At 43.9% G+C, this 55,576-nt stretch carries 42 protein-coding genes, 1 riboswitch and 1 other annotated feature (1 of these 44 running past the window's edge); of the genes, 10 read left to right on the top strand and 32 right to left on the bottom strand.

Translation table 11 applies throughout. The features are described from left to right. Positions 1-476: 476 nt before the first annotated feature. The 4 genes from AB5706_RS11075 to cytX all read left to right on the top strand — a co-directional run bounded on the left by AB5706_RS11075 (position 477) and on the right by cytX (position 5,723). Positions 477-1,454, top strand: a complete 978-nt coding sequence (locus AB5706_RS11075; protein WP_118584253.1) for an AraC family transcriptional regulator — start codon at positions 477-479, stop codon at positions 1,452-1,454. A 153-nt stretch (positions 1,455-1,607) separates the two neighbouring features. Further along, positions 1,608-3,284, top strand: coding sequence for an alpha-glucosidase (locus tag AB5706_RS11070; protein WP_173774263.1), 1,677 nt, complete (start codon positions 1,608-1,610; stop codon positions 3,282-3,284). A 111-nt stretch (positions 3,285-3,395) separates the two neighbouring features. Beyond that, positions 3,396-3,501, top strand: a riboswitch (TPP riboswitch). A gap of 202 nt (positions 3,502-3,703) precedes the next feature. Next, positions 3,704-4,546, top strand: a complete 843-nt coding sequence (thiD, locus tag AB5706_RS11065; RefSeq protein ID WP_173716700.1) for a bifunctional hydroxymethylpyrimidine kinase/phosphomethylpyrimidine kinase — start codon at positions 3,704-3,706, stop codon at positions 4,544-4,546. A gap of 1 nt (position 4,547) precedes the next feature. After that, positions 4,548-5,723 (top strand): putative hydroxymethylpyrimidine transporter CytX, encoded by a 1,176-nt coding sequence (gene cytX / locus AB5706_RS11060; protein ID WP_173716701.1) that lies wholly within the window; start codon positions 4,548-4,550, stop codon positions 5,721-5,723. Positions 5,724-5,957: 234 nt separating this feature from the next. Here cytX and AB5706_RS11055 read toward each other — a convergent pair whose 3' ends face one another. The 15 genes from AB5706_RS11055 to AB5706_RS10985 form a co-directional block, all read right to left on the bottom strand. Next, positions 5,958-7,280, bottom strand: a complete 1,323-nt coding sequence (locus tag AB5706_RS11055) for an alpha-L-fucosidase (protein ID WP_173770380.1) — start codon at positions 7,278-7,280, stop codon at positions 5,958-5,960. Positions 7,281-7,304: 24 nt separating this feature from the next. Further along, positions 7,305-8,567 carry a M28 family metallopeptidase gene (locus AB5706_RS11050; RefSeq protein ID WP_173716703.1) on the bottom strand — a complete coding sequence of 421 codons (1,263 nt, stop codon included), beginning with the start codon at positions 8,565-8,567 and terminating at the stop codon, positions 7,305-7,307. A gap of 184 nt (positions 8,568-8,751) precedes the next feature. Next, positions 8,752-11,379, bottom strand: coding sequence for a transglutaminase domain-containing protein (locus tag AB5706_RS11045; RefSeq protein ID WP_368366092.1), 2,628 nt, complete (start codon positions 11,377-11,379; stop codon positions 8,752-8,754). 333 nt (positions 11,380-11,712) lie between these two features. Then, positions 11,713-12,459 (bottom strand): copper homeostasis protein CutC, encoded by a 747-nt coding sequence (locus tag AB5706_RS11040; RefSeq protein WP_368366091.1) that lies wholly within the window; start codon positions 12,457-12,459, stop codon positions 11,713-11,715. Positions 12,460-12,597: 138 nt separating this feature from the next. Next, positions 12,598-13,359, bottom strand: coding sequence for a DeoR/GlpR family DNA-binding transcription regulator (locus AB5706_RS11035; RefSeq protein WP_204454582.1), 762 nt, complete (start codon positions 13,357-13,359; stop codon positions 12,598-12,600). 159 nt (positions 13,360-13,518) lie between these two features. After that, complete coding sequence (locus AB5706_RS11030) at positions 13,519-14,496, bottom strand: ABC transporter ATP-binding protein (protein ID WP_368366090.1); 978 nt, start codon at positions 14,494-14,496, stop codon at positions 13,519-13,521. Further along, positions 14,486-15,484, bottom strand: a complete 999-nt coding sequence (locus AB5706_RS11025) for an ABC transporter ATP-binding protein (RefSeq protein WP_342981195.1) — start codon at positions 15,482-15,484, stop codon at positions 14,486-14,488. Before AB5706_RS11025 ends, AB5706_RS11030 begins: the two co-directional genes overlap by 11 nt. 8 nt (positions 15,485-15,492) lie before the next feature. Continuing rightward, positions 15,493-16,416, bottom strand: coding sequence for an ABC transporter permease (locus tag AB5706_RS11020; RefSeq protein ID WP_226815283.1), 924 nt, complete (start codon positions 16,414-16,416; stop codon positions 15,493-15,495). Between the two features lie 2 nt (positions 16,417-16,418). After that, positions 16,419-17,384: an ABC transporter permease gene (locus AB5706_RS11015; RefSeq protein ID WP_295310123.1), complete on the bottom strand. Its 966-nt coding sequence runs from the start codon at positions 17,382-17,384 to the stop codon at positions 16,419-16,421. A 175-nt stretch (positions 17,385-17,559) separates the two neighbouring features. Next, entirely contained in the window at positions 17,560-19,152 is a 1,593-nt protein-coding gene (locus tag AB5706_RS11010; RefSeq protein WP_243271426.1) for a peptide ABC transporter substrate-binding protein, read from the bottom strand. 1,041 nt (positions 19,153-20,193) lie between these two features. Then, positions 20,194-21,291 (bottom strand): DUF6783 domain-containing protein, encoded by a 1,098-nt coding sequence (locus tag AB5706_RS11005; protein WP_368366089.1) that lies wholly within the window; start codon positions 21,289-21,291, stop codon positions 20,194-20,196. Continuing rightward, entirely contained in the window at positions 21,281-21,511 is a 231-nt protein-coding gene (locus tag AB5706_RS11000) for a helix-turn-helix domain-containing protein (RefSeq protein ID WP_118583284.1), read from the bottom strand. The genes AB5706_RS11005 and AB5706_RS11000 overlap by 11 nt, the downstream gene beginning before the upstream one ends. A gap of 149 nt (positions 21,512-21,660) precedes the next feature. Next, complete coding sequence (locus AB5706_RS10995; protein ID WP_368366088.1) at positions 21,661-22,638, bottom strand: hypothetical protein; 978 nt, start codon at positions 22,636-22,638, stop codon at positions 21,661-21,663. 258 nt (positions 22,639-22,896) lie between these two features. Continuing rightward, positions 22,897-23,316, bottom strand: a complete 420-nt coding sequence (locus AB5706_RS10990) for an SseB family protein (RefSeq protein WP_368366087.1) — start codon at positions 23,314-23,316, stop codon at positions 22,897-22,899. Positions 23,317-23,474: 158 nt separating this feature from the next. Then, on the bottom strand, positions 23,475-24,020 hold the full coding sequence (locus AB5706_RS10985; protein WP_368366086.1) for a hypothetical protein: 546 nt from the start codon (positions 24,018-24,020) through the stop codon (positions 23,475-23,477). 583 nt (positions 24,021-24,603) lie between these two features. Between AB5706_RS10985 and AB5706_RS10980 the strand changes: the two genes are divergently transcribed. After that, positions 24,604-24,939 carry a hypothetical protein gene (locus AB5706_RS10980; protein WP_368366085.1) on the top strand — a complete coding sequence of 112 codons (336 nt, stop codon included), beginning with the start codon at positions 24,604-24,606 and terminating at the stop codon, positions 24,937-24,939. A 136-nt stretch (positions 24,940-25,075) separates the two neighbouring features. Then, positions 25,076-25,840, top strand: a complete 765-nt coding sequence (locus tag AB5706_RS10975) for a class I SAM-dependent methyltransferase (protein WP_368366084.1) — start codon at positions 25,076-25,078, stop codon at positions 25,838-25,840. A gap of 138 nt (positions 25,841-25,978) precedes the next feature. Here the strand turns inward: AB5706_RS10975 and AB5706_RS10970 are convergent, their stop codons facing one another. The 8 genes from AB5706_RS10970 to rpsL all read right to left on the bottom strand — a co-directional run bounded on the left by AB5706_RS10970 (position 25,979) and on the right by rpsL (position 34,267). Then, positions 25,979-27,571 (bottom strand): AAA family ATPase, encoded by a 1,593-nt coding sequence (locus AB5706_RS10970; protein ID WP_173736099.1) that lies wholly within the window; start codon positions 27,569-27,571, stop codon positions 25,979-25,981. A gap of 386 nt (positions 27,572-27,957) precedes the next feature. Further along, a complete protein-coding gene (locus tag AB5706_RS10965) occupies positions 27,958-28,323 on the bottom strand; it encodes an SdpI family protein (RefSeq protein ID WP_368366083.1) in 366 nt (121 codons plus the stop codon). Between the two features lie 42 nt (positions 28,324-28,365). Further along, positions 28,366-28,698, bottom strand: a complete 333-nt coding sequence (locus AB5706_RS10960; RefSeq protein WP_368366082.1) for a DUF3784 domain-containing protein — start codon at positions 28,696-28,698, stop codon at positions 28,366-28,368. Positions 28,699-28,731: 33 nt separating this feature from the next. After that, positions 28,732-29,448 carry a hypothetical protein gene (locus AB5706_RS10955; protein ID WP_173736097.1) on the bottom strand — a complete coding sequence of 239 codons (717 nt, stop codon included), beginning with the start codon at positions 29,446-29,448 and terminating at the stop codon, positions 28,732-28,734. A gap of 280 nt (positions 29,449-29,728) precedes the next feature. After that, the gene (tuf, locus tag AB5706_RS10950) at positions 29,729-30,922 is read right to left on the bottom strand and encodes an elongation factor Tu (RefSeq protein ID WP_173716713.1); all 1,194 of its coding nucleotides are present in this window, start codon (positions 30,920-30,922) and stop codon (positions 29,729-29,731) included. Between the two features lie 155 nt (positions 30,923-31,077). Then, positions 31,078-33,201 carry an elongation factor G gene (gene fusA / locus AB5706_RS10945; protein ID WP_226815287.1) on the bottom strand — a complete coding sequence of 708 codons (2,124 nt, stop codon included), beginning with the start codon at positions 33,199-33,201 and terminating at the stop codon, positions 31,078-31,080. A gap of 17 nt (positions 33,202-33,218) precedes the next feature. Then, positions 33,219-33,689 carry a 30S ribosomal protein S7 gene (gene rpsG, locus AB5706_RS10940; protein ID WP_207664929.1) on the bottom strand — a complete coding sequence of 157 codons (471 nt, stop codon included), beginning with the start codon at positions 33,687-33,689 and terminating at the stop codon, positions 33,219-33,221. Between the two features lie 158 nt (positions 33,690-33,847). Next, positions 33,848-34,267: a 30S ribosomal protein S12 gene (gene rpsL, locus AB5706_RS10935; RefSeq protein ID WP_117854826.1), complete on the bottom strand. Its 420-nt coding sequence runs from the start codon at positions 34,265-34,267 to the stop codon at positions 33,848-33,850. Positions 34,268-34,538: 271 nt separating this feature from the next. Between rpsL and AB5706_RS10930 the strand changes: the two genes are divergently transcribed. The 3 genes from AB5706_RS10930 to AB5706_RS10920 all read left to right on the top strand — a co-directional run bounded on the left by AB5706_RS10930 (position 34,539) and on the right by AB5706_RS10920 (position 36,976). Beyond that, the gene (locus AB5706_RS10930; protein WP_308768448.1) at positions 34,539-34,685 is read left to right on the top strand and encodes a DUF6783 domain-containing protein; all 147 of its coding nucleotides are present in this window, start codon (positions 34,539-34,541) and stop codon (positions 34,683-34,685) included. Positions 34,686-34,820: 135 nt separating this feature from the next. Further along, positions 34,821-35,606, top strand: a complete 786-nt coding sequence (locus AB5706_RS10925; RefSeq protein ID WP_243881956.1) for an N-acetylmuramoyl-L-alanine amidase — start codon at positions 34,821-34,823, stop codon at positions 35,604-35,606. 65 nt (positions 35,607-35,671) lie between these two features. Next, positions 35,672-36,976, top strand: coding sequence for a serine hydrolase (locus AB5706_RS10920; RefSeq protein ID WP_368366081.1), 1,305 nt, complete (start codon positions 35,672-35,674; stop codon positions 36,974-36,976). Between the two features lie 68 nt (positions 36,977-37,044). Here AB5706_RS10920 and AB5706_RS10915 read toward each other — a convergent pair whose 3' ends face one another. The 8 genes from AB5706_RS10915 to rplJ form a co-directional block, all read right to left on the bottom strand. Continuing rightward, positions 37,045-38,277: a hypothetical protein gene (locus AB5706_RS10915; protein ID WP_330602697.1), complete on the bottom strand. Its 1,233-nt coding sequence runs from the start codon at positions 38,275-38,277 to the stop codon at positions 37,045-37,047. A gap of 60 nt (positions 38,278-38,337) precedes the next feature. Next, positions 38,338-39,141, bottom strand: coding sequence for a PP2C family protein-serine/threonine phosphatase (locus tag AB5706_RS10910; protein WP_173770108.1), 804 nt, complete (start codon positions 39,139-39,141; stop codon positions 38,338-38,340). Between the two features lie 68 nt (positions 39,142-39,209). Next, positions 39,210-40,949, bottom strand: coding sequence for a serine/threonine-protein kinase (locus AB5706_RS10905; protein WP_173770109.1), 1,740 nt, complete (start codon positions 40,947-40,949; stop codon positions 39,210-39,212). 415 nt (positions 40,950-41,364) lie between these two features. After that, on the bottom strand, positions 41,365-45,096 hold the full coding sequence (gene rpoC, locus AB5706_RS10900; protein WP_148463547.1) for a DNA-directed RNA polymerase subunit beta': 3,732 nt from the start codon (positions 45,094-45,096) through the stop codon (positions 41,365-41,367). Positions 45,097-45,113: 17 nt separating this feature from the next. Continuing rightward, positions 45,114-48,968 (bottom strand): DNA-directed RNA polymerase subunit beta, encoded by a 3,855-nt coding sequence (gene rpoB / locus AB5706_RS10895; protein ID WP_118583310.1) that lies wholly within the window; start codon positions 48,966-48,968, stop codon positions 45,114-45,116. 184 nt (positions 48,969-49,152) lie between these two features. After that, positions 49,153-51,408, bottom strand: coding sequence for a right-handed parallel beta-helix repeat-containing protein (locus AB5706_RS10890; protein ID WP_173772033.1), 2,256 nt, complete (start codon positions 51,406-51,408; stop codon positions 49,153-49,155). 135 nt (positions 51,409-51,543) lie between these two features. Further along, positions 51,544-51,915 (bottom strand): 50S ribosomal protein L7/L12, encoded by a 372-nt coding sequence (rplL, locus tag AB5706_RS10885; RefSeq protein WP_118583314.1) that lies wholly within the window; start codon positions 51,913-51,915, stop codon positions 51,544-51,546. A 67-nt stretch (positions 51,916-51,982) separates the two neighbouring features. After that, positions 51,983-52,495 carry a 50S ribosomal protein L10 gene (gene rplJ / locus AB5706_RS10880; RefSeq protein ID WP_118583316.1) on the bottom strand — a complete coding sequence of 171 codons (513 nt, stop codon included), beginning with the start codon at positions 52,493-52,495 and terminating at the stop codon, positions 51,983-51,985. A gap of 30 nt (positions 52,496-52,525) precedes the next feature. Next, positions 52,526-52,662: a sequence feature (ribosomal protein L10 leader region), on the bottom strand. Between the two features lie 164 nt (positions 52,663-52,826). On the opposite strand from rplJ, the gene AB5706_RS10875 reads away from it, so the two are divergent. Next, positions 52,827-54,215: an ISNCY family transposase gene (locus AB5706_RS10875; RefSeq protein ID WP_177975411.1), complete on the top strand. Its 1,389-nt coding sequence runs from the start codon at positions 52,827-52,829 to the stop codon at positions 54,213-54,215. Positions 54,216-54,517: 302 nt separating this feature from the next. Here AB5706_RS10875 and AB5706_RS10870 read toward each other — a convergent pair whose 3' ends face one another. Then, positions 54,518-55,576, bottom strand: the 3' portion of a protein-coding gene (locus tag AB5706_RS10870) for an amylosucrase (RefSeq protein WP_347160929.1). Its footprint extends 750 nt past the window's final position; the window shows 1,059 of its 1,809 coding nt (coding positions 751-1,809); the start codon falls outside the window, past its right edge; the stop codon is at positions 54,518-54,520.

The following is a 55,576-nucleotide window of genomic DNA, read 5'->3' as shown; positions in this document are numbered from 1 at the left end:
TAAGAATTTTCGAGAATCGTATGTGTTTCACTGTTTAGTTATCAAGGTTGTTTGTCTGTCATCTCTTTGCGACAGCTCGTTTACTTTATCATATCTTTCAGATCTTGTCAAGCACTTTTTTCAAAAGTTTTTCAGACCTTCAAGAAGCTGTATAAAGTCGTTTGTTTCTGTCGTTCTGTTCAAGCGACTTGATTACTTTATCATAAGTTCAGTCGATTGTCAACAGTTAATTTGAATTTTCTGAAAACTATTTTATTTTTCAGTATTTCAGAAGCAATTCCTTGCGACAGCTTGTTTACTATACCACTGCCGTAAGGAATCGTCAAGCACTTTTTACAAAAAAATTTATATTTTTTTATAACATTATTTTCAAGATCCTTTTTCTTCAATCATTGACTTTCGCCCTCAGACATGATAGCGTCAATACATATAACAAATTCATTATTTTATACCCTTTCCCCAGTTTGGAGGTTTCTATGTATCAACAGCAATCACCAGCATTAAAAGAAACAAATCCTCATGGCTCCCAGGCTTTTCCCTGTGCTTTTTACCGTTTAAAACTAAGCGGACACGGAATCCTGGTCAAGCACCATTGGCACGAGGAGGTCGAGATTATTTACTTTCCCGGTGGAACCTTCACCTTAGATATTAATATGGAAACATTTGATGTATCTTCAGAATGTTTTTATTTTATTAATCCCGGCGAACTGCACAGCATACGTGCACGCTCAAAAGAAGTCTCCATGGAATACGCTGTCGTTTTCCAACCGGAACTGCTCTGCTCTCCTTTTTACGATACGGTTCAGACTCAGCTTGTCCAGCCATTGCAAAACGGACGTCTGATTTTTCCAAGATGTATTTCTGCAAACCATCCTGTTTTTCCTATTATAAAGGAGCAGTTCCAGAACATCACTAACGCATTTTACCGCTGCAGCTTTTCTGAACAATTGGAAGAGCTTCATGATTCCTTACATATAAATTTATTCCGCGCTTCTGGAAATGCCATTGTCGGCCTGGCAGATCAGCTTCTGATCAAGGCTTCCCTGTTAAATATTTTTGCAGATTTTTCCAATCGCCAGCTTTTTTCCCAGACTGAAAAATCTGATGACCACAGGGTCGAGACCATAAAAACCACAATCACTTACATCCGCGACCATTACCAGGAAAAAATTTATATCCGCGATCTGGCATCCCTGATCGGACTCAATGAGCAATACTTTTGCCGTTTTTTTAAAAAAGCAATCGGCATGTCTCCCATAGAATACCTGAATGAATATCGCATCCGCCAGGCAGTACGTTTATTAAAAGACAGCAGTCTTCCAGTGACCGAGATATGTCTGGACTGTGGTTATAACAATATGGGGAATTTTCTCAGAGAATTTCGCAAATATACAGGAACCACACCTCTGCAATATCGGAAACACAGCCAGGGGATTGAGAATCCTTCCTTATAAAACACGCTTGCCCCCCTATGTACGAAATGATTTTCCAAACAATCTCTGGTCAAAATTTCGTATTTTTTAATCAAATTAAGGGAAGTATTTTCTTTTTCATGTATGTATAATGTACTTAGTTCAAAGATAATCATTATATATAAGGAGACATAAATGAATAGCACGAAAAAAAAATGGTGGCAGGATAAAGTAGCCTATCAGATTTATCCGAAAAGCTTTTATGACACAAACGGTGATGGAATCGGCGATCTGCCGGGAATTATTGAGAAACTGGATTATTTAAAGGAGCTGGGGGTTGACATTGTCTGGCTTTCCCCCTGCTATCGCTCCCCTCTTGCCGACCAGGGATACGATATTTCCGATTATTACGACATTGACCCGCGATTCGGAACTATGGAGGATATGGACCGCCTTATCGCAGAAGCAAAGAAGCGGGACATGTATATTGTCATGGATCTGGTTGTAAACCACTGCTCTGATGAGCACGAATGGTTTAAAAAAGCCTGTAAAGATCCGGATGGAAAATACGGCCGTTTCTTCTATTTAAGAGACAAAGAAGATGGTAAGCTTCCTACTAACTGGCGCTCCTATTTCGGAGGTTCGGTATGGGAGGATCTGCCTGGCACCAACAAACAGTACCTTCATGTTTTTCATAAAAAGCAGCCTGACCTGAACTGGGAAAATCCAGAGCTCCGTGAGGAAGTATATAAAAATATTAACTGGTGGCTGGACAAGGGTCTTGGCGGTTTCCGCATTGATGCTATCATTAATATCAAAAAAGCTCTTCCTATGCATGATTATGAGCCTGATCGTGAGGACGGACTCTGCAGCATTAATAAAATGCTGGAGGAAGCTTCCGGAATCGGAGAATTTCTTGGAGAAATGCGTGACCGCACCTTCAAGCCTCACGATGCTTTTTCCGTAGGTGAGGTTTTCAACGCAAAAGACGAAGAGCTCCCGGATTTTATTGGAAACAATGGTTATTTTTCTTCTATGTTCGACTTTAACGAAACCATTTTCGGAGGTTCTGAGAAAGGCTGGTACGATTGCAAAGAAATCACACCTGACGACTACAAGCGCTGCTGTTTTGAGACACAGGCCAAAATGGGGGATTTCGGATTCGTTTCCAATATTATCGAGAATCATGACGAGCCTCGCGGTGTCAGTCACTATATTCCAGAAGGTGATTGCTGTGATACAAGCAAAAAAATGCTGGCGGCATTGAATTTCATGCTTCGTGGACTTCCCTTTATTTATCAGGGACAGGAGCTTGGCATGGAAAATATCCCGTTCAAATCTATTGACGAGGTAGATGATATTTCAACTCTGGATGAATATAAAGTTGCACTTGACGCCGGACTTACCCCGGAAGCAGCTTTGAAAGCTGTTGCCCGCCGCAGCCGCGACAATGCCCGTACCCCCATGCAGTGGACTGGTGAGGAAAATGCCGGATTTACAGCTGGTACACCGTGGCTTCGAGTAAATTCCAATTATACCGCAATTAATGTGGAAAAAGAGACGATTGATCCAAATTCCGTACTTAATTTCTATAAGAAACTGATCGCTCTTCGCAAGGATCCGGAATATAAAGAAACCGTTGTGTATGGTGCTCTGGAGCCATTTATGGAAGACCGGCATAATTTAATGGCATACTACCGTAAAGGAGATAAAACTTTACTTGTGGTTGGCAATTATCAGTGGGATGAGCAGGAAATTACACTTCCATCAGAATGCAAAAAGGTGCTGATCAATAACTACCCGGATATGGTTCTGGATGGAAATTCAGTTAAGCTGCATGGATATCAGGTGCTGGTTGTGGAGTTAGCGTAAACGATTTTCGGTCACTGTTCACTGATAACGTTCCGCGAGGTGTTTTTGTGCGCTTGGTATTTATTGTATTCCAACACCTTATTGACAATTTTTCCCATTATTACTATAATAACAAAAGAACAGGGGAGCTTGTACACAGGCTGAGAGGAAATTGTGAATTTCGACCCTTTTACCTGATGCGGATAATGCCGCCGTAGGAAGTCATCATGGGTTTGATTTTTTTCGGAGACACCTCATTGGGGTGTCTCTTTTTTCATATGGCAGCAATGCAGCGTTCGGCTGGGGGCACCACTTTCGGACGCTATATAAAATTAATGCATACATAACAACAGTGCCGGTTTGTAAAAAGATTTTTTCACGTTATAACTCATAACTCGTGGAAACTGCTTCAAACAAGGCCAAGAGAAAGGAAGAAAATTATGAGAACAGCATTAACAATCGCTGGAAGTGACTCCAGCGGAGGCGCCGGTATCCAGGCTGATATCAAGACAATGATCAGCAATGGAGTATATGCCATGAGTGCGATTACCGCACTTACCGCACAGAATACTACCGGTGTAACAGGTATTATGGAAGCAACGCCAGAATTTCTGGCCGACCAGCTGGATAATATTTTTACAGATATTTATCCGGATGCAGTGAAGATTGGAATGGTATCTTCCAGCGCATTGATTGAAACCATTGCGAAAAAACTTCGCCAGTATGAAGCAAAGAACATTGTAGTAGACCCGGTTATGGTCGCTACAAGCGGAGCCAAGCTGATCAATGATGAAGCCATTGAAGCCCTTAAAAGTCAGCTTCTTCCAATGGCCACAGTCCTGACACCGAATATTCCGGAGGCAGAGGTTCTGTCCGGAATGAAAATAGAAACTGCCGAGGATATGATCAAAGCCGCTGCTGCCATCGGGGAGAAATACAGCTGTGCAGTGCTTTGCAAGGGTGGTCATCAGCTGAATGACGCCAATGACCTTCTGTGGCGCGAAGGCAATTACAAATGGTTCCAGGGAAAGCGGATCAACAATCCAAACACTCACGGAACAGGATGTACGTTATCCAGTGCCATTGCTTCTAATCTGGCAAAGGGATTTGACCTGGATACTTCCGTGGAGAGGGCAAAGAAATATATTTCCGGAGCACTTGCTGCTATGCTGGATCTTGGAAAAGGCAGTGGTCCTATGGATCACGGATTTGCAATAAAAAATGAATTCACACTGTCACATGACGAGATTACGGCAGAAGCCGCTGATAAGGAGGCAAAATAACATGACTGAAAAACGTACTTCCATTTTTGAAAACGGCCTGATCTGGTTTGGCGCTGGTGTTTCCCTGGCGGAAATCCTCACCGGAACCTATTTTGCCTCACTTGGCTTTGGAAAAGGTCTTCTTGCCATTATCATCGGACATATTATTGGCTGTACCATGCTTTTCCTCGCCGGAGTGATCGGCGGAAAAACACGCCGCAGTGCAATGGAAACCGTAAAAATGAGCTTTGGGGAAAAAGGCGGGATTTTCTTCTCCTTCCTGAACGTACTTCAGCTGGTTGGCTGGACTGCCATTATGATCTACGACGGAGCTCTGGCCGCAAACGGTGTGTTACATACCGGAAGCTGGGTATGGTGTCTGGTAATCGGTGCACTGATCGTACTGTGGATTTTTATCGGCATCACAAACCTTGGAAAAATCAACACCATCGCTATGGCAGCACTTTTTATCCTCACACTGGTACTCTGCAAGCTCATCTTCTTTGATGGCGGGACTGCACTTGCCATTGGCGAGGAAGCCATGTCCTTTGGTGCTGCGGTTGAGCTTTCTGTTGCAATGCCACTGTCCTGGCTGCCGCTGATCAGTGATTATACCCGTGAGGCGAAGGAGCCAGTGAAAGCAACTGCTGTAAGCTCTATTGTTTACGGTCTTGTAAGCTGCTGGATGTATGTAATCGGTATGGGTGCAGCGATTTATACCGGTGAATCCGACATTGCTCAGATTATGGTGAAAGCCGGACTGGGAATTGCAGGTCTTCTGATCATTGTATTTTCCACTGTTACCACCACATTCCTGGATGCTTACTCCGCCGGAATTTCATCTGAATCTGTATTTTCCAAAATTAATGGAAAATATGCCGCAATTGCCGTAACCATCATCGGAACAATTGCTGCAATTGTATATCCAATGGACAACATTACCGATTTCCTGTATCTCATCGGTTCTGTATTTGCACCGATGATTGCCATTCAGATTGCCGATTTCTTCCTTCTGAAGCGTGCTGACAGCCTGGGCGAAGCGGTTGACATAACAAATGCGGTAATCTGGGTGATCGGATTTGTGCTGTACCGAATTTTAATGAGAATTGATATTCCTGTGGGAAATACACTGCCAGATATGGTGGTTACCATTCTCATTTGTATGATCGTGCGAAATGTTTTAAAGAGTAAAAAATAGACTTTCACTTTAGAGTGTATTGGATAAAAGGCTTTCTGCAAGATGTGCTTCGCAATTTGCAGGAATGATTTTTCAAACACGCTCTAGCTTTCGTATAAACACTACTCGGTTCAGGAAAGTGCCAGAGATGGGCTTTCTTATAAATCCAAAAAGGGGCTGCCATTTCCCGGCAGTCCCTTTCTGTTTATTTCTGTTTATTTCTGTTTATTTCTTTTTATATCTGCTTATATCTGTTTATTCTTCAGTTTCTTCCAGCGTTACTTCCACAACCGTATCCCGATCATCCGGAAGCGGGTAGCTGTCGCAGGTGTCAGCGTTGAGGAAGAAGAACTGATTCTGGGAGTATTCCTTCAGGTTCCAGTAATCCGTAAGCTTTACCTCGGAATTGTCGGAAAGACGGCGGAGTTTTTTGATCTTGCCGTGGATTCCGGTGAGAGGGATTGCTCCTGCCTGGGGCTCCATAACGTGGGCGTAGATCTTATTTCCGTTGCGGGTGTAACGGCCCCATTCCGGTTTATCGATTTCAGCATAGCCACAGCCGTAGATGCTCTTGGAGTTCTCGTCCATCCACTCTCCTACTTCTTCCAGAATCTTCACAGACTCCTTCGGAATACGGCCTTTTGCATCAGGCCCCACATTCAGGAGCAGGTTGCCGCCCTTGCTGACACACTCAACCAGCATGTGGATGACCATTTCAGCTGATTTATAATGACGGTCACTGGAGGAATAGCCCCAATTGTTATTCAGGGTCAGGCAGGCTTCCCATGGTACCGGATTACCAAGCTCATTGCGGATTCCTGCTGGTGGGATCATCTGCTCCGGAGATGCGAAATCACCGGAATATTCGGTAGGATTTGCAGTAAGGATAGAACCGGAATCCTCAGCACTGCCCTCCAGACGGTTATCAATGATCAGCCAGGGCTGGATGGAACGCACCATGGAAATCAGCTCCTGGGCTTTCCATTTGTCGCACTTCATATCGCCGTAGGAGAAGTCGAACCACATCAGATCCAGCTTACCATAATTGGTAAGAAGCTCTTTGATCTGCCCAAACATAAATTCCAGATAGCGGTCGAAATCGCGGTTTTCATTGGAGCATTCCGGATGGTTGCGCATTGGATGGTGCATATCCCCATAGTGTGGGAAATCCGGGTGGCGCCAGTCTATAATAGAAAAATACAGACCTACTTTGATTCCTTCTGCACGGAATGCCTCCAGGAACTCTTTTACCAGGTCTTTGTGGCAGGCTGCGTTCATGGAATTGTAGTCAGTAAGTTTGGTGTCAAAAAGGCAGAAGCCGTCGTGGTGTTTGGCTGTGAGCACAGCATATTTCATGCCCGCCTTTTTCGCAAGACGCGCCCACTCTCTTGGGTTGTAATTCTCAGCTGTGAACTCTTCTGTGAGATGGCAGTAGTCCTCATGTGGAATCTGCTCCATGCTGCGCACCCATTCTCCTCTGGCAGGGATTGCATAAAGTCCCCAGTGAATAAACATGCCGAAACGGGCGTCACGGTACCATTCGGTACGTTTTGTTCTTTCTTCGATTACTTTGTTCATTTTATAATGTCCTTTCCTGTAACATTAGGCAAAATACTTTTCCAGTTCTCTCTTCATATCCTCTGGAATTTCCCGTTCAAAGGAAAGTTCTGGCTCGTTTGCCACCCATGCAGCTGCTGTGCAGAGAGTTTTCGCCCCTTCTTCCAGTGCGCGAGGAGATATATATTCTACTGTATCGTGTCTTGTATGCATGCCAAAGCCGTCACGGTTTAAGGTAAGCGCTGGCACACCTTTCCATGCGAAAGTATTGGAATCGCTGGCCCAGACCTGATTTTTGATGGTAACACCCAGCTGATTTTCTTCCATGAGGTTTTTCAGTTCTGCACAGACAGTCGGATCTGCAGTTACTCCCAGAACGTTTCCTCCCAGGAGCTGCCCTGCCAGGTCTACATTCAGATTAAACACATGGCTGCTCATTTCTCCTTCATGGGATTTCACATAATTCTGGCTTCCAACCAACCCTTTTTCCTCGGAGCCAAACCAGATGAACTCCATAGTTCTGGCTGGTCTGTGCTCTGCGAAATGATGAAAAGCTTCCATCACCATGGCTCCGCCGGACATATTGTCATATGCACCAGGGCCTTCCGGAACAGAATCATAATGAGCCGTTACCGTAACGATTTCTTCTGGAAAATCAGTTCCCAGAATGCGTACTGCCACATTGGCGGAATTGCGGGAAATCTCGCTCTGCTGAATGTTCAGGCAGCACTGAGATGCCTGTTTTTCCACGATTTCCACTGCATCCAGGTAATGGACAGATGCGCCTGGAAGATCACCTGCCTTGCGGCGGTACTGGGTTGGAATCCGGTCTTCCCCCTGATCCAGCGGCGTGCCGCATACGGTTACAAAGCCAAGTGCACCTGCTGCTTTTATTTTATTTATCGTATCTTCACGAATAGGATCGCAGACCAGCACAACTGCCCCTTTTGCCTGGGAAAGACTGATGTCATCTCCTTTTCCCACGAAGAGAAATGGTGCTGTGATGCCCTCTTCCAGGGTGCAGGCGCCATTCAGGTAGGCACGCACCGGATAAGCCTTCTTATAAGGCTGGCAGATTACCAGCTCTGCCTTTTTCTGCTGAAAATCCGGACACTGGAAAAATTCCATGCGGGGTGTCTGAATGTAGACAGACTTTCCCGTCTGGGCTGCTGCCTGCTCCGCTTCCTTCAAAATGTATTCAGCTGCTTTGTGCTCCCCCTTAGTGCCGGATTCACGGACGTATGCCGTGTCAGCTACAAACTGATACGCGCGTTGTCCATTTGGGTGAATTTCTGTGTATTTATTCATAATTTACTCCATTTAGAGATGGCTTCCGATTTACTCCTATTTAATGCGCTACATTCAGAGGCCTTGCAATTTTCCTTATTATGCTTTGCTGCGCACCTCTAGAGCACAAAGAAAACCATCTCTATATTTCTTAGAAATTCTACTATATACTTCAAAAACTACTATATCTTCTTTTAAATGCAATTTATACTTCCGGCACTTCTTCCATAATACGGATCAACATATCGCCAGTTCCAACATTATAGCCGCTGGTTGCATAAATCCCTACAGACTCGCCATTAGTTACCAGAATTAGCGGAAGCTTGTCTGGATCAACGTACATTCTTCTTCCCAGAAGTTCAATGTTTTCTTCAAAGGAATCGTAATAGATGGAAACATTCGGGAACATCTTCAGCACTTTTGCCAGAAGAGGATCCTGCTTGGCTTCCGGAGTACGAATCATGAAAGAGATGGAATTTTCAAATTCGTGGAATTTTTCTGCATGTTCCAGCATTTCGTTCAAAATATGTTCCGTAGGCTCCCGGCTCTCTTCCAGCCACATGAGAATTTTCTTGCCGCCTTTGGTTAACTCAGCGCAGGTTACTGTGTTTCCGGCAGAATCTTTTACCTCAAACTCCGGAAGGGAAATACGCTCCAGCATATCGCCAAGCTGAGCTTCGCGGAGACGCAAGGTTTCTTCTCTCTGTCCGCCTTCTTTTATCGTAAATGTTTTCTCCCATGCAAACTGATTTCCGTTAGGAAGACGGTTGGTGGTGATAATCCGGTAGATTCCTGGAATCAATGCAAGCTCCAGAGTATCCCCCTTCCAGCTTCTGCCTGTAAGATTCAGGGAAACAAATTCATTTCCAACCAGACGTCCCATTGTCCAGTTCTGATAGTAGTTCCATACAGAATCAGCCTCTTTTTTCAGTGTGAGAACTGCGCCACCCTTCTGCTGTTTCAAAACGGACACAAACTGGTCTTTTACCCAATATTCCATTACCTTATTATCTGGATTCAATCTTGCCGGAATTCCCAGTGTACGGGCGATTGCCACAAAAAGTACCTTCTTGGAACGCTCGGTACCAATTCCAGATACCAGACATTCGTATGGAGTTTCCATTACGGTCTCGCGCTCGTTATCCGGGTAGGCAGTGATGTGCACCTGGATATAATTCCAGATTTCTGCCGGATTTGTGCGGAAAGCGGCTTTCTGCTCTTCTGTGAAAAAGGAGAGAATGCCTTTTCGGTATGGACGAAGAAGCTCGTCCTCCACACGGGGATTTAATACGTAATTGATATAAAGATTATAGCCGGACTCTGCACCTGTAGCTCTTGTATATGCCGCAGATTTTTCAGATTTATAGTTACTGCACTCTGCATTAGCACTCTCAGCGCCTTGAGTGAAGCGATCTGCGCCATTCATTTCTTTTTCGCCACATTTCCCAGTACCAGACTTCGTTTTAAATTCTTTTGCATACTGCTTGCCATATTCCAAATGCTCTTCCAATACATTGCAAACACAGTCTGTGTGGTCTTTCTCCGAAAGTACATCCACCATTGCCTGGCGAAGTTCTTTCTCGTCTTCTCCTGCAAGAAAAGCGGTCAGTTCCGGGTTCACCCAGTTCTCTTTCTTTTCTTTGCGGATCTTGTTCGCCTCGTTCAGACGTCTGGTTCCCTCAGCTTTCTGCTCCGGAGTAGGCATATCCGGATTCACCGGGGTGTCAACCGGAGCAATCACATCTACGGCTCTCCAGTCCTCTGCCTTCACAGGCGCCCCAGTAAAAGTAAGGGTAATCTCATCCTGCGCTCTGGTATCCAGATCTGCCTGTGCAAAGCCTTCCACACCCGGCTGGAATGCCAGAACTCTCACACTTCCAAATCCAGTCACTAAAGAGACGATTCCCTTCTCGTCTGTCTCTGCCTTTGCAATAGGGAAATACTCTCCCATATTCAATACCAGAAACTGCACCTGAGCGCCCTTTATAGCTGCGCCCTCTTTATCTGTCACTTTTACAGAAACTGTTTTCACCCTGGCATAACGCGCAGTCTGGTTCAGCATAACCGCTGCACCTTCTTTTCCGATCACATCCTCACCCTCTGCCTGGAAAAGATCAAACAGGCGGGAATGCACCATCATGGCTCTGGAAGAAGCATTGGTAAACCACCCCTTATTCAGGATCATAAGCGGCTCACAAGCGCCTGTGAAATACCATTTTCCGTCACACCAAAGTTCCACCCATGCGTGATTGTCATCACAGTGGGACCACCTTGGCACATACACCTGCCGCGCCGGAATTCCCACGCTTCGAAGTGCATTTACCAGAAAAACAGACTCCTCACCGCAGCGTCCGTAACCTCTTCGATATACCGTAAGTGCCGGAAGTGTACGGTCATCACCACTATGATAAGTAGCTTCCTCCGCACACCAGTAATTTACCTCAATTGCCGCATCTTTCGCATTTTTTCCTTCAATTCTATCCTTCAACTCATTCCAGAAAAAGCTTCGACAAGGAAGTACCTCTTCCTCATTCACCCTGTGATCCAGAATATAATTCAAAAACATCTCCTCCGGCAGCTCTTTCACACGTTCCAGAGTATTATAAAGAAACAGCCCATGGCTTGCGAAATCCTGAATCTCCTCAAAAGAATAATTCACAAGATCACTATAAGGCGCTGTCACATACAAATACTTCATCGCCAGCCCCAGGTCTCTGCCGCACCCATCCATTTTCTCACAAATCGTCTTCAGCGGCTCCCTGTCCGCCCCAAGCTTCTCTGTTAATTTCAAAAATTCTTCTTCAATCTTCCTCTGACTGTTCTGAAGAAACATCTATTCATCCTCCTACTTAAAGAAAATTGCTATTTAGTGTGTTGAAAAGTTCCAGCCGACACACAGCATTTGGGCAATGTGTATTACTCCAGCGAGCCATTTCAGGCGCGCTCTTAGCGTAGGCGAAATCCAGCGCTTACGGAGACTTATGCGTGAGGGCTCTCCCGAACGCATTAGTCGCAGTTAGCGATTAGTTCGCTGGAGCGTTGCGCCGGCGAGTGAGTAATACACATTGTCCAAATGCGTCCGCCTTAAATAACTTTCAACCAATTAAATAGCAAAAAACGCCCTTTCACGAAAACAATCCCATTTTGTGAAAGAGCGCCTAAGGCTCTAAAGCCTTGCTAAAACTTCCCGGGCCTTTTTCACCTCAGCCTCACTGGTGCGGAAAATCTCATACTCACTCAAAGAAGGCAGTCCCATACTCACACCCTCTTTGCGGTACTTCATCTCACTGTCCAGCAAAACCTTGCCCGTCATATGATAATCTGTGATTCCGGTTTTCTCATAGATTGGAGCAATCACGTCTGCATTCACTCCTGCACCAGCCATAATGTGAATACGACCTGCACTCTTTTCCACCAGCTCTGCAAGCAGCGGCGAACCATCCACACAGTTATTCTTCTGTCCAGATGTAAGAATGGTGTTAAAACCAAGAGAAATGGCCTGCTCCAGGGCCTCCATTGGATCCCTGCACACGTCAAAAGCCCTGTGCAAAGTTACAGACATCCCCTTCGCTTCCTCCATAAGCAGTGCCAGATGCTCCATATCCAGAGATCCATCCGGTCTTAGCATACCGAGTACAACTCCCTGGGCACCCAGCTCCCGGAATCTTCTCACTTCTGAACGAATAATATCAAATTCATATTCAGTATAACAAAAATCCCCAAATCTTGGACGAATCAGTGCATGGATCTTAATATCACTATACCTGCGGATCTCGCGGAAAAGACTCTCTGATGGAGTTGTTCCTCCAATCACCACATTTCCGCAAAGCTCGATCCTGTCTGCTCCGCCTTTCTCAGCGGCAAGTACAGATTCCACAGAATCTGCACAAACCTCCAAAGTAAATTTGCTCATATCCTCTTTTTCCTTTCACCCAGCCTGATACTATCACATTGCAGCTATTGCAATACTTTGCATTCTGATAATTTCACAAATTATTCCCATGCCCGCCGGTCTTGTCACTTTGTTGCTGCATTCCCGAGCTGCCGTTTCTTAATAGAGCGTTACACCAAGGGAATCCAGCATATCCTGCACCGACTGATCTGGGAATTCATCTGTGATGATTCCGTCCAGTTCATCAAGCTGTGTAAATTTATAAGATTCATTAAAATAAAATTTCTCCCGCTCCATCACGGCATATTTATGACGGCTGCTTTCAATTGCAGCCTTCTTGGTCAATCCGTCCTCCACTCCAAGAGTCGTGACGGTGTGATCCATCATATCAATTCCGCAGCTTCCCATAAATGCCCGGTCAAAGCTGTACTGCCGGATCACCTGGATTGCCGCGGAACCAAGGAATCCATTTACCGTAGGATACATGATCCCGCCGGTTCCAATGGCTGTAATCTTGGGATTCTGCGCAAGCAGCTGTAAAATATCGATCATGTTGCTCACTACGGTAAGCTGCATTTTCGATTTCGCAAGAAGCTTGGCAAGCTCAATATTGGTTGTGGATATATCAAGAAAAATCGCTTCCCGCTCCTTGATCAGCGTCATAGCCTTGGCCGCGATCACCATCTTCCTGTCCACATGATAATTTCTTCTGTCGATAACATCTCTTTCCAGCGGGTAATCCTGGGAAAGAATCGCACCACCGTAAGTTCTTTTTAATTTGCCGGCATTCTCAAGAGTTTTCAGATCTTTACGGATGCAGTCCTCTGTGACCTGGAACATTTCGCTCAGTTCCCTGGTCCGGACTTTCCCCTCTTCCCGAAGGACTTTCTCGATGGCTATCTGCCGTTCTTCAATAAACATCCTTCTTCCTCCTGTTTTCTGCTGCCTTATTTATCTAAAGTCCATCTCCTGCTATTTCAAGCAGTTAACATAACTTATATAGTGCTATACATTTCATATTACAGACAGGCTTTTCGCTTTCCATTCTTTTGAATGGATACCAAATCTGCCTGTAAAATATCACTCTGCGCACTGGCTGCAGGCAACAAAATGTCCCGGTTTTACCTCAACAAGCTTCGGCTGGCTCTTATGGCAGCTATCCTTGCAAACAGGACAACGGCTGCAGAACTTACACTCCTCGCCAAGATCAATGGGGTTCGGAAGTGTACCCTCCAGCATGATTCTCTGACGGTTCTTCTCAATATCCGGATCCGGGATCGGGATTGCAGAAAGAAGAGCCTTGGTATAAGGATGCATTGGGTTCTCGAAAAGCTCCTCACTGTCAGCAAGCTCAACAAGAGATCCCAGGTACATAACACCAATACGGTCACTGATATGCTTCACCATGGAAAGGTCGTGTGCAATAAACAGGTAAGTCAGCCCTCGCTCTCTCTGAAGCTGCTCCAGAAGGTTGATAACCTGTGCCTGGATGGAAACGTCCAGAGCAGAAATTGGCTCATCGCATACAATAAAATCCGGATTTACTGCAAGTGCACGTGCAATACCAACACGCTGGCGCTGTCCACCGGAAAACTCATGAGGGAAACGATCTGCATGCTCTGCCTGAAGACCAACGGTTTCCAGAAGCTCAATTACCTTGGCATCACGTTCTTTTTTATTGGAAGCAAGACCGTGAGCATCAATTCCCTCTGCTACAATATCCAGAATTTTTCTTCGCGGGTTCAGGGATGCATATGGATCCTGGAAAATCATCTGCATTCTTCTGCAAAGCTCATGTCTCTGCTTTGTATCCAGATTCTTGTCAATTTTCGTTCCATCGAAGGTTACCGTACCATCGGTAGGATCATACAGATGGATAACAGTTCTTCCGAAGGTAGATTTACCACATCCAGACTCTCCAACCAGACCAAGAGTCTCTCCTTTATAAATCTGAAGGGAAATGTCATCAACTGCTTTCAGGATCTTTTTATTTCCAACATTAAAGTATTTCTTCAGGTTCTTGACATCAAGAAGTACCTGCTTTTCATCATTTTTCATCAGAGTTTACCTCCTGTGCCATCTCGTCAAGCATCCAGCATGCTGACTTGTGATTCTTGCCGCAATCGGTATAATCCGGCATGTATTTCTGGCAGACGATCATTGTCTCCTTACATCTTGCCGCAAAAGGACATCCAACCGGAGGCTCCATAAGATCCGGAGGAGTTCCTGGAATTGCCTGAAGCTCACCGCCTTTTTCGTGTGCTTTTGGAATAGAACGAAGAAGGCCTTTTGTATATTCGTGACATGGGTTGTGGAAAATATCTTCCACATCTCCTGTCTCAACTAATTTTCCGCCGTACATAACAGCAACACGGTCTGCAATATTTGCCACAACACCAAGGTTATGGGTAATGATGATAATGGATGTTTTGATCTTTTTCTGAAGATCTCGCATCAGATCCAGGATCTGTGCCTGGATCGTTACATCAAGAGCTGTGGTCGGCTCATCTGCGATCAGCACCTTTGGATCACAGGCCAGTGCAATGGCGATGACAACTCGCTGTCTCATACCACCGGACAACTGGTGTGGATACTGGTCGTAACGTGCCTCCGGATTGGAGATTCCAACCAGGGAAAGAAGCTCAATGGCTCTTGCCTTACGGTCGGCTTTACTCATCTCCTTGCGGTGCTCCTTCAGCATTTCCTCGATCTGTTTTCCAACCTTCATGGTCGGGTTCAGGGAAGTCATGGGATCCTGGAAGATCATGGCGATCTCGCTTCCGCGCACCTGCTGCATCTGACGCTCTGAATATTTGGTCAGATCATTTCCCTGGAACATTACGCTTCCATCTACTACTTTTCCGTTCTTTGGGAGGATTCCCATAACACCTTTCATGGTAATGGATTTTCCGGAACCGGACTCTCCTACTACCGCAAGTGTCTCCTGCTCATTCAGGTAAAAATCCACGCCGCGCACAGCCTGGACAATGCCCTTGTGCGTCTTGATGTGGACTGTAAGATTCTTAACTTCTAATATTTTTCCCATAGCTGTACCTACTTTCTCATCTGCGGATCAAGGGCATCACGAAGTCCGTCGCCCAGAATACTGAAGCATACCATAATCAGTACGATAACAATTGCCGGGAAAATCAGTACATGTGGATACATTCGCAGTACCTGATAACCACCGTTGATCAATACACCAAGGGAAGCCTGCGGCTCTGCCAGACCAATACCAATGAAGCTTAAGAATGCCTCGGTAAAGATAGCACTTGGGATTGTGAACATCACGTTGATTACGATAACGCTGACTGTGTTCGGGATCAGATCCTTCATAATAATATTGAATTTGCTGGTTCCAAGAACCTGGGAAGCAAGTACGAATTCCTGATTCTTCAGTTTCAGGATCTCGGCACGAACCAGTCTGGCCATGTTTACCCATCCGGTAATGGAAAGTGCAGCGATAATAGTTCCTACACCAGCCGGGAATGCCATTAGGAAAAGGATTACAATGATAAGGCTTGGGATTCCAACCAGTACCTCAATGATACGCTGCATAACAGCATCTACCTTTCCACCGAAAAGAGCGGAAACAGCACCGTAAAGAACACCTACAACCAGATCAAGGATTGCAGCTACCAGTGCGATCATAAGGGAAATTCTGGTTCCCATCCAGGTACGTACCCACAGGTCACGTCCAAACTGGTCAGCACCAAAAATGTGTGCTGCGCTTGGAAGTCCATATACATTGTTATAATCAGTGTCTCTAAATGAATATTTACTGAAGATCGGTGCAAAAATGGCAAGCAGGATAATTCCGATCAAAATAAATAATGCTACAACTGCTGCCTTGTTTTTTTTCAGACGGATCCATGCGTCAGCCAGCATAGTGGAAGCAGGAGCTGCGATGTGCTCTTTTTCAGAGGCTTCTACTTTCGCTTTCTGATACATGCTGCGGTCAATTTTTGATTTGTCCACGATCAGCTCTCCTTTCCTTTGGCAAGACGAATTCTCGGATCAATAAGAGAATAAGCCAGGTCAACAAGCAATACAACCAGCATATAGAATGCGGCATAGAAAATAGTAATACCCATGATCACCGGATAGTCATTTGCCTTGATACAGTCTACGAAAAGGCTTCCGATACCAGGAATACTGAAAATGTTCTCTACAGCAAGAGATCCTGTCATAAGGTTTACTACGATTGGTCCTAAAATAGTTACAACCGGAAGGATGGAGTTGCGGACTGCATGGCGCATAAGAACCTTCATCTGGCTCAGCCCCTTGGCTCTTGCCGTTACGATGTAATCCTGATCCAGTACATCCAGCATTTCGGTACGCATAAAACGGGCAACCATAGCTGTTGCACTGAACGAAAGCGCAATGGACGGCAATACGGAACAATTCCAGCCAGTCCAGAATCCAACCGGGAGAACGCCCCATTTCAGACCTATGTAATACTGAAGAAGGGCTGCGGCGACAAAGTTCGGCACCGAAACTCCAAGCACTGCCAATATCATAGTAAAGTAATCAATTCCGCTATTGTGCTTCCAGGCAGCCAGGATTCCTAAAATTAATCCGATTGCAAGTCCGATCAGTACTGCCTGGATACCAATCAGAGCAGAGGGTCCGAGACGACCTGTGATAACCTTGGAAACGTCCTGATTTACATAAGTAAAGGAGGTGCCCAGGTCTCCTTTCAGCATGTTCTTAATATATTTCACATACTGCATTGGAAGAGAATCATTTAATCCATACATTTCCAGCACACGTTCCTGCTGCTGAGGTGTCATAATACTAAAACGCTCAGCATCAAAAGGTGTACCTGGAAGATTTTTCATCATGAAAAAGGTACAGGTTACAATTACCCACAAGGTAACCAGAATGTACCCCAATCGCTTTAATACATATTTCAGCATGACATCACCTTTTCTGTTACTGTGCACATAGTGAACAGTACTCCTTTTCTTTCTGTGAAAAACAGACCGTATACCGGCTGTGTAAGCCACTGCTGTATACGGTCCGTTATATATTCCTTAAGGAATATTACTTGAATTTGAAGCAAACCTCTGAGATCTGTTCCGCCACCAGTTTATATCCAATAATCACCTGAATAAGAGATTATTCGAAGGAAGCGTACTTGAACTCAAGCGGAACACCGATTGGATGGCTGATCAGGTTCTTGACATTGGATTTTGTCAGGACTGCGGAACCTCTGTGGTATACCGGAGCAACAACTGCATCTTCCTCAACCAGCTTCTTCTCAGCTTTCAGCATGTCGTCAAGACGAACAGCGTCATCTGTCTGAGTCTTAGCGTCAGAGATCAGTGCATTGTAATCATCATCGTTGTAGTTTCCACGGTATGGAGTTCCGTTTGTCCACAGATCAAGGTATGTCATAGCGTCATCATAGTCAGCACCCCATGCTGTTACAGCAAACTGATAGTTGTTGGCATCCATCAGCTCTCCACGTCCCTGTACAGTCTTGGTATCAATTACTACGTTCAGACCAAGTGTTGTAACAAGCTCACTCTGGATAAATGTTGCAACGGATTTGGATACAGAGTCATCAGCTACAAGAAGAGTAACCTCTGAAGGTGCGCTTCCAAGCTCTTCAACTGCTTTGTCATAGTACTCTTTTGCCTGCTCCGGATCATATGGGGAAACATCTCCGTTCAGCTCACGGAATGTCTTCTCTCCATCACCGCTCATACCGTCTGCTACAAGACCAAATCCTGGTGCAGAACCATCAGCAAGAATGTTATCTGTAAGAGCGCTTCTGTTCATAGCAAGAGAAATAGCTTTTCTCATGTTTACATTGCTCATTACGTCATCTGTAAGGTTGAACTGTACATAGCTTGTACGGAAGTCGATCTCCTGGGAGAATTCCGGATCCTCCTTGTATGCTACTACGTTTGCAGAATCAAGTTTAACCTGAGAAAGCTCGCCAGCCTGATATGCGCTTAATGCAGCTGCAGCATCTTTGATTACACGAACCTGTGCATCTTCGATTGCTACGTTGTCTTTATCCCAGTAATTGTCGTTTTTAGCGAAAGTAACGCCTACAGCTGGATCATAATCTGTGATCACGTACGGTCCGCAGTAGAGCATGCTGTCTGGGGAAAGAGCGAAGTTTGTGCCCTGCTCTTCACAGAATGCTTCGTTAACCGGGAAGAACATATCCATTGTAGTAAGGTTCAGGAAGTATGGTGTTGGACTCTTCAGCTGAACTTCCAGTGTCTGATCGTCAACAGCCTTAACGCCTACCTCAGAAGCCTCAACGCTTCCCTCATTATACTCCTGACCGTTTACGATGTAGTCTGTCATAATGAAGCTGTAGCCGTTTGTTGCATCTGCGCTCATCTGTTTCAGCCATGCGTATACGAAATCTGCTGCTGTTACAGGCTCACCATTGCTCCACTGGATTCCATCTCTTAAGTGGAAGGTGTATGTAAGCTTGTCATCGGATACCTCATAAGTATCGCAAAGAGCCGGCTGAGGCTGGTTGTTCTCGTCCATACGGAACAGTCCCTCTTCTGCCTGGTTCAGTACCAGGAATGCATTCTCCTCGGATGCAGCCCACGGTACCAGAGTCTTGATCTCGAAATCAGTAGCAACGCTAAGTGTCTCTCCCTCTGCGAATACTGCTGATGCACCTGTAACAGTCATGGTGAGTGCCATTCCAAGTGCTACTGCTGCTTTCATCATTTTCATAGTTTTTTCTCCTTTCTTATCCGTCCTTTATGCAGGTACGGTAGTAAGCCTTTGCCGTTCAGAGTTTAAATGGAGCTTTATAGTAAAAAAACATTTTCTATTTTGCAACTTAGTCACGATGTAGTTTCATGCGCCTTTGCATAAATAAAAAATGTTCTCTTTGCTCGCCTCTTTTTGGTAATTTTAGTATAGCAAAGTGTTGTAGTGTTGTCAATTGTTTTTTATTATTCTTTATTGCTTTTTATTGTTTAGAATTGGTTTTGTACGAATTATGTATTTATTTTGTACAAATTCTGCTTTTTCAAGGAAAAATAAGTAAAAAATATCGGATGCAGCTGGGTGCTTCAACTGTATCTGGCTTCCTGTTTTCCTCTTTAATGTGTTGAATGTGTTGAAAAGTTCTTCAGGAGGGGCGCATTTGGACAATATGTATTACTCACTCGCCGGCGCAACGCTCCAGCGAACTAATCGCTAACTGCGACTAATGCGTTCGGGAGAGCCCTCACGCATAAGTCTTCGTAAGCGCTGGATTTCGCTTACGCTAAGAGCGCGCCTGAAATGGCTCGCTGGAGTAATACACATTACCCAAATGCTGTGTACTGGCTGGGACTTGATGGTTAGTAAGAACTTTTAACGAGGGGGAGGGGAGTGATTGATTTCCCTATACTTTCTTGACAACAATAGATTAGAAAAAACAATATAGTTGCGGGATATCAACTACTTCACCCCACCCCCGTTGTTGTCGTTACTGTTTCTTTCTTCCCTTTCCAGTAACCAGCGATTTTGCAATGTATATTCGCAAGCCGCGCATTTCAGGAGCGGTTTTAGTGGAGGCGAGATCCATGACTTACGAAGACTTAGGCGCGAAGGCTTTCCTGAGCGTCTTAGTCGTAGTTAGTCATTAGCTTGCCGGAACGTTGCGACGCGCGGCGGTGAATATACATTGTAAAATCGCGTCCGGAATAACGACCAACACATTAAATAGCAATGAAATTTCCTATTGCGCCAAAAATGCCAGGTTAATTTTCCTGGCATTTTTATTCAATATTCAATCTCTACATCTTTTTTGCTGATCAGCCCATTATCCAGGGGATACCAAGTCTCCAGGTACTGCGTTTCCTCATCCTCTGACGAATTCAAATTCAAGATTGTCCTGGTTGTCACCATTTTGCCTGAAGTATCTTCCTTTCTGATTTCCGCCAGAATATAGGCAGTGTCTCCTTCTACCCTCAAGCTATCCGGCACCTCAGATGGTTTATAGGCAGTCTGTTTCAATACCTGATTCGCCTCATTCATCTGGTAAATGATGGTCCGCACTGGCTTGTACATAGTGGCAAACTGAACCGTCACTTTACATCCTTCTGTCTTAGTCTTTCCATTTTCCACTGTAGTAGTTTCACCGGAAAGGGTAGCTGCCATAGTGTTTCCTTCTGAGCCTCCCACACCGTTGGAATAGCCGTTTCCAGCCATGGCATAAATTTCCCCGTTTTCTTTCTGGAAAACCGGATTTACATACTGGGTGTGTTCTGACTTGCCAGAGACCTGGTAAACAGTGGCGCTGATTTCCTGTGTTTCTCCATCATCAGTAACGTTGTAGTTCAAATACGGATCTCCTACTCCGTCGGAGCAAAGATTTCCTACAGATGTATTTCCATCCTCATCTTCGGTCACTGGCATTAAAATGTATTCTCCTTTTATGTCTCCAAAGGAAATTTTCCACTCAGAAGAAGACTGGGCACCTTCTTTATCCACAGTTGCCACAAGTTTCCCCTCATAACGACTGTCGTTTCCTATGGTGATACTGCTGTTGTTCATAAGGGAGGCGGCATGGTCGTTCAGATAGCCTTCCATATCATATAAGTCCAGATATTCGGAGGTGATAAAAGCGCCGATCAGGCGGTCACCGTTTCCATCTGTGCCGGCTTCTGGGACTGCAAGAGTACAGCCGCTGGCTGTGAAGGCCATGAAAATAACCGATAATTCAAACAAGCTTTTTAACAGATGATTGTTCTTCCGTCCTTTCAAAAATCTTTCTGCAAGATGTGCGTCACAATTTATGGGAAATTTTCTCCAGATGAGAGCACCGCAATGGGTCACCTTAGCCGAATTTTGGTGATATTTTGATTTCCTAATCTTCATTTTCATCCTCCTCTAGATTTCCATCGAATTTTAAAATATCCCCAACATCACATTGCAGGAAATAACAGATCCGGTTAATGGTGTGGAACCGCACGCCCTTGGCCTTTCCGCTTCTGAGGACGGACAGGTTGGCTTCTGTGATGTTTACCAGGCTGCACAATTCCTTGGACGTCATTCCCCGCTCTTTCAATACGTCTTCAAGGCATACTTTTATTGCCATAAATCATTTCCTTTCATTATTGCAAATTGCTCCATATTAAATAGTCAATGATATTAAATTAAGAGTCGTTACCTGAATACCCTTGCTTCTTCCTATATAACGAATCAAGACACTTGCAGTCCGGCTATCATTTATATATCTCCATACGCTTATATGAACAGGTCATTATCCTCTTTCAGTCTCTGCATTTCCCTTATATACTTTGCAAACAACAGCACTGCCAGCACAAAGGCCAGGGAAAATACCGGGACCGCCACCACATACTCAAGCTGATAAAGGCTGCTCTGGAAAAACAATTGTAGTAGGTTAAATACCGCCCCCAGCCCAATAGTGGATGCTAAGGTCCACACGCAAAAGTGTGAAAGTTTTTCCGCCAGTTTTACACTCTCTTCTTGATACAGGTTTTCCTTCATTGCAGCCAGAAGCCTTCTCGCCAGGAAAACAACTATAATATCCAGTACATAAGGCAGAATACGGACTGCAAAGTGGAGGACCAGGAAAACATAGGTAGGGGTAAGGTTGGAAAAAGTAAAAAATCCATCGCTTAGCTCTATGCCTGTATTTCCCTTCTGTACCGTTTCCAGATTCTGAAGCAGCCCTCCCAGCTCCTGTCCAAAGATGCCGTACACCAATACCACGTTCACAGTGCCAAGAAGGAACCAAAGTCCTTTTTGCAGTTTCTCCGTTCCTGCATTCTTATAATGAAGCAAAATGCGGATAAGCAGATAACCCAGAAGGACGGAATAGAAGGTACTTCCCAGGGACCATTTCCCTGTACCTGGCACTCCGATGGACAAAAGTCCCGGATTGATCATGTAATATAGGATTACAAAAAGAAGAGCGCTGATAGCCAGAAGCATGAAATCCAGGGGTTCTGATTTCTTGCGCCAGTGCAGGAATCCCCAAATCCCAGCAGGAATAAGCCCCAACAGCATGTATAAGATGATCGCGATCACATTTCCTACAGTTCCAGACAGTGACAGAACCCGCAGACCAGCTCCGATCTGTTCAAAAGGGAATGCGATCAAGGTGGAAAACAGACCGGATAAGCTGCGCTGTAAAATACAGAACAGGACGCAGGCGGCCGCTTCCACAGATAAGAGGGTAAATAAATGTCTTTCTTTCATGGGGAACCTCCTTTTGCCGATAACGAGAAAATCCGCAATCGTGCTGGATTAAACTATCTAATCCTTTACTCTGGATTTCTCTAACTGGTTTGTGAAAATTATTGAAAAACGATAATTTATAATTTAATTATAACTTAGAATTATCGTTTGTCAATAATTTTAACAATAAAAAAATTACCAGGCAGAATTTTCACGCTCCGATCTATCCAATGGACAGAAGAAACGTTTTTATTTTCTTACCTGGCATTTTTCAATAACTTACTGTGTCACATCTCCAAGCACGATCCGAATCAATGTCTTGTCCAGCATCAATGTCCGGTTCCAGGGATTGATGATCACGCCGTTGATTTCTTCCTCGGACAATGCCGCCTCCAACACTTTTCCAATGTCAGTCATAAAGGTTGACATAACACTTCCGCCGCCTTTCAATTCTTCGTCGAAACTGGTAAAAACCGCCCACCAGCTGTTTCCGTCGGAAGTTTTCACAGCCTGCATTTTCATCTGTCCTGCTGCCGCGTTTGGCTCTACGGCGATAATTACCTGACCATTTTCACGCATGCGTCTTCGTACTACAGTCAGTGCATGAGCCAGCAATTCCTGCGTTGGCTGCTGCTGAAGTGCCGCGATTGCTTCCTCGATTTTCTCATTTCCAAGTAAACCTTCATCTGTTTTATCCATATTACTTTTACTCTCCATTAAACTAATTTCTGTATTTTTTTATAGCATACCATATTTTACCCCAAATCCCATATCCGTCACCTACACGGTACAGTACATCAAAAATTAAGTTTCTGCTATATTGGCGCAGGATGATTTCTTTATCTGCCGCTCTTTGATTATACCCTTTTATAAATGATTGGTTCATCATATCCAAAAATCCTTTTTCCGTTAACTTCCATACTTTCAGATACTTCCAGGCAGCTATCGGAAAACTTTTCCCAAAGTTTAAATGTCATTACCGGCGAAAACTGGCTTATGCTGCCGCCTTCCCAGATTCCGTTCTTTTCATGGTAAAGTGCCGGAGTAAATTTTTCGGATTTTTTCAGTTCCGCGTAATCAACCTTCTTCATGGAAGCATATGAAAATGTCTTCTTATCTTCTCCTTCTGGAATTTCATAAGAGGAAAGTAAAATTCCCTGTTCTGTTTCTGTAATAAGAAAAAGATGTGGTGACGCATGACGTTTCCCATTCGTTTCATAGTAGCTTTCTTCAACAACAAATCTGCCATTGAAATCCTCTGGAAGATTTTTTATTTTGTCATTACAGATTGTATTTACATGCTCGGCATATGGATATGTTTTCCCTTCCGCCTGCATCTTATCAAACTGCTCCTTGTTATCAAAATGTCCTGTCATCATTCCTGTAAAATCATCAAGTTTCATCTTGGTATTTACCTCCATAATTGATTTTTATAATGTTAGGGGCAAAAGTTCTCAACTATAATATCCACGGATATAGGTATCCGTTGTTTTTATCAGCTTTCTCAACATCCTGGAGCATGTTTGAAAAAGGCTTTCTGCAAAATGGGACTGTCTATTTCCCGACAGCCCTTATCTTACGCTTGAACACACGGCATCTTACGATACCAAATTTATATTATTATCTGTAGTCAGTAATTACTCGATAACTGTAGCAACACGTCCTGATCCTACAGTACGTCCACCTTCACGTTTGTGAGGTTCTTAGAATCTCATTATTTTCTGTGATTTTCGTGTCTTTATTGTCCTGTGTTATAGGATTTCTACGCTATATTTCTGTTCTCTTCATTTTTTAGTATCAAAATAGTATCACAGTCAGATTTTTATGGGGCATCAACTTTCCAGTTGCAGATTCCCACCTTGACTGTTATAAGCGAAACATGGGTGCTATCATAACGGTAGGCGGTTAGTCCTTCAGCAGAGGGACTGTGACCCTCTGATTACATAGAAACTCGAAAGAGAATCCACTGGAAAGGAGGGCTAAGCCATGAGTATTGTTGATTTTATAGCAGTAGTGAGCTTCGGCTTAACCTACTTTGGTCTTGGATATACCTTTGGCAAGGATGATAATAAACCACAAAAACAGCCGCTCTGGTCTGGTAAACTAAGCGGCAATTTTTGTCAAAACATATATCGGACTAACCGTCTATCGGTAGCACTCTTTTTCTATAATCATATTAGCACGCATGTGAGAAAATGTCAAAATTTTTTTATTCTACATAGTGCAGCGTTTTTTGCCTCTATTATTTTTCAGTTTTCTTTTTTTAAAAAAGGTGATATGCTGATACAAGATCATTCGAAAGGCGGTGAACTCATACAATGAGACTTATTCGAGGTAACTACTCGGTGCAGTTGTAAATCTGGCAACAGGTTGTATCGAGGTTATTTTTTGATGTTGTCAGTTGGCTGCACCTATCATTGAGGTATAGAATAATTATATTAAGATAGGAGTAGTTACAATGAATAAACATGAATTGATAAATATTTGGAAAACAGAAGAACATGTGGCGCATATCCATGGATGGGATTTCTCGCACATTGAGGGAAGATATACGGAAGAAACGGACTTGCCCTGGGATTATAGGCATATCATACTGAATTACTTAAAACCGGAAATGAAACTGCTGGATATCGATACCGGCGGCGGTGAGTTTTTGTTATCCCTCCACCATTCTTACGGAAAAACAAGTGCAACCGAAGCTTATCTGCCCAATGTCCAGCTATGTAAGGAAACTCTGCTTCCTCTGGGAATTGATTTTCAGGCAGGCGACGGAAAGGATCCGCTGCCATTCGGTGATTCTGAATTTGACATTGTGATCAATCGCCACGGCGATTTTAATGCGGAAGAAATACATCGCGTTCTGAAAAGCGGAGGGATTTTTATCACCGAACAGGTTGGCGCGGAAAATGACCGTGAACTGGTAGAGCTTCTCTTAGGAAAAACCAAGCTTCCATTTCCAGAGCAGTACCTGGATATCGTTTGCAAGCAATTTCATGATGCAGGTTTCTATATTCTGGACGCCCAGGAATGTTTCCGCCCAATCAAGTTTTTTGATATAGGTGCACTGGTCTGGTTTTCACATATTATAGAGTGGGAATTTCCTGACTTCTCTGTAGATCGTTGTAAAAACAGCCTGCTGCATGCTCAACAGATTTTAGAACAAAACGGCTGCGTAGAAGGACGAATCCATCGGTTTTTATTAGTCGCACGCAAATCTAAATAGAGCGTAAACTTTAAGGGTGAAGATACTTTTACACGTCTTCACCCTTGTGTTTACCTCACCTCTGGAAGATTCTCATCTCCCCAGACCTTCAAGAACTGTGGCATTATCGAAAATATCTCCGTCTGCCCACCTTCTTGCCTATTTTTTCATTGCTTCGATTACACATTCATGTTTTTTAGTTGTCTTATTATAATTGATTCCAACAAGCAATAAATTTCCCTGATAATCTTTCAAGACATTACCATACTGTTTTTCTTTAATCTGTTCAATTGCACCAACCGCACTTTTGTCCCATTTCAATTCAATTACTATCGCCGGTTTATCACGATGATGTGGTCTTGGGATCATGCACACATCAGCAAATCCTTTTCCTGCTGGCAGTTCACGAACCATAGTGTAGTATTCACGTGCAAAATAGAATGCAAGATGAATGGTACAGCTAAGAGAATTTTCATCGTTATATTGGAGAATCGAAATTTCCTCATGTGCTTTCTCAACTCCTGCAGCAATAGCATCTGCATCCATTTCCCATAAGGCTTCCAGTAATTTACGTGAAGCCTCCACTGACTCTGCCACTCCGTACCAGTTCATTGTGCTGATTGCATTAATATATTCCTGTGAAACTTCTTTATTGGGAATACTCACAGTTTCAGCTGTACTGTTATACGTCAGATAGCCAAGGTGCACCAGCAAAGTCAATACATCATCTTTCGTTGCAAATGTAATCATATCGTTGCTGAATGTTCCAATATGAATGGAAACAGCATCGCCTGCAAGCATTCGAACTACAGAATCTTTCAGCCCATCCATATCCATTTGAATATAAATTTTCAAAGCCTCGTATGTTTCCGTCTGGTTCCAGTAGGTTCCAAATTTGTGACGCAGCATTGCCTCTACAACGGATTTTGGACTGTACATGGAATATATTTCATTTCCTGTCTGCCGATGCGCGATCAACTGATAACCATCGTACCACATCTTTGCTTCTTCGAAACTCATATCATATTTTTCACAAAGAGCGAATACTTCCTTCTCTGTGAAACCAAAATATTCCGCCAGATCACCCGGATCGGTCATGGAATACTCGGTAAACATATTTAACGCAGAATGAGATCCATATTTCTTGATTGGAAGAATTCCCGTCATATAAGCCAACGCAACATAGTCTTTATCTTTCAACCATGCACGAAGGAAATCCAAATATTCTTTCTGTGCTTCTTTATCCTGTTTATATTCCCGAAACAGACAGTCCCACTCATCAATCAAAATAATAAAGGAATGATTTGTTTTACTGTAAATATCCTTCATCACCTGAATCAGATTATGTTCATCACGAAAGCGAACCGTTTCAAAATGATCCATCAGGTCAAAAATCAGATATTTCTGCAACATGGACAGCATTTCATCCATACTGTGTGTCATGCTTAGAAATTCCTGCATATTTACTTTAATGACATCATACTGATTACGATGTTTTTCATAGGATTCTGCTTTTCTGATTTTGAGCGATTTAAATAATTCAGCCGAATCCTCTCCACGAGCATAGTAAGCGGCCAGCATATCCGCCGCCATCGATTTTCCAAAACGTCGCGGACGGCTGACACACACAAATTTCTGACGGGTATTAAGAGCTGCATTTGTTTTTTCAATCAAACCGGTTTTATCCACATAAATTTTCGAATTCAGGCTTTCCTGAAACCCTTTGTTTCCCGGATTCAGATAACTTCCCATACAAAAACCTCCCGTCAAATTTTTATATAATTTATTTTACTCGATTCCCACAGCTATCACAAGGACAGGTTTAAATCTACACCAAGGATTGAATATGGCTTGTTACTGTTCACTCCGTGACCAGTAACCGCTCCGCGATGCACAGAAATCATGCATTCGCATGATTTCGCGCCGCAATTCTCGGGTTTTCTGTGAACTTTGTTCACAAAAAACACCTCGCGGAATGTTACCAGTGAACAGTAACTATGGCTTTTCAAACTGGAAATCATTACTTTCTACATAACGTGTTTCCTAAAATGATGATTACCACCACATTAACCAAAATAATCCCCAATGCAATATATACAAAAAATGCAGGCAAAACATTTTCACAAGACAAAAATTAGCTATTTTTTCACTCCTTGCTTTGTAAAATGCTTATGCAGCAAAAATTCTGTTGGAATAATTGTGAGTACCATAATTCCCAGTTGTAAAAACACCAAATACACAGAAATCATTTCGAAGTTTGTGTCGTCTTTCATTAAAATCAAAATAAAAATCGATAATATCGTCAGAATGATTGCTAAAACAAAGTTTAACCCTCCCCAACATCTGTGTGCATATTTCCATGTTTCATCATTCATCCTTGACATAGTACTTCGATATCCTGACATTCCCTGTCGATCTTTAGGAGGCTTATTCTTCCACGTATATCCTAATATAATCATAGATAACGGTACTAAAAGTGAACAAATACATAAAAATATAAACATCACAGCGACCTCCTTTCTGTCAATTCCATAAACTAAAAATCATTATTTTCTGCATAGCGTGTTTCCTAAAATAATAATTACCACGACATCAACCACAATAATTCCCACTGCAATATATACAAAAAATGCAGGCAGAACACTTTCAAACAACCCCATAATTAATATAAGAATTGATATAATAGACATTCCAATTCCCATTGTTCTGCATAACTTCTTTTCATCATATTTTTCCTTTTCTGTTTTTGAAGCTGTATTATATCCGGAAATAACCCAACTCCCGTGTCCAGAAATTAAAACTATAGAAAGTACAGCAAATATCACAAAAACAATCCATACTACCCAGTCAGGACCGGATGATAAATCTGCTAATTTCATCTATATGCACCTCCTTAACTTCCGAAGAACTTTCTACTCTTTCTCTACACAGAAAGAAAAAACATTTGGAACCGCATCTTTTCCAAAAGTCTTTAGTGCCATCCGATACATTGCTTTCGCATGAATCCTGTCATGCCAGATAAATCTCCGCAGTACCTTCCGCAATGACCATTCTTCATCATAGCTCCCAAGATAAACTTTATTTTCCAGAAAGTTCTGTTTCTGCTCTAGCAATTCAAATCCATGATTTCTACATTCCTCAATAGTTCCGTTATTATCTGCCTGAACCCCGATTTCTCTGAAGTAATATGCATTAACATTTTTCGTATGCTCATACATTTCCCGCGCCGTACGCGGAATTTCGCCGTAAAAAGTAGTTCTAACTGGCAAAACACTTTTATCTTTATTTGGTATCGCCCGATACAACGTCAAAAAATCATTGGCAGATTTCATAGCAAGTGCTTTTAGTGCTTCATATTCAGCCAATCTTAGCGGCTTCTTCTCTTCATCAAAAAGTACATCTGAGTCTGCATCTGAAATGGTAAGTTCAGATGCTTTTTCCTGAATAATCTCAGACTCCAGAATATCCGAAATCAGATCACCTTTCCACTTTAAGTAAGACATAATTTCAGACGGCATTTTTTGAATTGCTTCGCTCCTAGACTTGCCTCTTGTGAACGCCCCAACAAAATTGGACGAATACAAGATTGTGTCATCGCCATTGTGTTCCCAGACACAGTTTACTTTCATAAAATAGTTACCTCCAATTTGAATTATAGGTTCAATTCAAACATTTATATTCTGTCCATCCCGTATTTTCGTAAAGCATTTGTTTTGCTTCGGCAAACCACAATTTATCTTTGACTTATTCTACCATAGTTCATCGTAAAATACTATAAACGTTCCCTTTAGTTTTGTATCGCTTATATAACAGAAAAACCCCGGAAACCTTACGGTTCCGGGGTATCTTACGCTTGGACACATGTACCTTGCGGTACGCAATATATTTAAATTAGAAGTTATGCTATAATTATTCGATAACTGTAGCAACACGTCCTGATCCAACAGTACGTCCACCTTCACGGATAGCGAAAGTAAGACCCTGGCTCATAGCGATTGGGTGGATCAGTTCGATTGTCATCTCGATGTTATCTCCTGGCATGCACATCTCTGTTCCTTCTGGAAGGCTGATAACACCTGTAACGTCTGTTGTTCTGAAGTAGAACTGTGGACGATAGTTGTTGAAGAATGGTGTATGACGGCCACCCTCGTCTTTAGTCAGAACGTAAACCTGAGCTGTGAATTTTGTATGGCATGTGATTGTTCCTGGTTTAGCAAGAACCTGTCCACGCTCGATCTCGTTTCTCTGAACACCACGAAGAAGTGCTCCGATGTTATCACCAGCCTGAGCCTCATCAAGAAGTTTACGGAACATCTCGATACCAGTTACAACTACTTTACGAGTCTCTTCTTTGATACCAACGATCTCAACCTCATCAGATACGTGAAGAACACCAGCCTCTACTCTACCAGTAGCAACTGTTCCACGTCCTGTGATAGAGAATACATCCTCTACAGGCATAACGAATGGTTTATCTGTGTCACGCTGTGGATCTGGGATATAGCTGTCAACAGCATCCATAAGATCCATGATTCTGTCGCCCCACTCACCAGCTGGATCCTCAAGAGCTTTAAGAGCAGAACCTTTGATTACCGGGATATCATCTCCTGGGAAGTCATACTCGGAAAGAAGCTCACGAATCTCCATCTCAACCAGCTCAAGAAGCTCTTCATCGTCAACCATATCACATTTGTTCATGAATACAACGATGTAAGGAACACCAACCTGACGAGCAAGAAGAACGTGCTCTTTAGTCTGAGCCATAACACCATCGGTAGCTGCTACAACAAGGATAGCACCATCCATCTGAGCTGCACCAGTGATCATGTTCTTAACGTAGTCAGCATGTCCTGGGCAGTCAACGTGTGCATAATGTCTCTTCTCTGTCTGATACTCAACGTGTGCTGTAGAAATTGTGATACCACGCTCTCTTTCCTCTGGAGCTTTATCGATATCTTCGAAGTTCTCTACTACGTTTCCTGGAACTCTTTCAGCAAGAACTTTTGTGATAGCTGCTGTTAAAGTTGTTTTACCATGGTCAACGTGTCCAATAGTACCAATGTTACAATGCGGTTTTGTTCTCTCAAACTTAGCCTTTGCCATTTTAAAATGTCCTCCTTGATTAGTTGGCTCATTCTCTATAAAAATAGAGCGCCATATCGATTTTAAACTTGCTATCCTTGATTATATTGCAAATCAAGGATATTTGCAAGCTTTTTATTGTTTCATGTGAAATCCTGATTCAGCCTGTAGTTAAATCAGTCTTTCTTTGCCAGAACTTTTTCCTGAACACTCTTTGGAACTGGCTCGTATTTCTCGAAGAACATGGAGTAGTTACCACGTCCCTGAGTTCTGGAACGAAGATCTGTTGCATATCCGAACATTTCGGAAAGCGGAACATATCCACGGATCATCTTACCTCCGCCGATATCATCCATACCTTCGATACGACCACGACGGGAGTTGATATCACCGATAACATCACCCATGTAATCCTCTGGTGTGGTTACTTCAACCTTCATGATAGGCTCAAGAAGGATTGGAGCTGCCTTCTGCATAGCATCCTTGAATGCAAGAGAACCTGCAATGTGGAATGCCATCTCAGAAGAATCGACTTCATGATAAGATCCATCGTATACATTTGCATGTACACCAACAACCGGATATCCACCAAGGATACCAGCCTTCATAGCCTCTTCGATACCTTCTCCTACAGCCGGGATATATTCCTTCGGAATAGCACCGCCGACAACAGTAGACTCGAACTTGTACAGTTCTTCGCCGTTGGCATCCATAGGCTCGAATTTAACTTTACAGTGACCATACTGTCCACGACCACCGGACTGTTTAGCATATTTACTGTCTACGTCAACAGCCTTGGTGATTGTCTCTTTGTAAGCAACCTGAGGAGCACCTACGTTAGCCTCTACGTGGAACTCACGAAGAAGACGGTCAACGATGATCTCAAGGTGAAGCTCACCCATACCAGCGATAATGGTCTGTCCTGTTTCCTGATCTGTATGTGCACGGAAGGTCGGATCCTCTTCTGCAAGTTTTGCAAGAGCCTCACCCAGTTTACCCTGTCCTGCTTTTGTCTTAGGCTCGATAGCCAGCTCGATAACTGGTTCCGGGAACTCCATGGACTCAAGGATTACTGGATGCTGCTCGTCACAGATTGTATCACCAGTTGTGGTAAATTTGAATCCGATAGCAGCAGCAATATCACCGGAGTAAACCTTATCCAGTTCCATACGCTTGTTAGCATGCATCTGAAGGATACGACCAACACGCTCTTTTTTGCCCTTTGTAGAGTTATATACATAGGATCCGGAATTCATTGTTCCTGAATATACACGGAAATATGCAAGTTTTCCAACGAATGGGTCTGTCATGATCTTGAATGCCAGAGCGGAAAACGGTTCTTCATCAGAAGAATGTCTCACGGTCGGGTTTCCATCCATGTCAACACCATCAATTGGTGGAATATCTGTTGGAGCAGGCATGTACTCCAGGATAGCGTCCAGAAGTTTCTGAACACCTTTGTTTCTATATGCAGAACCGCAGCATACCGGAACAGCTGTACACTCGCATGTACCTTTTCTCAGGGCTGCTTTCAGTCTGTCTGTGCTTGGCTCTTCTCCCTCAAGATATTCCATCATGAGATCGTCGTCCAGCTCACAAATTTTCTCGATCAGTTCTGTATGATAAAGCTCAGCATCTTCTTTCATGTCTTCCGGGATATCGGTGATAGTGATATCATCGCCCTTCTCATCATTGTAGATGTAAGCTTTCATTTCGAATAAGTCGATGATTCCCTTGAAGTCATCTTCTTTTCCGATTGGCAGCTGCAGGCAGATTGCATTTTTACCAAGACGAGTCTTGATCTGCTCTACTGCGCCGTAGAAGTTTGCACCAAGGATGTCCATCTTATTGATGAATGCCATACGTGGTACATTGTAGGTATCAGCCTGACGCCAAACGTTCTCAGACTGTGGCTCAACACCACCCTTTGCACAGAATACGCCGACAGCGCCATCCAGTACACGAAGGGAACGCTCAACCTCAACAGTAAAGTCTACGTGGCCTGGGGTATCAATGATGTTGATACGATGCTCCAAAGCGCCTGGCTTCGGTTTGCAGTTCTCTTCCAGTGTCCAGTGACATGTTGTTGCAGCGGATGTGATTGTGATACCACGCTCCTGCTCCTGCTCCATCCAGTCCATGGTAGCAGTACCTTCATGAGTATCACCAATCTTGTAGTTGACACCTGTATAGTACAGAATTCGTTCTGTAAGAGTTGTCTTACCTGCATCGATATGAGCCATAATACCAATGTTTCTGGTTCTCTCGAGCGGGTATTCTCTACCTTCTTTTCCAGCCAATGGATTTTCCTCCTTGATTAGAAGCGATAGTGAGCAAATGCTTTATTTGCTTCAGCCATCTTGTGCATGTCTTCTTTCCTCTTTACAGATGCTCCGGTGTTATTGGCTGCATCCATAAGCTCGTTAGCCAGTTTCTCTTCCATGGTCTTCTCGCCTCTCTTGCGGGAAAACATGGTGATCCAGCGAAGAGCCAGAGCCTGACGTCTGTCAGCTCTTACCTCGATTGGAACCTGATAAGTAGCTCCACCGATACGTCTTGCTTTAACTTCAAGCTGAGGCATTACGTTGTTCATTGCCTCTTCAAATACTTCAATTGCTGGCTTGCCAGATTTTTCTTCCATTCTGGCGAATGCTCCGTAAACAATTTTCTGTGCAACACCTTTCTTACCGTCTAACATGATGTTATTGATAAGCTTTGTAACAACTTTATTGTTGTACATCGGGTCTGCCAGAACGTCTCTTTTCTGAGTATGTCCTTTACGTGGCACGTTACTTCCCTCCTTAATCATCCTGATTATCTCATCGGTACTCACGCAGTAAACTATTGCATGTTCGCACTGGTAATGGTCCTATATTTAACCCGCAACCGACAGGGTATATGGAATACCGTACAAATCTCTATAGTCTCCGCAGCAATACGGATGGATTATTTTTTAACTTTCGGTCTCTTAGCGCCGTATTTGGAACGGGCCTGTTTTCTGTTAGCAACACCTGCGGTATCAAGAGTACCTCTGATGATGTGGTATCTTGTACCAGGTAAGTCCTTAACCCTTCCTCCACGGATCAGAACAACGCTATGCTCCTGAAGGTTGTGACCTTCTCCTGGGATGTAGCTTGTTACTTCGATTCCGTTGGAAAGACGAACTCTGGCGATTTTTCTAAGAGCTGAGTTAGGCTTCTTAGGAGTAGCTGTTTTAACAGCTGTGCAAACGCCACGTTTCTGTGGTGCAGACTGCTCAACTGCTTTCTTTCTTAAAGAGTTATAAGTTCTCTGCAGAGCCGGAGCTGTAGATTTCTTAACAGCTGTCTGGCGTCCTTTTCTTACTAACTGGTTGAATGTTGGCATTCCATTTCACCTCCCGATTTATTTCTCCATAGATTGTTCTATGGGGTTTCCTTGCGGTTGCTATTATCTTAGTAAGCGCGGAAAAAAATGCCTTATTTCGCACGCTTTTTGATTATATCCTGTCTGCATATCTCTGTCAAGGTGTTTTTCATCAATTTTTCCTTATTTTTTCAAGGTTTTTACAATTTATCACGGTGAATTATAAATAGGTTTCTTCTTATTATAATGTATTTTTTACTGCTGTTCTGGAGCGTGTAAAAAAATCATTCCCGTGATCTGCATCACAATTTGTGGGAGATTTCGCTCGGATGAGGGCGCCTTAGCGGGCTACGGTAACCGAATTCGGGTAAAATATACCGCAAATTGTGACGCACATCTTGCAGAAAGCCTTTTTCAAACACGCTCTAGGAAAACTTAACTTTACATTGCATTCACAGCTTCACATTATTATAATAAGAAACAAGAACTTTTCAGCACCTCTACAGTACCTGCTTTTCGAAATACAATCTGCTGAATAGTCGAAAAAAGAATTAACATGAACAGGAGTATACATATGTGTTTCAAAAAAGCAGTGGCTAAATCCAGTGGATTCTCCCGGATTTTTGCATTTGGCCTCATGATTTTTTCCGGAGCAGGACTTATAAATCTGTGCACTGTCTGTGCTGAGACCACTGACGAGCTTCAGGGACCGCCTGTAGCCCAGTCACATATAATCGGTATTGATCCCGGTCATCAGAGTCCAAATGTGGATATGAGTGACCTTGAACCTCTTGGTCCAGGTTCCACAGAAATGAAAGCCAAAGCCTCAACAGGAACCCAGGGAACTTTTTCAGGTCTGCCTGAATATCAGCTGAATCTGGATGTTTCTTTGAAGCTGCAGCAGATTCTGGAAGACCGTGGCTATCAGACTGTTCTTACCAGAACGGATAATGATACTGCCATCAGCAATAAAGAGCGAGCTGAATATGTTGCCGGACAGGGGGCCGAGGTTTACGTGCGTATCCATGCCAATGGTGCTGAATCGTCCTCTGCTGCCGGTGCACTTACCATTTCCCCCTCCTCTTCCAATCCTTATGTATCCCAGCTCTATGATGATTCCAACAGCCTTTCCCAGTGCATTCTGGATGCCTATTGTGACGCAACCGGATTTGAAAACCGCGGCGTAACATATGCCGACAATATGGTTGGAATCAACTGGAGCACCATTCCGGTAACTATTGTGGAAATGGGATTTATGACCAATGAATCTGATGATCTGAAAATGAGCAATCCGGATTTTCAGAACACAATGGCATCTGGAATCGCTGATGGGATTGATGCATATTTTGCGGAAAAATAAATCTGGATTTATTGCCATAAAATAATGTCTCTTCCAGATATTTCATTGATTCGAAAGGAGAACTTATGAAAAATAATAGAAAGAAACAAACCTCTTCTTATCTGCTGATTTTTCTTGGCATTGTCGCTGCTTTACTAATTCTTATCATTCTTTACCTTACTTTCTTCAAAAGGGACAGCCAGAGAAGTATTAATCTGGCAAAAAACGGTTCAGTAACAGCCCAGACTGAAGATTTCACTGACGGTGAAGCTTCCGGATTTACCTCTGGTGATGAAACTTCTGAAGACGCCGACCAAAGCGGCTTTGTTTCTGATGATGGAAATTCCGACAGCGAAGCTTCTACTGATGATTCTTCTGTCCAGGGACCTTCCCAGAGAGAAAATGCAGGTTCTGTACAGTCTTCTCCAACTCCGGAGGAAGTAACTGTTCCTTATCAGACTCCTGCTGCCAATACAGAACCAGTAGGTCCTTCCCAGTCATCCGGTTCCAACTCCGCTCAGACAACAGATGGCACTTCCCAGGGAAAAAAAGATTCTACCATGGCTGCTATTACCCCCGAACTTTCTGACGATGATGGCACCATCTCTCCCTCCCACGGAAGTTCTGCTTTTGACAACAAATCCGATGAAAAGATGGATACTCTGGTCTCTCAGGTTCAATCCCAGCTTCCTGTTTCAAACGGTTCCTGGAGCGTTTATATCTGTGACCTTTCAGGCGGCTCAGAGGCTACGATCAATGATTCCCCAATGCAGGCAGCCAGCCTGATCAAGCTTTTCATTATGGGTGCAGTATATGAGAATTATGATTCTTTGTCCCAGCAGTATGGTTCTGCCACCCTGGATTCCTATCTGACACCAATGATCACCGTCAGTGATAATGACGCGGCAAACAGTCTGGTTTCCTGCCTGGGAAGTGGCGACAGCACTGCAGGTATGCAGAAAGTAAACAGTTTCTGTCAGTCTCACGGCTACACAAATACTTCCATGGGACGACTGCTTCTTGCCAGCAATGAATTCGGAGATAATTACACTTCTGCCTATGACTGTGGAAAATTCCTGAAAGAAATTTACCAGATCTGCTCTGGTACTACTCAGACGCCAAGCCTTTTACATGCAGAAGAAATGTATTCCCTTCTGAAGCAGCAGCAACGTACCAACAAGATTCCGGCTGCCCTGCCAGAGGGCGTCAGCGTTGCCAACAAAACCGGTGAGCTTTCCGATGTAGAAAATGATGCCGGAATCCTGTACAACGCACAGGGTGGAAACGATCTGGTCATCGTCTTCCTTTCCCAGAACCTCTCCAGCCCGGGAGAAGCCCAGAATACAATTGCACAGCTTAGCCGCAGTATTTATCTCTACTATAATGATTAACCTTAATTGCTATTAAAAATGCGCAGTGCCTCCAAACAGCACTGCGCATTTCTATATTAAGAAATTTCTTACTCCTCGTCCCCATTCTCTTCATATGACATTTCCCATATCTCCGAAAAAACAGCCAGCGGACAATCCGTCAAAAGACACATCAGAAGGAAGCATTCATATGGGTTCACAATATAAATCTCGCTCATTCCACACTTTTTCAGAATTCTCTGCGCTTCCTCTATGAAATGGTGGTATCTGTCATAGGGATCATCATCCTCCATCTCCTGAGACACGATAAAGAACTCCAGCGTAAGAAGATCAAACCGCTCTACCGGGAATTTGTGATTCAGAATATTGGTAATTCTCTGTCTGCTGAATCTCTTCTGGCTGAAATGTTTCGCCAGGATAGAGGCCGACATTTTTTTTAGATTTCCCATCTTATTAATAGGAATACCATTGCAGATTACCTTCTCCAGATCAGAAGGAGTAATATTCTCCGGTTTCCAGATCTTATCCCGGCATTTCTCCTCCTCATCCTTCTGATACATGGCCGCAATGATCTGCTTCGCGTGTTCCAGAAGGCGCAGGAACTCCTGAAATGCCTGACTCTTCTCATTCATGGGATCATCCCAGCCAGCTTTCAGGCATGCCAGATATTTCAGCAATTTTTCCTCTGTATCTATGATAAAATCGCCGCCTATCACTTCTGCCACTTTCCCCTTATCTGTTGCAGGTTCCATGGATTTGTAATTCTCTTTATATTCCTCTGCCTTGCTGTAAGGAAGCTGCTTACTATAACAATACCAGTAAATCACTTCCTCTGGATTATGGAAATCAAAATCCTGCTCCTTCAGCACCCTTGTCAAAAAGTCAGAAACATCCTCCGCGCTCATGCGAAGCCCGAAGCCCAGCAGAAATACAGTCTCGCGCTTTACTGAGGCCTGTGTAAGCCAGTTGTTCACCAACGCAGGAAGCTTAGTTGAAGTAGGATTCATAGACTTGGGTGTATACGTTTCCCGGAAAGAATCAACTGCAATATCTCGGTATACCTCCTGAGGCACTTCCCCAAACGGTTCCTCAATCCCGGCTCTTTCATAGATATATCTCTTCAAATGATCTCCGAACGAAACCAGCTCCATCTCTTTATATAAATAATGAAAAATAACGTCCGCATCTTCATCCTCAAATCCGTCCAGACTGACTACCTGACGAAATCTCTGGGCGGCCCTTCTGGTAAATTCAAAATCCTTTACGGAATCAAATGCCACTGTCTGTTCAAAATCAAGATCCTGCATACGATTTTTCATCATAAATCACCTTCATTTTCCTATAATCAACTACTTAAATTGTGAAAAATTTTGCCCTCTGATTTATCCCTTCTTCTGCAAAAGCCAGGTTTTGAACGGCCGATTATCTGCTCTTACCTCGCAGAGAATGATCGTAGTATTATCTCTGGCCCCTTTATCCAGTACCCTTGTTAAAAGAGCATGGGCAATATCACGAATTGAGTCCTCCAGCTTCATAATTTCTTCAATCTCGCGATCAGATAACATATCTGTTACCCCGTCTGAGCAAAGCAGATAACGGTCCCTATCCTGATAAGGAACTGCCGCAATGGCAGGTTCCAGCTTCATCTCGGTCTCCTCCACTCCCAGAAACTGAGTCAGTGGTGCTTTCCCAAATCTGCAGCTTTTCAACACATGATCTCTGGAAATCTGTGAAAAATTCCCCTTGGAAAACCGATAAATCCTGCTGTCTCCCAGATTACAGATATACGCTTCTTTTTTTCCAAAAGCAATCATCGCCATAGTAGTTCCCATGGCACTGATCCGTTGTTCCCGACCATAATCACATACAGCCTGATTCATATTCTTACAGGCTTCTGTAAGAAAAAGTTCTGGTGCTTTACGAAGCATCCCCTTATTTTCCCTATAAAAATGCTCCAGGCTGTCAGAAGCAAGCCAGGCAGCCATTTCCCCCTGGCTCTCCCCTCCCATGCCGTCAAAAACAGACATTACCGGAAGGCTCTCCCGAAGTCTGAGACCAGTACGGATTTCTTCTGTTCCATGATTACTCACTGGAAGGTACTCTCCACAGCACCAGAAATTGTCCTCGTTATTTGGTCGCACTTTCCCTGCATGGCAGGTATATGCATAATCAATATGATATGTCATTCTATTCCTCTTCGCCTGTCTGTCGATGTTCCAAAGAATCACAGCCACTTCTTATATGACCGGTATCATCATTCATCTAACTGCTCCAGCGCATTTTTCCAGTATTTCTCGCCACGCTTGGTGTACTCAGTACTGTCATTCTCCTTATCGTGGACAGTTCCGTCTGTATCGATCCAGCGGATCAGTTTGCCACGCTTGTCATAGTAATATAATTCCTTCTTATTACCGGTCCATACATATGCAAAAAACAGACGTTCATCCCAATAATAATACTCCTCATAAACTCCATCTTCGGATGTCTCCGGATAAATCAGCGCTTTCACCAGTTTCCCGTTGCTGTCATAGTAGCGAAGCCGGTCGCCTTCCTTGCCAACTTCCTCGCAGTCCGGAAGTTCGCTTACAATTGTATTCGCCTGCTCCTTAATTGTCTGAATTGAAGTAGAAAATTCATCAATTTGAGCAGTACTGTTATCATTAGCTTCCAGAACTTCCATAACGTTCTCCGTATTTTGAGCCTTGCGATTCTCATCATGGATTAATTTCATATAAACACCAATAATAATGCATGCCGCAAGCGCCACTACAATAAGGGAAACTGTCCATGGTGAAATCTGTCTTTCCTGGTCCCACCCGCTTCTCTGCTGCTTCTTTCGCTTAGTGGAAGAGGCATTTACTGACTGTTTCTCATAATTTTTCACTGCATTTTTCGCAGGCTTTCTGAGCTGTGCCTCTTCTTCCCGGACAGCTTTCTCAATCTGAGGGTCTTCTGCCACATGGGTCCGCTCCATACGGTCTTCCGGCTCCTGAGGGGCATATCTTCTCTGATCCCGCTCAAGTTCTGCTGAATTTGTCAGCTCCCACTGGGACTTCTCCCACTCTTTCTCTGCATTCACCGGTGCCAGACGAAGCTTCTCCAAATCCCGCAGCATATCTTCTGGTTTCCTGTAACGTTTCCCCGGCTCATATGCACATGCTTTTAGTATAATGTGGGAAAAAGCAGCACTGGCATTAACTGGTGCCGGCATTTTCTCCCCTGCCATTCTCCGTGCAAGGGCAGTCTCTTTATCTCTGTATGTAATCAGCTGCTTATCCAGCGAAAGAAAAGGCAGCCTGTTCTGATTCATCAGTTTATATAATACAATTCCAAGGGAATAGATATCAATACTGCTGTCGTACTTCTCTCCCTTGTAAATCTCCGGTGCCATGTAGGAATAGGTACCTTTCTTGGACATATTGCTCATGGTATGTGCCTGTTCCCTGGCAATTCCAAAATCGCCCAGCTTAAAGTCACCGAATCTGGACACAAAAATATTCTCCGGTTTCACATCACGGTGAATAATATTCAATTTCCTGCAATAAATCAATGCCATAGCCAGGTCACAGCCAAGTTTGATCACTTCCTTCTCAGTAAGCTCCTTGCCTGTGCAGTAATCCATAAAGCTGGTAAGATATTCCATTCTTATGGAAATGTCCCAGCCGATCTCATCCAAATATTCCACCACTTTGAAATCTTCAAATGAAACCACATGGGAATTTCCGCAAAAATGCTCCATAGTATATATTTCCTGAATGCAGTCTTCTACCAGATTTCGAAAATATTCCCTGGTAGACTGCTCATTATTCATCTCTGAGCGTACGCTATCAAGTTCTCCCTTACTTGCCGGTATGGATATAATCTTGATTGCGGAGTAAAAAGAGCGGCCTCGTTCTGTCCGCTTTGCTTTATACACTTTCCCAAAGGATCCTTCGCCTATTTTCTCTATAAGTTCCCATTCTGGCCAGACGGAAACCGGAACATCTTTATCCATGTATGTTCTCCCTCCTCGAACGGGTAATGACTTTTTAAATGGACTGGCAAGTCTTCCCCGTCACGATGCACAGAAATCATGGTTTACGTGATTTCGCACCGCTATTCTCGGGTTTTCTGTGAACTACTTTTCCCCCAGAACACCTCGCGGAATACTGCCTTCTGAATAGTTACATAAAACATTATACAGGAATCTTACCACAAATGATAGACCAGGTTGTATTTTCCTCTATCCATATTTTTCCTTACCCTCGCCTACGGCGGATTGTCTCAAGCAGCATTTCCCTTGCTGCTGCAGTGTGTTCCTGCCGGGCTGCACTTTTTTGTGTAACTGTAAGTTCCATAGAATTCTCTGTTACACAAAAATCCCCCAAAGCAACATTTCTGTCACCCTGGGGGATTTCATATTTTATCGTTTATTCTTCACTGTCTTCAGAAGAATCCTCATCCTCAAATGTATCCTCATCCTCATCCACTGCAAGATCTGCCTCATCAGCAGTCTCCAGCTCTTCTGAGTCTTCCGCTACATCCAGCACATCCTGATCCTCGTCGTCCATTTCATCAAATTCGATTTCTTCTGGCTCTTCCGGCATTCCTGTATCAAGCTCTACATCGCTGTAGCACTTCATACCTGTACCAGCTGGAATCAGTTTACCGATGATTACATTCTCTTTCAGACCGATCAGATGGTCAACCTTACCCTTGATGGCAGCTTCGGTCAGAACCTTGGTAGTCTCCTGGAAAGAAGCAGCTGATAAGAAGGAATCAGTTGCCAGAGATGCCTTGGTAATACCAAGCATTCCCTGTTTTCCAATTGCAGGACGTAATCCCTCAGCTTCCAGTTTCTCATTTACTTCCTCATACTCGAGGAAGTCAACAAGTGTACCTGGCAGGAACTCAGAATCTCCGTTATCCTCGATACGGATTTTCTTCAGCATCTGATGAACGATAACCTCGATATGTTTATCGTTGATCTCAACACCCTGAAGACGGTATACACGCTGAACCTCACGGATCATGTAATCCTGAACTGCACGAACACCCTTGATTCGAAGGATATCATGCGGGTTTACACTACCTTCTGTAAGCTCATCACCAGCCTCCATAACCTGTCCGTCCATGATCTTGATACGGGAACCGTATGGAATCAGGTAAGTCTTGGAATCACCAGTCTCCGGATCTGTTACGATGATCTCTCTCTTCTTCTTGGTGTCATTGATTGTAGCAACACCCTTGATTTCAGTGATAACAGCAAGTCCTTTCGGCTTTCTTGCCTCAAAAAGCTCCTCGACACGAGGAAGACCCTGTGTGATATCTCCACCGGCAACACCACCTGTATGGAAAGTACGCATGGTCAGCTGTGTACCTGGCTCACCGATAGACTGTGCAGCGATGATACCGATGGACTCACCAACCTGTACCGGCTCACCGGTAGCCATGTTTGCGCCATAGCACTTCGCACACACACCAACCTTACACTTACAGCTCAGGATGGTACGGATCTTAACCTGCTCAACAGCACCTCCGGTAATGTTGTCTACACCCTCTTTCATGATACGTGCAGCACGCTTCGGAGTGATCATGTGGTTTGCTTTTACAAGGACTTCGCCCTCTTTATTCTTAATGGTCTCGCAGGAGAAACGACCTGTAATACGATCCTGAAGGCTCTCGATCTCCTCCTTGCCATCCATGAAACCTTTTACATACATACCGGAAATCTCTGCTCTGTTCTCACAGCAGTCCATCTCACGTACGATCAGATCCTGAGATACGTCAACAAGACGTCTTGTCAGGTAACCGGAATCGGCTGTACGAAGAGCGGTATCAGAAAGTCCTTTACGAGCTCCATGAGCGGACATGAAATATTCCAGTACGTCCAGACCCTCACGGAAGTTTGACTTGATAGGAAGCTCGATTGTATGTCCGGTTGTATCGGCCATCAATCCACGCATACCTGCAAGCTGTTTGATCTGTTTATCAGATCCACGGGCACCAGAGTCAGCCATCATGAAGATGTTGTTGTACTTATCAAGTCCGGAAAGAAGTGCATGAGTAAGCTCATCGTCAGTCTTCTTCCAGGTATCCACAACCTCTTTATAACGCTCTTCCTCAGTAATAAGACCACGTTTATAGTTCTTTGTGATCTTATCTACAGTATCCTGTGCAGCCTTGATCATCTCAGGCTTCTGCGGCGGCACGGTCATATCAGAAATAGATACAGTCATGGCAGCTCTTGTAGAATACTTGTAACCCATAGCTTTGATAGAGTCCAGAACCTCAGCAGTCTTGGTTGCTCCGTGAGTATTAATAACTTTTTCAAGGATCTGTTTCAGCTGTTTCTTACCAACCAGGAAGTCAACCTCAAGAAGAAGTTCATTTCCCGGAATGCTTCTGTCAACAAATCCAAGATCCTGTGGCAGGATCTCATTGAACAGGAAACGTCCCAGTGTAGACTGCACGTTGCCTGTGAAAGTGCTTCCATCCGGCATTACCTTGCTGCAGCGGACAAGAATCTTGGACTGCAGAGTAATTACCTGATTCTCATATGCCAGAATTGCCTCATTTACGCTCTTGAAGAACTTTCCTTCTCCCTTATTTCCAGGTCTTTCCTGTGTCAGATAGTAAATACCAAGGACCATATCCTGTGAAGGAACGGCTACCGGTCCACCATCAGAAGGTTTCAGAAGGTTGTTCGGAGACAGAAGCAGGAAACGGCACTCTGCCTGTGCTTCCTGGGACAGTGGAAGATGGACAGCCATCTGGTCACCATCGAAGTCAGCGTTGAAAGCGGTACAAACAAGCGGATGAAGCTTAATAGCCTTACCTTCTACAAGGATCGGCTCAAACGCCTGGATACCCAGACGATGCAGTGTAGGTGCACGGTTCAGCATAACCGGATGTTCTTTGATAACATCTTCCAGAACGTCCCATACAGCTGGCTCAAGCTTCTCTACCATCTTCTTGGCATTCTTAATATTGTGAGAGGTACCGTTTGCTACCAGTTCTTTCATAACGAAAGGCTTAAACAGCTCGATTGCCATCTCTTTTGGCAGACCGCACTGATAAATCTTCAGCTCTGGTCCAACAACAATAACGGAACGTCCGGAGTAGTCAACACGCTTACCAAGAAGGTTCTGACGGAAACGTCCGGATTTACCTTTCAGCATATCAGAAAGGGATTTCAGGGCTCTGTTTCCAGGACCTGTAACCGGACGTCCACGACGACCATTGTCGATCAGGGCATCAACTGCTTCCTGAAGCATACGTTTCTCATTGCGGACAATGATATCCGGAGCACCAAGCTCCAGCAGTCTTTTCAGACGATTATTACGATTAATGATTCTTCTGTACAAATCATTCAGGTCAGATGTCGCAAAACGTCCACCATCCAGCTGTACCATAGGACGAAGATCTGGCGGGATTACAGGAACAACATCAAGAATCATCCACTCAGGACGGTTTCCTGACTCGCGGAAGGATTCAACAACCTCAAGACGTTTGATGATCCTTGCACGCTTCTGGCCTGTTGCCTTAACCAGCTCTGCCTTTAATTCAGCGGAATCCTTCTCAAGATCGATAGCCATAAGGAGCTCTTTGATAGCCTCAGCACCCATGCCTACGCGGAAGTTATTTCCGTAAGACTCACGGGCATCCTGATATTCTCTCTCTGTAAGGATCTGCTTGTACTGAAGTCCGGAATCTGCCGGATCCAGTACAATATAATTTGCAAAGTAAAGAACTTTCTCCAGTGTTCTTGGAGTCAGATCCAGGATAAGTCCCATACGGGACGGAATACCCTTGAAATACCAGATATGGGAAACAGGAGCAGCAAGCTCAATGTGACCCATACGCTCTCTACGAACGGAAGCCTTGGTAACCTCAACGCCGCATCGGTCGCAGACAACACCTTTATAACGGATTTTCTTATATTTACCGCAGTGGCACTCCCAGTCCTTGCTTGGTCCGAAAATTCTTTCACAGAAAAGTCCGTCTTTCTCCGGTTTCAAGGTACGGTAGTTGATGGTTTCCGGTTTTGTAACCTCACCTCTTGACCACTCTCTGATCTTTTCCGGGGACGCCAGTCCGATTTTAATGGCATCAAAAGTCATTGGCTGATATGTTTCATTGGTATTGGTTGATTCTGCCATGTATTCTTTTCCCCTTTCTACTCTTCGATATCATCGTAGGAATCGTCGATTTCGGATTCATAATCCTCTTCTTCGTCCTCGTCCACATCAACAAGTTCCTCTCCGTCAAACTCCTGCTTGGTATAGCCATGTTTGCTGAAGGATTCCTCTCCTCTGTGGCCGCGGGAATCTCCCTCGATAACTGCACGAAGATCGGTTTCGCCGTAATCTACATTCTCCATGATCTGAACTTCTGTCTGATCATCTTTGAGCACACGTACATCCAATGCCAGGGACTGGAGCTCTTTAAGAAGAACCTTAAAGGATTCCGGAATACCAGGCTCAGGGATGTTATCACCCTTGATGATTGCTTCATAAGTCTTCACACGACCGACTACATCATCGGATTTAACTGTCAGGATTTCCTGGAGTGTATAGGATGCACCGTATGCCTCCAGAGCCCAAACCTCCATCTCTCCGAAACGCTGTCCACCGAACTGAGCTTTACCACCCAGTGGCTGCTGTGTAACCAGAGAGTAAGGACCTGTGGAACGGGCATGGATCTTATCATCAACCAGATGATGCAGTTTCAGGTAATGCATGTGTCCGATTGTGGTCGGACCGTCGAAGAACTCTCCGGTACGTCCGTCACGAAGCTGTACTTTACCATCTCTGGAAATCGGAACACCTTTCCACAATGCTCTGTGGGCTTTGTTCTCATCCAGATACTGCATTACATCAGGTGCCAGAATGTCTTTGTATTTCTCACGGAACTCTTCAAAATCTTCTGTATTTACATAGTCATTTGCAAGTTCCAGTGTATCCTGGATATCATTCTCGTTTGCACCATCGAATACCGGTGTGGAAATATTAAAGCCAAGTGCTTTGGCAGCAAGACTTAAATGAATTTCCAGGACCTGTCCAATGTTCATACGGGAAGGTACACCCAGCGGGTTCAGCACGATATCCAGTGGACGTCCGTTCGGAAGGAATGGCATATCCTCAACCGGAAGTACACGGGAAACGACACCCTTGTTACCATGACGACCAGCCATCTTATCACCAACGGAGATTTTTCTCTTCTGTGCGATATAGATACGTACAGACTGATTAACTCCTGGAGACAGCTCATCACCATTTTCTCTTGTGAATACCTTGGCGTCTACAACGATACCATACTCACCGTGTGGTACCTTAAGGGAAGTATCACGAACCTCACGTGCTTTCTCACCGAAGATTGCACGAAGAAGTCTCTCCTCTGCTGTAAGCTCAGTCTCTCCCTTAGGAGTAACCTTACCAACAAGGATATCACCAGCACGAACCTCTGCACCGATACGAATGATTCCGCGCTCATCAAGATCCTTGAGTGCATCATCACCTACGCCTGGAACATCACGAGTGATCTCTTCCGGTCCAAGCTTTGTATCACGGGATTCTGCTTCATATTCTTCAATGTGAACAGATGTATAAACATCGTTCTGTACAAGTTTCTCACTTAACAGTACGGCATCCTCGTAGTTATAACCTTCCCAGGTCATAAATCCGATCAGAGGGTTCTTGCCAAGAGCAAGCTCTCCCTGAGAAGTAGACGGACCATCGGCAATAACATCACCTGCTTCAACGTGCTCGCCCTGATTAACGATCGGACGCTGGTTGTAACAGTTGCTCTGGTTACTGCGCATGAATTTGGTAAGATGATAATCATCTTTTGTTCCATCATCATTCTTGATGCTGATATCGGTAGATGTGGAGCGAAGTACAGTACCAGACTTTCTTGCAACCACACAAACACCGGAGTCAACAGCTGTCTTTGCTTCCATTCCTGTACCAACAACTGGTGCTTCTGTAGTAAGAAGCGGAACGGCCTGACGCTGCATGTTTGATCCCATCAGCGCACGGTTCGCATCATCGTTCTGAAGGAATGGGATCAGGGCTGTAGCTACAGAGAATACCATCTTAGGAGATACGTCCATGTAATCAAACATCTGACGCTCATACTCCTGAGTCTCTTCACGATAACGACCGGAAACGTTCTTACGAACGAAATGTCCTTCTGCGTCAAGTGCCTCATTCGCCTGTGCTACATGGTAGTTATCCTCTTCATCAGCGGTCATGTAAACAACTTCGTCAGTTACACGCGGATTCATAGGATCCGTTTTATCAATCTTACGGTAAGGTGCCTCAACAAATCCGTACTGATTCAGCTTTGCATAAGATGCAAGGGAGTTGATCAGACCGATGTTCGGACCCTCAGGAGTCTCGATCGGGCACATTCTTCCGTAATGGGAATAGTGAACGTCTCGAACCTCGAATCCGGCTCTGTCTCGTGACAAACCGCCAGGTCCAAGTGCGGAAAGACGTCTCTTATGGGTCAGCTCACCAAGAGGGTTGTTCTGATCCATGAACTGTGACAGCTGGGAAGATCCGAAGAACTCTTTTACAGCAGCTGTTACAGGTTTGATATTGATCAAGGACTGCGGGGAAATGCTCTCCACATCCTGTGTTGTCATTCTCTCACGAACCACACGCTCAAGTCTGGAAAGACCGATACGGTACTGATTCTGAAGCAGTTCACCAACCGCACGGATACGACGGTTTCCTAAGTGGTCGATATCGTCGTCATTTCCAATGCCGTATTCCAGATGCATATTGTAATTAATAGAAGCAAAAATATCTTCTCTTGTAATATGTTTCGGAATCAGGTCATGGATATCTCTGCGGATAGCAGCAATTCTATCCTCAAGTGTGTCATTTTCTTCCAGAATTTTTTCGAGTACAGGGTAATATACTAACTCTGTAACCCCAAGCTCTTCCAGGTTCTCAATTTCTGGCAGATAGTGATGCATGTCTACCATTAAGTTAGAAAGGACTTTAATTCTGCGGTCTTCTTCACCCTGGATCCATACAAATGGAACTGCAGCGTTCTGAATGGCATCAGCCAGTTCTCTGGTTACGATAGTACCAGCCTCTGCAAGAATTTCTCCTGTAGAGCCCTCAACCACATCGTCAGCCAGCTTATGACCAACAATTCGTTTATTGAAATGAAGTTTCTTATTAAATTTATAACGTCCGACCTTGGCAAGATCATATCTTCTCGGATCAAAGAACATCGCATTGATCAGGCTCTCTGCGCTCTCAACTGCAAGCGGCTCGCCTGGACGGATTTTCTTATACAGTTCAAGAAGACCTTCTTCATAATTTGTAGAAGTATCCTTTGTGAAACTTGCAAGGATCTTCGGCTCTTCGCCAAACAGATCAATGATCTCTGCATTGGAACCAACACCAAGTGCACGGATCAGTACAGTGATCGGAACCTTACGGGTTCTGTCCACACGCACATAGAATACATCGTTGGAGTCAGTCTCATATTCCAGCCATGCTCCTCTGTTAGGAATTACTGTACAGGAAAACAGTCTCTTACCGATTTTATCGTGTGCAATGGCATAATAGATTCCAGGGGAACGTACTAACTGGCTGACAATAACACGCTCAGCACCGTTAATGACGAAAGTTCCTGTCGCGGTCATAATCGGCAGGTCTCCCATGAAAATCTCGTGTTCGTTGATCTCATCTGTTTCCTTGTTAATCAGTCTCACTCGAACCTTCAAAGGTGCGGCATAAGTTACGTCACGTTCTTTACACTGCTCGATGGTGTATTTAGCCTCTTTTTCATCAAATGTGAAGCCGATGAATTCAAGACTGAGCTTTCCGCCGTAGTCTGCGATTGGAGAAATATCGTCGAATACTTCATTCAATCCTTCGTCGAGAAACCACTGGTAAGAATCCTTCTGGACCTCGATCAAGTTCGGCATTTCCAGGACTTCTTTTTGTCTCTGGTAGCTCATTCGCATGCTTTTTCCAGTTTTTACAGAACGAATTCTGTTTTTTTCCATTGACGTTTCACCCCTGTTTTATTTTATTTATTACAACATCAGCCCGCTCTGCTGCATAAGCATAGTAGGCATATCTTGCCATAATATAGCATTCTTCACTATAGCACAACAAAAAAAGCCTGTCAAGCACTTTTCTGTTGTTTTTTCATTTGTTTTTTATTTGTAATTGCTGAATAGTTATAATTTATTTTACTTTTCTCTTGCTATAAGAAAGGTTTCCATATTTATCCGATAATACAAAGAGAAGCGTCGTTCCTTTTTTCTGTTTTTTGATAGAAATATTATATTTCTTTTTGGAATTGATGCTTCCTCTGCCGATTTTTTTATTCTTGTTTCTGCTTACTGCATAAATTGTAAGCTTCTTTCCACCCGCCGCTTTGCCTGTGATCTTCACTGACTTTCTGGTGATCTTAGACGCAGTAGGCATTTTCACGGAAATGATTCCAGTGCTGTTTTCCGCATAAATTGCATAAGTACTGCCATTATTCTCCAGACGGTTCTTTTTGTTTCCGGAAATCTTTGACCTGCTTACATATAAACCGCATTTTCTGCTGCCAGTAACCGCATTTCCATAAAGTTTTCCAGTCTGACTTGCGATCACTTGGATTCCTCTGCCGTTCACATTCGTAATCCTGTTAGATTTTATAACAGCATTTCCAATATTTTCCACATATATTCCGTCCAGCATACAGCCTTTCACCTGATTCGCTGTGATCTGACACTCCTCGCTGCCCCAGAGAACAATTCCGTTCTTTTTTCCGGAGGATATACGGTTCCGGCTTACTTCACACCCGTCAGAGCCATTTTCCATAAGAATTCCATCACCGCCGATACCTGAAATCACATTATCCAGGACTTGATTCTCTGTGGATGGAGTCCCCAGCTTTCCGCCGTCATAAGCGTAGATTCCTACATTTTTACAACCTGATACCTGATTATCTTTTATCACATTTTTGGAAGAAGCAGACAGGTAAATTCCCATATTGGAAAAGGATGCAGTTTTTTGCAGTTTCAACTGATTATTTTCCACTGTACAGCCATCAGCTAGATAAAGGCGAATTCCATTTCCATTCCCTGTGATCATATTTCCCTTTACCTCAACACCGGTTTCCTTATAAATACCTGTCGGAATTCCCTTAGCCTGTGCCTTTGAGCTGTCACTTACCCAGGCTCCCTGGACTTCAATTCCATATCCTCTCCATGTGTTTCCATTGATCTGGCTCACTGAAGAAATAGAAATCTGATTGTTTTTCACGGAAATGCCCGCATTCTGGTGGTTTCCTGCCATTCCCGCAGCAGTTCCTGGCATAAGATGGGTATTCGGGAAATACATGCAGCTCACAAGCACTCCGCCGCCTGCATTCTCTATTATATTGTCCTCCACAGCAGAATCCACGTAATTCAGGCACCAGACAGCTCTCTTTTTCACATTTCGAAAGGTATTCCCCTGAATCACGATGTTCCGGTATGGTCTGTCGTAAATCATGCTGTGACTGCCCACTCCTGCAAACACATTCTCAAAAATGTTATCCGTAATCCTGACATTCTCACAAACTGCTCCATCAAAGGGCTGATATCCTGGAAAAATATAGTCCAGACATGCATCCAGCTGAATGCATTCCTGTCCGCCGCCTTCATATTCCTGCCAATATCCCCGGAATGTACAGCCAGTCACGGTTACATCTTCCGTACCTGCCAGCTCAAGAAAATGAGATTTCAAATTGTTTAGAAATGTTACGTTCTTCACAGTTACGTGTCTGGCATGTCCAATCCTGAAGCCTACAAAACCGCCTGTGCCTTCCTTATCTTCGACAACCGGGTAATTCAGATCCCAGGTTCCGCCTTCAATGGTGATATTGTGATATCCATCATAACCTCCGGCAGAAAGTATGTCATCTCCCAGTCTGAGGACCACATGCTTATCTGTACAGGATTTCGTCAGTACAGCTCCTTCTGCATAAAGAGTAAGATTGCTGTACATATGGATAGTTCCGGAAATCAGATAGCTTCCCTGCGGGATGATTACCGTACAAGGAGTTTCATCTGTAGCTCTCTGCCCCATAAAGTGAAGCACTGTATTCAAGGTTTCGGTAATATCACTTCCATCAGCCACATCTAAAGTCACTACTGTAGCGTTTTCGGGAATAGCCACCAAAATCTGCTGTTCATTACCAGAAGGTACAGGTGTAAGCGGAGTTTCTTCTGGCTCCTCTTCAAAATCATTATCAGACTCATCTGCTGAAAAAAATCCCACCTCAGCTGTTCCGCCATAGAAGCCAGTCTCATCCTCTTCCATTTCCGGCTCAAGATCGCAATCTGAAAAGCTGTCTTCAAAATTCTCCGTCACATTTTCTGCTGATTCAGCATATATAACAGAACTGCCTCCCAGATATAAAGAAACTCCCAGTAATGTTACAGTCAAAAACATTTTTATATTCATTCAGAATCTCCTTGCACAAAAAGAATCCTGATTGCAGGAAACTCCAACAGAATTTCCTGTTACACAAAAAAATCCCCGCAGTGGCCTGCACGACAGACTTCTGCGGGGAGCATGGTTCGCTTAAATACACCTAAATTATTTAAGAGTAACTTTAGCGCCTTCAGCCTCAAGTTTAGTTTTGATATCCTCAGCCTCTGCTTTGGAAGCGCCCTCTTTAACCATTTTCGGAGCACCATCAACAACTTCTTTAGCTTCTTTAAGACCTAAGCCTGTGATCTCACGAACAACTTTGATAACTTTAACTTTGTTAGGACCTACTTCTGTAAGCTCTACGTCAAACTCATCTTTCTCCTCAGCTGCTTCACCAGCACCTGCTGCTGCTACAACAACGCCTGCTGCTGCGGATACACCGAACTCTTCCTCGCAAGCTTTTACTAAATCATTTAACTCTAATACAGATAACTCTTTGATTGCTTCGATAAACTCAGCTGTTGTTAACTTTGCCATTATAATTTTCCTCCATTTTTAAATTTTTTGTGGAATCAATGATTCGATTCAGCGACAGAAGCTTAAATTATTCTGCTGCTGGTGCCTCAGCCTCTCCGCCCTTCTGCTCTGCGATCTGATTAAGCACACGAGCAAAGTTGGTAATAGGAGACTGGATACTTCCAAGCAGTTTGCCAAGAAGTTCTTCTCTGGACGGGATCTGGGACAGTGCCTGGATTCCTGCCTGATCGTTGTAGTTACCCTCAACAATACCAGCTACTAACTCAAGTGCCGGATACTGTTTTGCAAATTTAGCAAGGATTCTTGCAGGAGCAGTAGCGTCTGTTGCAGAAATTGCAATAGCGTTTGTTCCATGTAAGTGCTTGTCAAGATCTGCACATGGAGTACCTTCAAATGCACGACGCATTAAAGTGTTTTTGTAAACCTTGTACTGTACGCCGGACTCTCTTAACTCTTTACGTAAAATAGTATCCTGCTCAACTGTAAGACCACTGTAGTCAACAAGAACAACAGCCTGTGCGTCTTTAATATTGTTAGCGATTTCTTCTACGATTGGTTGTTTCAGTTCTACTTTTGCCATGAAATGGTACACCTCCTTATAGAATTTGATATACCGCCAAAAAAAGCCTTACTGTAAGACAGCAAGGCTTAACGTAATTCTTACGAAAGAATACTTAGTCCTCGGTAGGCGTTTTAATCCTTATGCCTTACGGCACCTACTGTCTTCGGCAGCGTTCTGTAATAAAATACCACGTTCGATTTTATTTGTCAATAGTAATTTTAATTTTTTTACATCTGTATGAACCATTTATGATAATGTCCTAATATACCATAAAGGAAAATGTCCCAATGTAGTATAATGCTTCCATCAACAGATGGAGGTAACGATTATCAGAAAGGTAGAATTATCAATGGATGAACAAAAGAAATATGAGGTGATCAAATCATTGGCAGATCATCCAGCCCCTAACAAGCAGAGAGCTGCCCTTACTCTCGGTTGTACTGTACGTCACATTAACCGTATGCTTAAAGGCTACAAAGAACATGGCAAAGCCTATTTTATCCATGGCAACAGAGGACGTAAGCCAGCCAATACCATCCCCAATGAAACTCGTAATCTTGTTGTCGATTTATACCGCAACAAATACTATGATGCCAATTTTGAACATTTCACTGAGTTATTAGGAAAACATGAAGATATCTACCTCTCCCCTTCAGCGGTTATGTCTATTCTCGAAGCTGAATACATTCTCTCTCCCAAGGCTACAAAAGCTAAGAAAAAGAGAATCAAAGAACAATTAAAAGCCGATAAAAAAGCGGCGAAATCTCAGAAAGAAGCGGATCAGATACAGATTAATCTTGTTGCTCTTGAGGACGCCCATTCCCGCCGTCCCAGAGCCGCTTATTTCGGTGAACTGCAGCAAATGGACGCAACTCCCTACGAATGGATCCCCGCTCAGATATGGCATCTGCATCTGGCTATAGATGATGCTACAGGAAGGATTACCGGCGGTTGGTTTGATACCCAGGAAACTCTGAATGGCTATTACCACGTTTTCCATCAGATTCTCACAACTTACGGTATCCCCTACAAGTTCTTTACAGACCGCCGTACTGTTTTCACCTATAAAAAGAAAAACTCCCCATCTATCGATGAGGATACCTATACGCAGTTTGCCTATGCCTGTAAACAGCTTGGGGTTGAACTGGGATCAAGCAGTGTGCCTCAGGCAAAAGGACGTGTAGAACGTCTGAACCAGACGCTACAGTCGCGCCTGCCAGTCGAGTTGAGACTTGCAGGCATAACGACCATAGACGCTGCCAATGAATTCCTAAACTCCTACATAAAGGAATTCAATGAGAAGTTTGCCCTTCCCCTTCATGGTATCAAGTCTGTGTTCGAAGTGCAACCTAAAATTGAAAAAATCAACCTGATTCTTGCAGTTTTATGCGAAAGAACGGTAGATACCGGACACTGTTTAAGGCATTCCAATAAATACTACCGTATGATTGACAGCAGAGGCAATCAGGTCCACTACCGAAAAGGAACAAAGGTAATGTTTATTCAGGCTTTTGATGGCAGTCAATACTGCTGTGTAAATGACAAAGACATCTATGCACTGGAAGAAATACCCGAGCACGAAACAAAATCAAAAGACTTAGATATAGACTATACTCCGCCAAAACCAAAGAAGCCCCGCATTCCACCAATGAACCACCCCTGGCGTCGTCAACAGTTTGGAAAATTTGTCAAACAGCAAGAACACCACCAGAATGATCAAGATACAAAAATTGCCTGAGGAATGAAGCACATCAATATAACAAGCCCCAGCAAAAAGCCGGGGCTAATACTTCAATTATTTTAGGACATTTTCAAAAACGCTTGACACCATATACCAGTGGAGATTGTTACTGTTTATGATTTACTGTTCACGCCGACCAGTAACACGCTTCGCGATGCACAGAAAGACGAACCTTCTTGTGACAAGCACAAGAAGTAGCATTTGCTGCGCAAACTTAATCCTCATGTTTTCTGTGAACTTTGTTCACAAAAAACACCCGGGAGTACAGAGACAATCCTCTGTTCCCGGGTGTTTCTTCATCAGTTAATTTTTTTCAGCCAGAAGAAGCCATATGCAGGCACATTTACACCTGCAGCCTCCATCTCCTGTCCGGTAATCAGATCCTTGTAAATTCCATCACGTTCATTAATCCATGCTGTCTTATCATATTCACTAAAGTTAAACAGGCCGTAAATTTTCTCCCCTTCATAATAACGGCCAATGCAGAGAATACTGTTATCCCATGTATCCACAGTCCAGGTATCTGCATTTGTCATAAATGCCTTCTCTGTTTTGCGGATTTTTTCCAGCTGGAGCAGACGTTTGTTCAATTTACCCTCCACAGTTCTGGCGTTGCCGCTCATGGCTGCGCGATCCCAATTCATAGCCCCTCTGTGAATGTATCGGGAATCCGGTGCTTTGTCCGGATCATTTTTGTATGAATAATCATTTACCTGTCCGATTTCATCTCCACTGTAGATCACAGGAATTCCTGACTGCATGAACATATAGGCATGAAGCATAACATCCAGCTGGATTGCTTTTTCCATCGCCGTTTTGTTTTTCTCAAATCCTGCCTTCTCAATACCGCACATGGATGCGGTGGTTCCACAGAATCTTGCATCTCCGGTAACCGGATCCTCATTGTAAAGCACTCCGCGACTGTTGCTCTCCCCTGCAAAGCCCTGGAAATAGTCATTGAGATATTTCTTATGAGAACGTTCTTCAATGCCTTCCTGCTGAAGTGTAGCATAGTCCAGTCCCCAGCCAATATCATCGTGGCAGCGCAGATAATTCAGGAATACGTAATCCTTCGGCAGACCATTTACAATATCAAGCTGTTTTTTCAGAAGGCGCACGTCCCTTGTGGCAACGGTATGCCATGTAGTTGCCATTGTAGTTACATTGTAAAGCATATGGCATTCCGGTTTTTCTACAGTCCCAAAGTATGGCACAACCTTTTCAGGCTCCATAACTACTTCTCCAAGAAGAATCACTCCCGGGCATACAATCTCGCTGATCAGACGCATCATACGCACAATGGTGTGTACCTGTGGAAGATTCCGGCATGGTGTGTTCAGCTCTTTCCAGATATAGGG

Origin of the sequence: Ruminococcus sp. RTP21484sp1_RTP21277st1_D2_RTP21277_210401 (assembly GCF_040924225.1) — a bacterium.
In the GTDB taxonomy this organism is placed as follows: Bacteria; Bacillota; Clostridia; order Lachnospirales; family Lachnospiraceae; genus Blautia_A; species Blautia_A faecis.
This window is presented reverse-complemented; position numbering and strand designations above follow the sequence as displayed.

Coding starts and splice junctions, on each gene's coding strand:
- thiD (WP_173716700.1), top strand. CDS start 3,704: ATGAGAACAGCATTAACAATCGCTGGAAGTGACTCCAGCGGAGGCGCC.
- AB5706_RS10990 (WP_368366087.1), bottom strand. CDS start 23,316: ATGGATAAAACAGATGAAGGTTTACTTGGAAATGAGAAAATCGAGGAA.
- AB5706_RS10920 (WP_368366081.1), top strand. CDS start 35,672: ATGAAAAATAATAGAAAGAAACAAACCTCTTCTTATCTGCTGATTTTT.
- rpsL (WP_117854826.1), bottom strand. CDS start 34,267: ATGCCAACATTCAACCAGTTAGTAAGAAAAGGACGCCAGACAGCTGTT.
- AB5706_RS11030 (WP_368366090.1), bottom strand. CDS start 14,496: ATGAAAAATGATGAAAAGCAGGTACTTCTTGATGTCAAGAACCTGAAG.
- AB5706_RS10910 (WP_173770108.1), bottom strand. CDS start 39,141: ATGACATATCATATTGATTATGCATATACCTGCCATGCAGGGAAAGTG.
- AB5706_RS11010 (WP_243271426.1), bottom strand. CDS start 19,152: ATGAAAATGATGAAAGCAGCAGTAGCACTTGGAATGGCACTCACCATG.
- AB5706_RS10875 (WP_177975411.1), top strand. CDS start 52,827: ATGGATGAACAAAAGAAATATGAGGTGATCAAATCATTGGCAGATCAT.
- AB5706_RS11050 (WP_173716703.1), bottom strand. CDS start 8,567: ATGAATAAATACACAGAAATTCACCCAAATGGACAACGCGCGTATCAG.
- rplJ (WP_118583316.1), bottom strand. CDS start 52,495: ATGGCAAAAGTAGAACTGAAACAACCAATCGTAGAAGAAATCGCTAAC.
- AB5706_RS10890 (WP_173772033.1), bottom strand. CDS start 51,408: ATGAATATAAAAATGTTTTTGACTGTAACATTACTGGGAGTTTCTTTA.
- AB5706_RS10970 (WP_173736099.1), bottom strand. CDS start 27,571: ATGGGAAGTTATCTGAATCCGGGAAACAAAGGGTTTCAGGAAAGCCTG.
- AB5706_RS11005 (WP_368366089.1), bottom strand. CDS start 21,291: ATGAAGATTAGGAAATCAAAATATCACCAAAATTCGGCTAAGGTGACC.
- AB5706_RS10925 (WP_243881956.1), top strand. CDS start 34,821: ATGTGTTTCAAAAAAGCAGTGGCTAAATCCAGTGGATTCTCCCGGATT.
- AB5706_RS10975 (WP_368366084.1), top strand. CDS start 25,076: ATGAATAAACATGAATTGATAAATATTTGGAAAACAGAAGAACATGTG.
- AB5706_RS11070 (WP_173774263.1), top strand. CDS start 1,608: ATGAATAGCACGAAAAAAAAATGGTGGCAGGATAAAGTAGCCTATCAG.
- AB5706_RS11040 (WP_368366091.1), bottom strand. CDS start 12,459: ATGAGCAAATTTACTTTGGAGGTTTGTGCAGATTCTGTGGAATCTGTA.
- cytX (WP_173716701.1), top strand. CDS start 4,548: ATGACTGAAAAACGTACTTCCATTTTTGAAAACGGCCTGATCTGGTTT.
- AB5706_RS10965 (WP_368366083.1), bottom strand. CDS start 28,323: ATGTTTATATTTTTATGTATTTGTTCACTTTTAGTACCGTTATCTATG.
- AB5706_RS11035 (WP_204454582.1), bottom strand. CDS start 13,359: ATGTTTATTGAAGAACGGCAGATAGCCATCGAGAAAGTCCTTCGGGAA.
- AB5706_RS10915 (WP_330602697.1), bottom strand. CDS start 38,277: ATGATGAAAAATCGTATGCAGGATCTTGATTTTGAACAGACAGTGGCA.
- AB5706_RS11000 (WP_118583284.1), bottom strand. CDS start 21,511: ATGGCAATAAAAGTATGCCTTGAAGACGTATTGAAAGAGCGGGGAATG.
- AB5706_RS10955 (WP_173736097.1), bottom strand. CDS start 29,448: ATGAAAGTAAACTGTGTCTGGGAACACAATGGCGATGACACAATCTTG.
- AB5706_RS10985 (WP_368366086.1), bottom strand. CDS start 24,020: ATGAAACTTGATGATTTTACAGGAATGATGACAGGACATTTTGATAAC.
- AB5706_RS11025 (WP_342981195.1), bottom strand. CDS start 15,484: ATGGGAAAAATATTAGAAGTTAAGAATCTTACAGTCCACATCAAGACG.
- AB5706_RS10905 (WP_173770109.1), bottom strand. CDS start 40,949: ATGGATAAAGATGTTCCGGTTTCCGTCTGGCCAGAATGGGAACTTATA.
- AB5706_RS11055 (WP_173770380.1), bottom strand. CDS start 7,280: ATGAACAAAGTAATCGAAGAAAGAACAAAACGTACCGAATGGTACCGT.
- rplL (WP_118583314.1), bottom strand. CDS start 51,915: ATGGCAAAGTTAACAACAGCTGAGTTTATCGAAGCAATCAAAGAGTTA.
- AB5706_RS10980 (WP_368366085.1), top strand. CDS start 24,604: ATGAGTATTGTTGATTTTATAGCAGTAGTGAGCTTCGGCTTAACCTAC.
- AB5706_RS10995 (WP_368366088.1), bottom strand. CDS start 22,638: ATGAAAGAAAGACATTTATTTACCCTCTTATCTGTGGAAGCGGCCGCC.
- rpoC (WP_148463547.1), bottom strand. CDS start 45,096: ATGGCAGAATCAACCAATACCAATGAAACATATCAGCCAATGACTTTT.
- AB5706_RS11045 (WP_368366092.1), bottom strand. CDS start 11,379: ATGTTTCTTCAGAACAGTCAGAGGAAGATTGAAGAAGAATTTTTGAAA.
- AB5706_RS10960 (WP_368366082.1), bottom strand. CDS start 28,698: ATGAAATTAGCAGATTTATCATCCGGTCCTGACTGGGTAGTATGGATT.
- AB5706_RS11075 (WP_118584253.1), top strand. CDS start 477: ATGTATCAACAGCAATCACCAGCATTAAAAGAAACAAATCCTCATGGC.
- rpoB (WP_118583310.1), bottom strand. CDS start 48,968: ATGGAAAAAAACAGAATTCGTTCTGTAAAAACTGGAAAAAGCATGCGA.
- tuf (WP_173716713.1), bottom strand. CDS start 30,922: ATGGCAAAGGCTAAGTTTGAGAGAACAAAACCGCATTGTAACATTGGT.